Genomic DNA, 57,208 nt, shown 5'->3' with positions numbered 1-57,208 from the left:
GAGGGCTCCACGCAGGTGTTCGTCATGAACAGCTCGGCCGAGATCGCGATGATCCCCGAATGCGCGGGCCTGTTCGCCGACTACGACTCCGCGCAGGTCCAGGTCACCGCCCCGGCCGAGGGCGACGAGCCGGAGCCGGACTCCGGCGGCGGCTCCACCGCCGAACTGCCGGCCCCCGACGACGACGGCGAGGCCCCGGCGCAGGACTCAGGCGGCGACGAGCCCGCGGCCGGTTCGAGCCCGCAGGACGGCTCGGGGGTCGCACAGGGCGACCAGCCCTCGGCCGAGGAGCAGGACCCGTCGGACGAGGAGAGCGAGACCGCCGGGGAAGAGGAGATCAACGCCTTCGGCCCCTCCGATGAGGACCAAGCCGCCGGAGACGACGAGTTCGCTCCCGCCGGCGGCGAGGAAGAGGTCGCCGCGGTCGACCCCGAGGCCGTCTCCGACGGCGCCAGCGGACTGCTCGCCCTGGTCGCGATCGTCTGCCTGGTGGGCGTCAGCGCCGCCGTCATGCGCACGATCCTCAAGCAGCGCGCCGCGGCCTGAGGCGACCCGAAGCCGCCACACGGTGGGAACTCCGTGAGGCACTGGTCCCTGGTGATCGCGGTGGTCATTTCCTCCCCAGGTCCCACAACGAAAGACAGGGCCAGTGCCTCGCGGCCTGCGCCGGAATCGGCGGACTGACCGAGCCCGGCGCAGCGTTACTCAAGTGTTACTTTTCTCGCACCCTCGGCTACGCCTGCGAGCCGTAAATTGGCACAGCCCCGACTTGTCGCCTCTTGCCCTCCTGCTCTAGCGTGGGCGCTGAGCTGACATCCCCATACCCCCCGAGCATTGGTACCCCAGTGAGTGCGAAGCCGAAATCCTCGCGGCGGCTGTGGCCTTACCTGGCCGTGCCGGCGCTGGCCGTCGTCGTGGCCGCGACCATGTTCCTGGGGGACTTCACCGCCGCGGACGACCCCGCCGACGCCGGCCGCGGAGGCTCGGAGCTGCCCGGATCGCAGCTCAACGAGTCCGAACTCGGCACCGATCTCCAACCCGACCCGACCGAGCTGCACGAGCAGGCCCAAGACCAGCTCCAGGACCAGCTCGACGCCGCGGTCGAGGACTACCTCTCCGAGATCGACAACGAGAACCTCTACGTCTCCCTGGCCGTGTCCGACGAGGAGTTTACCCTCGACCACGAGGGCGAGGCCCTGCACGACACCGCCTCGATCGTCAAGGCCGAGATCCTGGCGATGCTGCTGCTCCACTACGACTCGGTGGAGGACATCCCGGACTGGGCCATGTACGACCTCGAGAAGATGATCAAGGACTCGGACAACGACGCCACCAACAGCATCCTGTTCGGCGTCCTCGACGGGCACGAGACCATGCGCGAGGCCCACGAGGTCCTCGGACTGGACCAGACCCGGCCCGACGAGACTGAGCGGTGGGGCCTGACCGAGACGACCGCGCTCGATCAGCTCACCGTCCTCGAACAGGTCCTCTACGAGGGGCTGCTGAGCGCCGAGCAGGTCGAGGTGTCGCGCGAGCTGATGGGCGACCTGGCCGACTCCCAGGACTGGGGCGTCTCGGCCGCCGCCGAGGACGGCGAGACGGTGTGGATGAAGAACGGCTGGGACACCCGCTCGAACATGGGCGGGGAGTGGGTGGTCAACTCGATCGGCGTCATCGCCGGCGAGACCGACGAGCCGATCAGCATCTCGATCCTCACCGGCGGCCTGCCCTCCCACCAGGCGGGCATCGACATGGTCGAGGACCTGGCCCAGATCGCCCGCGAGGTCATCGACACCGACCCCTACGCCTAGTACGCGCCGCGGCTGTGACAATCACCGCATGAGCGAACTGCACACCGCCCTGACCGAGGCGGGGGTCCGGGCCGTCTCGGACTCCGACGTCATCGCCGCGCACTCGGTCGACCACGCCCGCCTCGTCGACCCCGGCCGCGCCGCCGCTCTGGTCCGGGCCCGCTCCACCGCGGACGTCCAGGCGGTACTGCGGGTCGCGAGCGAGCTGCGCGTCCCGGTCGTCCCTCAGGGCGCCCGCACCGGCCTGGCCGGATCGGCCACCGCCGTCGACGCCGCGATCCTGCTCGACGTGTCCGGCATGAACGAGATCCTCTCGATCGACCCGGTCGACCGGATCGCTGTCTGCCAGCCCGGCGTCATCAACGCCGACATCTCCAGGGCCGCCGCCGAGCACGGCCTGCGCTACGCGCCCGACCCCGGGTCGTGGGAGATCTCGACCATCGGCGGCAACATCGCCACCGCCGCCGGCGGCATGTGCTGCGTCAAGTACGGGGTCACCGCCGAATACGTGCTGGGCCTGGAGGTGGTCCTGGCCTCCGGTGAGGTGATGCGCTGCGGCCGCCGCACGGCCAAGGGCGTGGCCGGATACGACCTGGCCCGCCTGTTCTGCGGCTCCGAGGGAACCCTCGGCGTGATCACCGAGGCCACCGTCAAGCTCTCGCCGGTCCCGGCCGGGCGGCTGACCCTCGCGGCGGTCTTCGACTCCACCGCCGCCGCCGGGCGCGCGGTCACCGCGATCATGGCCGCAGGCGCCCAGCCGAGCCTGCTCGAGCTGATCGACGACGTCCACTTGAAGGCCCTCGAGGAGCTGCGTCCGATGGGCCTGCCGACCGACGCGGCCGCGCTGCTGCTGGCCGCCGCCGACGGCGACCCCGAGGCCGAACTGGTCGAGATCGAGCGGCTGTGCGCCGAGGCCGGGGCCGCCGAGGTCTTCCGGGCCACCGACGAGACCGAGGCCGACGCGCTCATGGAGTCGCGGCGCTCGGCCCTCCACGCGATGGAGCGCCTCGGCACGGTCCTGGTCGACGACGTGGCCGTCCCGCGCTCCCGCCTGGCCGAGTCCCTCGACCGGATCCGGGCGACCGCCGAACGGCACGGCGTGCTCATCGGCGTCATCGCACACGCCGGTGACGGAAATCTCCATCCGAACATCGTCGTCGACGCCGGCGACGAGGACTCGCTGGCGGCCGGGAGAGCCGCCTTCGACGAGATCCTCCAGATGGCCCTGTCCATGGGCGGGACCGTCACCGGCGAGCACGGGGTGGGGATGCTCAAGCGCGAATGGCTTGAGCGCGAAGTCGATCCGGTGAACCTGGCCGTCCAGCGGCGCATCAAGGAATCGCTCGATCCACTCGGGATCATGAACCCCGGCAAGGTCCTGGCCGGATGAGGCGGCGATCGGAGAGCGACCTGGTCGTGTCGATTCCGTGACATGGAAATGGGGCCGCAGTGCTTGCCCATTCACTGCGGCCCCGATAAAGTGGAGGAGCTCCACTTTTCATTGGCACCGGTAGGGCTGTGCCCGATTGCCCTTACCGGTATGTGCCCCCGGATTGTTCCGTGCCTCCCAGAAGACTGCCCATGTCCATCTGTTCGGCGTGTCGGCGTGACCGGAACAATTATTACTATGAGGACCGTCTCTGAGCGCGGCCTGTGGCGAGGCTGAGAACTCGCTGGGAATCGATGCGAAACCGTTACGAAGGAACCTCGAAACCGGCGAGTTTATCCAGCTCAGCGGTAACGCCCGGGCGTTGAGAAACCTCCCGGCCATCGATGCTGGTGATAAACGCCACACCACGGACGGAGGAGGTCAGCCAGGCCCCGTCCATCTCCAGCAGCGACTCCACCGTGACCAGGCGCTCGACCGCCTCCAGCCCGATCTTCGAGGCCCGCTCCATCAGGTGCGCGCTGGTCGTCCCCGGCAGGATCCCGCTCGAGACCGGCGTGGTGCACAGCTGGTCCCCGTCCAGCCACAGCAGCGACGAGGTCGGGCCCTCCAGGGCGTAGCCGTCGGCCGAGACCCACAGCGCGTCGTCGGCGCCCTGCGACTTCGCCCAGCGCGTCACCGCCATCTGCGTGGCGTACGAGAGCGCCTTGACCCCGCCGAGAAGCCACGGGGCCTCGCCCCGTGCATCCGCGTTCACCCCCAAGGAGGCCGTGACGACCTTCAGCCCGTCCCGCCGCGGCAGGATCCGCTCGCGCGGCACCGGATCGATCGTCGCGTAGACCGTGGGCGGCCCGCCGTGCTCGCGCCCGCGGGTCGCGATCAGCCGCAGCGCCCCCTCGCCGCTCTCGCGCTCGCGCCAGGCGGCCAGGGCCTGCTCGGCCAGACCGGCCAGCTCGGCCTTGTCCGGCAGCTCGAACTCCATGCGGCGGGCCGAATTCGCCATCCGGTCCAGGTGCGCGTCGAGCAGGAACGCGCGCCCCTCGCGCACATTGATCGTCTCGAACACCCCGTCACCGCGGAGCACGCCCAGATCGTCGGCGCACAGGATCGGCTCGTCGGAATCGACGACGCCCCGGTGCAGTACTGCTGTAACTATCGCCATGCGGTCATTCTCCTCCCACGGGAAGTACGATGCAGACATGCCCACCGAAGCCGAGTCAGACACAGAACTGGCGGCGGTGCTGCGCTCCAGGGGCCTGCGCATGACCGCTCAGCGCCAGCTCGTCCTCGATGCTGTCCGCGACCTCGGGCACGCCACCCCCGAGCAGATCCACGAGCGCATCCGGGACCAGGTCGACGGGGTGAACATCACCACCGTCTACCGCACCCTCGACCTGCTCGAGGACTTGCAACTGATCTCCCACACCCACCTCTCCCACGGCGCCCCCACCTACCATCCGGCCGGCGACCGAGGGCACGCTCACCTGGTGTGCCACCGTTGCGGACGGATCACCGAAGTCGAACCAGCGGTGTTCGCGGACGCGCGCCGGGCTGTCGCCGACCGGACGGGATTCGTCCTCGACGTCGGCCACGTCGCGCTGTTCGGAACCTGCGCCGAATGCTTGGAGAAGCGTTGATGACCGAGACCGCCCCGTCCCCCCTGCTGGGCCTCCCCGGCGCCGTCGCCACCGAAGCCGGGCGGACCGCCTGGCACTACGGCGACCCGCTGGGCGAGCAGCGCCGGGCCGCGACGGTCGGAGCGGTCTTCGACCGCTCCGACCGGGACATCGTCACCGTGGCCGGCGAGGCGCGCCTGGAGTGGCTGCACTCGCTCTCCACCCAGCACCTGACCGGCCTGCGCCCGCATCAGGGCACCGAGACGCTGTTCCTGTCGCCGACCGGCCGGATCGAACACCACGCCGCCGTCTTCGACGACGGCGGGACCACCTGGCTCGACACCGAGCCGGGCGCCGGGGAGGCGCTGCTGAAGTTCCTCCAGATGATGAAGTTCCGCACCGAGGTCGACATCCGCGACCAGAGCGACGAATGGGCGCTGTTCACCTTCACCGGCGAGCCGGACTCCGCCGAGGCTCCCCAGCTCCAGCCGGTGCCGCCCCCGAAATTCGTCTCGCGCGACATCAAGGCCGTGACCACCGCCGTCTACGACGGGGGCCCGCTCGATTCGACCGAAGGCTGGACGCGCCGCACCGACGCGCTCGGCCCCGGCACGCGCGACTCGATGGTGCGCCGCACGGACATCGGCGCGATCGCGGACTCCGGCGCCGTCCCGGCCGGAACCTGGGCGTTCGACGCGCTGCGGGTACAGGCAGCTGTGCCGCGCTTCGGCGTCGACACCGACGACCGGACCGTCCCGCACGAGGTCCCCGCGTGGCTGGGCGCCGCGATCCACCTCGACAAGGGCTGCTACCGGGGCCAGGAGACCGTCGCGAAGGTCCACCACCTCGGCCAGCCGCCGCGCCGCCTGGTCCGGCTCCACCTGGACGGCACCGACGAGCACCCGCCCGCGCAGGGCACGCCGGTCCTGCTGGGGGACAAGGAAGTCGGCTTCATCGGCACCGCCGTCCAGCACTACGAGGAGGGCCAGATCGCCCTGGCCATGCTCAAGCGCAACACCGCCGACGACACCGGAGCGCGGCTGACCGCCGGGGGCCAGGCCGCGAGCCAGTGAGGCCGCGGCCGGTCAGCCGGAGAACTCCATGATCGCGGCCGCCCCCGAGGCGGCCGCGTCCTTGAAGAAGGCCCTCATCATCACGTAGTACTCCTCGAGGAACTCGCGATCTCCTTCGGCCCCGCACGCGTAGACCTTGGCGGCGCGCATGGCCGCGGCGTCGAAGTGCGCCGACAGGCGCTCCCAAGGCAGGTCCTCGAGCCGCGCGGCGACCTCGCTGACCAGCCCGGGCCACCAGCCGTCCACGCAATACATGTCCTCGTCGATGATCCTGTCGCCCTCCATAAGGAACTCGAATCCGTAGCCGGCCTCGTCCAGCAGGTATTCGATGCCGGCCCAGGCTTTGCCGACTTCGCCCGACGGTCCGGAATCGACCTCGCTGTCCACCTCCGCGCCGATCAGGGCCGCTGCCAATTCCGGGTCGTCGGACGCGCGCTCCAACTCCGCCGGGGTGACCTTCACGAAATCGATGTACATGCCCATAGAGTCCTCACTTCCACTCGTCTGTCGCTCTCGCGCAACGAACCTAGCGACCGCATGCGACACCGCCCGCGCCTCGGGCGGGCACGGGTCTCATCCTTGGCGATCCGACCGCGACCGCTGAGCGGCGGCGATAGTCTCCGCGGTATGAGTGCTACCTATCGCGGCGGCGAACCCGTCGCTGAAATCGTCCGATCCGGCTTCGCCGAGAGCCTCCACCGGGGCAGCGTGGCCGTGACCGATCCGTCCGGCGAGCTGACCGCCTCCGTCGGCGACGCCGCCTCGCCGGTCTTCCCCCGCTCGGCCAACAAGCCGATGCAGGCGGTGGCCATGCTCCGCGCCGGATGGGAGCCCGCGAGCGAGGCCGACCTGGCGATCGCGGCGGCCAGCCACAAGGGCGAGCCGTTCCACCTGGAGAGGGTCGACTCGGTGCTCTCGCACGCCGGGCTCGGCGAGGACAGCCTCCAGTGCCCGCCCGACCTCCCCGGCGACCCGGCCGCGCGCCGCTCGGTCGTGGCCCGCGGAGGGGAGGCCCGCCGGGTCTACATGAACTGCTCGGGCAAACACGCCGGGATGCTGGCCGCCTGCGCCGCCGCCAGCTGGGACACCGAGTCCTACCGCGAACCGGGCCACCCACTCCAGGAGCTCATCGCGGCCACCGTCGAGGAGCTGACCGGCGAGTCGGTGCGGGCGGTCGGCGTCGACGGCTGCGGCGCCCCGGTCCTGGCGATCTCCCTGACCGGCCTGGCCAGGGCCTTCGCGCGCCTGGTCACCGCCGAAGAGGGCACGCCGGAGCGGCGCGTGGTCGACGCGATGCGCGCCCACTCGAGGCTCGTCGACGGCTCCGAGGCCCCCGACCACCGCTCGATGTCGGCCGTGCCGGGCCTGGTCGCCAAGGGCGGCGCCGAGGGCGTACACGCCCTGGCCGTGCCCGGGGCCGGAGCCGTGGCCGTCAAGATCGACGACGGCGCGGGCCGCGCCTCGATGCCGGTGGCGCTGCGGGCGCTGGACACGATGGCCGGCTACGAGTTCCCGGCCGAGTCGAAGCCGGTCGTCGAGGCCATGTCCTGGCCTGAGGTCTACGGCGGCGGCCAGCCGGTCGGCAGGCTCCGCACGCTGCTGTAGCGGCACAGCTCTCAATCCACCCAATACCCGTTCGCCACCCTGGTTCCGAACAAGGTAGTATCATCGCGTTGCTGATCAGCACTCGCGCGAGTGGCGGAATGGCAGACGCGCTGGCTTCAGGTGCCAGTGTCCGAAAGGACGTGTGGGTTCAACTCCCACCTCGCGCACAGAACAAGCCCGGTGGCTCGGCCACCGGGCTTTCTCTTTCTCTCCTCACCCGCAAGGTCTCGGGTGCTGCGGCCTCGGCCGGTACAGGCCGAATCCGACAAGGTCGTGTCCGCCGCGGGAACAACGCCTGTCCGGGCCGCGTTAGGCTCGGAGTGGAGGGATCTAGAGACCGCCGAGACGACATGGGGAAACGGCACGACATGACCGAAGAGAACACCAGGGACGAACGCGAGAAGCGCCCCGAGGAGCAGGACGACGAGCTGGTTATCGTCGACGCCGAGGGCAACCCGATCTCCGCGGACGAGGCCCGGCGGCAGCTGGAGGCCGCCGCAGAGGACGGACCGATCGAGTCCGACCCGTCCAAGCTGGTGGCCGAGCCCGCCAAGGTGATGCGCGTCGGCTCCATGATCAAGCAGCTGCTCGAGGAGGTCCGCGCCGCCGATCTCGACGACAAGGGCCGCCAGCGGCTGCGCGAAATCCACGCGCGGTCGATCGCCGAGCTCGAGTCGGGCCTGGCCCCGGAGCTGCGCGACGAGCTCGAGCGGCTCTCGCTGCCGTTCGGCGAGGACGAGATCCCCAGCGAGGCCGAGCTGCGCATCGCCCAGGCCCAGCTCGTCGGATGGCTCGAGGGCCTGTTCCACGGCATCCAGGCGGCGCTGGTCGCCCAGCAGATGGCCGCGCGGCTCCAGCTCGACCAGATGCGGCAGGGCGATATGAAGGCTTTGCCGGCCGGCGGCGGCGACCTCCCGCCCCAGTTGAAGGCCATAATGGCAGAGCGCGCCGCGCGCGGTGACGATCACGACCACCACCCCGGGCAGTACCTGTAGCCACCACTGATGCCATACACTCGGTTCCGGCCTGACTCGGCGAAGCCCGCGAGCCGCAGATCGGGCGAGCTCGGCGAGCCGTGGATCGTCCGATCGCGGCGAGACGGGTGAGCCGTAGATTGGGAGAGCCCCTTCTTCCGCCGCCGGGGCGAGGACCATTGGAGAGCTGAACAAGGTGCTGTACAAGACGCTGCAATGGACGGCCGCCCCCGCGATCAAGGTCATCTGGCGACCGTGGATCGACGGCCGGGAGCACATTCCCGAGACCGGACCGGTCATCCTGGCGTCGAACCACCTCTCGGTCGCCGACCACTACTTCCTGGGGCTGACCACCAAGCGCCACATCGCCACCATGGCGAAGATCGAGTACTTCACCGGCGCGGGCGTCAAGGGCAAGCTCATCTCCAAGACCGTCAAGGCCCTCGGCCAGATCGCCGTGGACCGCTCGGGGGGTCGCCGCAGCGCGGCCAGCCTGGAGCCGTCGCTGGAGGTCCTGGCCGAGGACCGGATTCTGGCGATCTTCCCGGAGGGGACGCGCTCGCCGGACGGGCGCCTCTACCGCGGCAAGCCGGGCGTGGCGCGGTTGGCGCTGGCCTCGGGGGCGCCGGTGGTGCCGGTGGGCATGATCGGCACCGAGAAGGTGCTGCCGATCGGGGAATCGCGCCCGCGGGTGGCGCCGGTCGGGGTGCGGATCGGCAAGACCCTGGACTTCAGCCGCTACGCGGGGATGGAGAACGACCGCGTCATCATCCGGGCGGTCACCGACGAGATCATGGACGCGATCCGGCAGTTGACCGGCCAGGAGTACGTCGACAAGTACGCCAAGCGCGAACGGCCCGGCAAGGACAGGGAAGAGACCGACTAGGACGGCTCGTCGGTCGTGGGCGTGTCGGTCGCCTCGTCGGTCGGGGTCGGGACGGTCGTCTGGTCGCCGGCCCCGGGGCTGGTCGGTCCGTCCCCGGTGGGCAGGTCGGATTCGTCGATCACGGTGATCCCGTAGATCGTGATCGACTCGGGAGGTTGGCCGTCGTAGGTGCTCTGGTCGGGCACCCAGGCGAGGGCGTCGAGGACTTCGAAGCCGTCGACGATGCCGCCGATGACGCTGACGTTGGCGGTGGGGACGGCCTGTCCGCGGATGAGGGTGAACGCGCTGCCGGCGCGGCCGGTCTCGTCGGTTACCAGCGCGAGCACGTCCTGGACGTCGTTGCCTTCCATGCCGACCTCGGTCTGGTAGCGCCAGCCGGGGCCGTAGGTCAGGTCGTTGTCCGGTTCCCATCCGGGGCGGCCGCATTGCAGGATCACCCACGGGCTGGTCTCCTGCGTCGTGAGCCGGTCGCAGTCGTGGGTGTTGTAGTAGCCGGACTGCGCCAGTTGCAGGAACGCCTCGACCCCGCAGGGGGCCAGGTCGCCCCAGAGCATGACGTCGAGGGTGCCGTGGCTGGTCTCGATCGAGACGACGGTGCGGTCGGCCGGGGCGCCGCCGCCGGGCGGGTCGGCCTCGGGCCCGGCGTCGTCGGACTCGACGACCTGGCAGCGCTCGGAGATAACCTGTTCGCCGCCGTCGGCTCGGTCGCCGCCGTCGCGGAAGGCCAGCCAGGCGACCCCCACGATCGAACCGGCGGTGAGGACGAGCGCGGCGAGGCCGGCCAGGCCGGCCTTCCACCCGCCGCGGCGCTGCCACGGCGGAGTGCCCTTGTACGGGTTGGCGGCTACCGGCTCGTACTCGGTCTCGGTTCTGGCGTCGCGGGGCTCCACGCTTGTGAATCGTACGGGGCGTCGTCCCGTGCCAGATACGCGTATCCGACGCAAATCAGCCCGTAAGAGATGGCAACGCCCGCCAGGGTGCCCGGGGAGTAGCCGTCGGAGGGGACGACCAGGGCGGCGGCGAACAGTCCGGCCAGGTAGCCGACGTTGTAGATGGTGTCGTTGAGGCTGAAGACGCGGCCGCGGTAGGAGTCCTCGACGCCGCGCTGGATCCCGGTGTCGACGGTGATCTTGATGCCTTGGGAGGCGATGTTCACCAGCAGCACCGCGACGGCGAACATGACCGGTTTCATGGTCCCCGCCAGGGCGGCCACGACCACCGCGCACATGGCCATGAGCACCACCGACCAGTTCTTCGGCCCCCAGTGCCGGGTGGCGCGCGGGGTGACGACGGCGGCGACGAAGACGCCGATGTTGCCGAGGACGGCCAGGACCAGCAGCCAGCTGATGGTGGTCGTCCGGCTCGGGTCGGATTCGATGTCCCAGAAGAAGCCCATGAACAGGGCGATCGCGACGATGAACACGATGCCGTACAGCAGCCGGTGGAGTCCCTGGAGGGCCATCGCCAGGGCCGGTCCGCGGCGGCGGCGCAGGTGCCGCAGGCCGTCGACCATTCCAGAGGTGGTGGAGGCGACCCCCTTCCACAGGCCCTCGGCGACCCGCTTCTGCGGGCCCGGTCCCAGCGAGTCGGGGCGGAAGGAGGCCGAGACGATCACCGCCGAGGCCAGATAGCCGAGTCCGGCGGCCAGGGCCAGCATCGAATAGGAGATATCGGAGTCGAACAGGAGGCGGGCCAGGCCGGTCATGGCCAGGCCGAGGCCGTAGGCCATCGCGCCGAGGGTGGAGGCCAGCGAGTTGGCCGTGACCAGTTCGGGCGCCTCGACCACGTGCGGGTGGGCGGCGCCGAGGCCGGCCAGGACGAAGCGGTTGGCGGCCAGCACCACCATCGCGCACAGCACCCAGGTCCAGTCCAGGCCGGTCTGGAGGGTCATGGCGATGGTGAAGACCAGGGCGGCGCGCAGGACGTTGGCGGCGCCGATGAGGTTGCGGCGGCTGAACCGGTCGAGGACGACACCGACATAGGGCCCGAGCAGCGAGTAGGGGCCGAGCAGGAGGGCGACGGCGGCCGCGTAGGTGAACGGCTTGGTGTTGTCGCCCAGCGCGGGGTTGAAGAACACGCTGAGCGCCAGGGACGCCTGGAACATGCCGTCGGCGGCCTGCGAGGTCAGCCTGACGGCCAGCAGCTTCCGAAAACCGCTGCTCGAGGCGAGGTTCCGAACGTGCCGGTCGGTGCGCATTGTCCGAGGATAACTCCGGGTAAGAGAAAGGAGACCCCCATTTTCGCCGGGGGCCTCCCCTCTGAGGCGAGAAGCCGGTTACTCGCCGGCGATGAACTCCTCGACCGAGACGCGGGCCTCCTCGTCGGAGTACTGCTCGGGCGGGGACTTCATGAAGTAGCTCGAGGCGCTCAGGACCGGGCCGCCGACGCCGCGGTCCTTGGCGATCCCGGCGGCGCGGACGGCGTCCATGATGACCCCGGCCGAGTTCGGCGAGTCCCACACCTCGAGTTTGAGCTCGGCGTTGAGCGGCACGTCGCCGAAGGTGGTGCCCTCCATGCGGATGTAGGCCCACTTGCGGTCGGTCAGCCACGGCACGTGGTCCGAGGGGCCGATGTGGACGTCGGCGCCGCGCATCTCGTGCGGGATCTGACTGGTGACCGACTGGGTCTTGGAGATCTTCTTCGAGACCAGCCGCTGGCGCTCCAGCATGTTCATGAAGTCCATGTTGCCGCCGAAGTTGAGCTGGTAGGTCCGGTCGAGGCGGACTCCGCGGTCTTCGAACAGCTTGGCCAGGACCCGGTGGACTATCGTGGCGCCGACCTGGCTCTTGATGTCGTCGCCGACGATCGGGAGTCCGGCGTCGACGAACTTCTGGGCCCACTCGGGGTCGGAGGCGATGAACACCGGCAGGGCGTTGACGAAGGCGCAACCGGCGTCGATGGCCGCCTGGGCGTAGAACTTGGCGGCCTCCTCGCTGCCGACCGGCAGGTAGCAGACCACGACGTCGGCGCGGGCCTCGCGCAGCGCGGCGGTCACGTCGACCGGCGCTTCGGCGGACTCGGTCACCATCTCGTCGTAGTACTGGCCCATGCCGTCGAGGGTGGGGCCGCGCAGGACGTTCACACCGGTCGGGGGGACTTCGGCGAACTGGATGGTGTTGTTCTCCGAGGCGTTGATGGCGCTCGACAGGTCCTGCCCGACCTTCTTGGCGTCGACGTCGAAAGCGGCCACGAACTCGATGTCACGCACGTGGTAGTCACCGAACTGCACGTGCATCAAGCCGGGGACGCGGTCGTCCACCGCTGCGTCTCGGTAGTACTCGACACCCTGCACGAGCGACGAGGCGCAGTTGCCCACGCCGACAATGGCCACGCGTAGCTTACCCATCGCGCATGCCTCCTTTGTCTGGTTCACTTGAATCTTCATCCTCCGTGGCGGACCTCGTCGGCCGCCCTGGATCGGCGAGCCGGTCGCCGAAGTCGTTCTGTCCGGGGTTCCGCCCCTGCTCGGAGGCGATGAGCTCGTTGAGCCACCGCACTTCCCGCTCGGCGGTCTCCAGGCCGTACCGCTGGAGCTCGAACCCGTAGGAGTCGAGCCGCTCGGCGGTCCGGGCCAGGGCCTCGCGGATGCGCTCGCGCCGCTCCTCGACGCGGCGGCGGCGGGCCTCGAGGATCCGCAGGCGCGTGGCCGGGTCGGTGCGGGAGAAGAACGCGAAGTGGACCCCGAACAGTGCCTCGTCCGCCGTCTCGGGTCCGGCCTCCGACATCAGCTGGGCGAAGTGCTCCTTGCCCTCGGGGGTGAGCCGGTACACCTTGCGGGCGCGGCGGCCGGTGAGCAGCGGCTTCTCGGCGCCCGGGGTCCCGGGGGCCTCCTCGGCGATGAGTCCGCGCTGACGCATCCGCTTGAGCGTCGGGTACAGGGAGCCGTAGCTGAAGGCCGCCCGGATCGCCCCCAGCAGGGACAGCAGGCGTTTCCGCAGTTCGTATCCGTGCATGGGGGATTCGTGCAGGAGCCCCAGAATGGCGAGCTCGAGCATGGCCGTCCCCCTCTCCGCGAAGTGTGCCGGCCGCGACATGGCCTCGGCCGCTCTCCGGCCGGACGCCGCGGCGCGGGTACGCTCACGACATCGCGTTTCGATCTGACGATTCGATGTATCGGACCGATACATCTGCGGTAACCATAGCCTCGGTCGCAGATCACGTCAACCCCAGCCCCGAGACCCTGGTCAGAGCAGGCCGCATCCGCTAAGCTCGGCAGGATTAAGCGATCTGGCAGGGTTCTCTCAGTTTCAATGTGCGAGACTGCGAAGCGACCAGGCCGCCGCAGGGCGGCCCGGATCACAAACGCCGCCGCGACCGGGCACCCCACGCCGGGCGCGACAACGAGGCCGAGTCCGCAGGACTGTGGGGCCTCCCCGCGGGGCCGCAAGACTCCTCGCGAGCGCCCAGACGCTGGCGTGCGGCCATAACCTGGCAATTCACGTGGATGGTTGAGCATGAGCGACTACGGTTATCGTCCCACTCCACCCCCGGAGGAAGGACGGCCATACGGTGGCGCCGAGCGACCGGGCGGCTCCCGCGGGAGCGCGTCCGTGCCCGGGGCATCGTACGGCGGTGCCTCGAACCAGCCGCCCAGCAACGACTACGGCTGGGGCCAGCAGCAGCCGCCGCAGCCGCCGCAGCCGCCGCAGCCGCCGACCGGTGCCTACAGCGGCAGCGCCAGACCGGGCCAGCAGCGCGGACCGTCCTCCGGCAGCGCCTCGGTGGGCCGGGCCTCCGGCAGCGCCTCCGTAGGCGGAGCCGCGGGCAGCGCCTCGGTCGGCGGCGGCCGCGCAACGGTCGGATCCGCATCCGTCGGCAGCGCCTCGGTCGGCGCTGCCCGCCCGCTCGGTCCCGGCGAGGCCGGCGACCACCCCGTGTCCCCGGCCGGCTCCGGCCGCGCCAGAGTCGCCGGCAAACGACGCGCCTCCGGCGCCGGACCGCTCGGCGAGGACGACCTCGCCGCGCAGAAGAAGCTCAAGAAGAAACGCCGCCGCAAGAAGATCTACGCCGGCCTGATCGCCGTGGCCGTCCTCTTCGTCGCCGGGGCCACCGTCGTCGGCACCTGGTTCTTCCAGGACGTCGAACTGCCGCAGGACCTGCGGCGCGCCGGCGAGTCCAGCAGCTTCTACTACGACAACGGCACGACCGAGGCCGGGGGCTACGGCGAGACGCTGCGCAAACTCGTCGACTCCCCCGAGGAGATCCCCCAGACGGTCAAGGACGCGCTCATCGCCTCCGAGGACCGCAAGTTCTACGACCACTCCGGGGTCGACTACACCGGCACCATGCGCGCCCTGTTCAACAACATCACCGGCGGCGACACCCAGGGCGCCTCGACCATCACCCAGCAGTACGCGGGCATGGTCGCCGACATCCGCAACGACATCTCTTACGGCCGCAAAGCCAAAGAAGCGGTCATGGCGATGAAGCTGGAGCAGGAGTACAGCAAGGACGAGATCCTGATGTTCTACCTGAACCTCGCCTACTTCGGGCGGGGCGCCACCGGCATCGAGGCCGCCGCGCAGGTCTACTACGACAAGCCGCTGGCCGACCTCACCTATGCCGAGGCCGCCTACATCGTCATCCAGGTCAAGGCCCCCGACGGCAGCTACGACCCGTTCTTCGGCGGCGACGAGGCGCTCGAACGCGGCGAGACGCGCTGGGGCTACGCCATGGACGCCATGGTCGAGACCGGCGCCATCACCCAGTCCGAGCGCGACGAGACCGAGTTCCCCATGCCGATCATGGACGACTTCGAGGTCTCCGGCTCCTGGGGCGGCGACACTCCGATGGGCTTCATCGTCAACGAGCAGGACGGCTACGTCTTCGACGAACTCGAGGAGCGCTACGGGATCACCAAGGAGCAGCTCAGGGGCGGCGAGGGCCAGGAGGGCGGCTACTCGGTCACCCTCACCGTCGACAAGGAGATCCAGGACAGCCTGGTCGAGACCGGCTCGCGCGGCGACATCAAGGTCGACGACGAGGGCGAACCGGTCCTGTCCGACGACGGCTACTGGCAGTTCGAGAACGACAACGAGAACGCCGCGCTGGTCGACTACGACCCGTCGATGACCGACGCGATGGTCGCGATCGACCCCGAGACCGGCGCGGTGGTCGGCTACTACGGCGGCGACGACGGCTTCGGCATCGACAAGGCCGGACCCGAGTCCCCGCACCCGCCGTCCTCGACGTTCAAGATGATCACCGCCGCCACCGCCATCGAGCAGGGCGACTCGATCGAGTCCTGGTTCAACGCCAGTTCGCCGCGCGAATTCGAATCGCTCAAGAACGAAGACTCCGAGACCTGCATCGGCGGCGGCACCTACCCCGACTGCACGCTCCGCAACGGCGGCCAGGACTACCCACTGGAGCTGGACCTCACCGACTCGGTGCGCGACTCCAAGAACACGCCGATGTACGCCATCTCCGAGCACTACGGCGCCAACGAGATCCTCAGCCTGGCCGACGAGATGGGTCTGAGCGAGATGAGCCAGACCCGGAACATCGACGGCACCGACGTCTACATCACCTACAAGCTCCACGACGACGCCACCTACACCCAGTACGGCCAGGCCGTCGACGACGACGGCAACTGGGTCGAGGACGATCTGGGCAACATCGCCGCCGAGTCGCCGCTGCGCATCGACGGCAGCTGCAACCCGATCCTGAACGGCGAGGGCCGCCCCCTGATCGCCGAGGACGGCGAGGCCGAACGCTGCGAAATCGGCGGCAAGGGCGGCACCGACCCGTTCTACCACCACCTCGCCTTCGGCCAGTACCCGACGAGCGTCCGCGACATGGCCGCGATGTACGCGACCATCGCCAACGACGGCGAGTACATGCCGACCCACTTCGTCGCCGAGGTCCGTGACCGCAACGACAACATCGTCGAGCCCCTGGAGGGCCAGGAGATCGAGGGCGAGCAGGTCATCGCCGTCGAGACCGCCCGCGACCTCCAGTGGGTCGGCTCCGAGATCGGCGGCGAGACCGAGACCGACACGCTGCCGCGCGACTACTTCGGCAAGACCGGTACGTGGGAGGCGGCGGGCTACGAGGCGTCCTGCCGGAACGACCCGGACACGACCGACGTCGAGGAGCAGTGCCAGAAGTACCCGGACTCGTACAACGCCCACGCCTGGTACGTGGGGGCGATTCCGCAGCTTTCCATCGCGGCCTGGGTGGGGAACGCCACCACCGAGTCCGACCCGGTCTTCGACCCCAGCGGCGATCCCTCCGGCGTCTTCGGCTCCAACACCGCCTATCCGGTGTGGTTCCAAGCCATGAGCTCCATCCTGGAGAAGAAGGAGGACAACGACGGCTGGGAACCGATCGAATGGCAGGGCAAGTCCCTCAACGGAGCGCTCAGCACCTGGGACATCGAGAACTCCGACGGCACGATCGACCCCGACAGCAAGTACTGCCAGGAGAACGGCGACGACCCCAAGTGCGGGACGCCCGACGATGACGATGACGAGGACGGGGACGAGAACTGCGAGGGCCCCGGAGGCGGTGAGGACTGCGATGACAACGGCAGCGATCCGCTCCCCGATCCTCCGACTGACAGCCCGTCCAGTCCGACCGACGACGGGGACTGCGACGGTTTCTTCCCGCCCCCCGACTGCGAGGACGAGGACACCGACCCGAGCTCCGAACCGACCGAGGAGGGGAGCACCACTCCTGAGAATGAGGAGAACGGGCGAGGAAACGAATAGAAGACCGTAACGAGCGCGCGCGGCGGCATGGGACATACTGTGACCCATGCCGTCGCCGCGTTCCGACACCCCCGTCGCCCCCACGATGCAGGACCGCCTCGCCCGCTTCGCCTCCGGACTCATCGGCGGCCCGGCCGGCGGCCACGCGGTGAACCCGCCGAGGCGCCGCTTCTGGAGCCCGCTGCGGGTCATCCTGTTCTTCGGACTGGTCTTCTTCGCGATCCACTGGCTCCAGAAATACCCGTGCGCCACCCCGAACAGCTGGGTCGACTGGTCGCAGTACACCAACGCCTGCTACACCGACATCAAGGCGCTGTGGTGGGCCGAGCGGCTCAACGAGGGAGCCGTGCCCTACCGGGACCACGAGGTCGAGTACCCGGTGCTGACCGGCGTGTTCATGGGCATCCTCGGCCGCATCGCCTACATGCTCCAAGGCGTCCTCGACGTCGACGGCCAGGCCGGCGCCTCGATCTTCTACCAGCTCAACGCCGTGACCCTGTTCGCCTGCGGCATCGCGGCCATCGCCGTGCTGTACGCGATCCGCGACCGCAACACCGCCGACCCGTTCGGCCCCGAACCGCCCCCCGCCAGACCCTCCCGGCCATGGGACGCGATGCTCCTGGCCGCCGCCCCGGTCATCCTGGTGACCGCCACGGTCAACTGGGACCTGTTCGCGGTCGCCCTGGCGCTGCCGTTCTTCCTGTTCTGGCAGCGAGGCAGACCCGTCATGGCCGGACTGTTCCTCGGCCTGGCCACGGCCGCGAAGTTCTACCCGCTGCTGTTCGCCGGCCCGCTGCTGGTCCTGGCCGTGCGCAACCGACGCCCGATCCCGGCCCTGACCTCGATCGCGACCGCCGCGGCCACGTGGGCGGCCATCAACGCCCCCGTCGCGGCCCTGTGGCAGGACTCCTGGCTCAGATTCTTCGAGCTCAACTCCGAGCGCCCGGTCGACTGGGGCACCGGCTGGTACGTCCTGCGCGGCCTGACCGAGTGGGAGCTGGAGGCCGAGTTCGTCAACGACGCCTACCTGGTCCTGTTCGCCGCGGCCTGCCTGGGTATCGCCGCCCTCGGATACTTCGCGCACCGGCGGGCCACTGTGCCAATTTATGGCTCGCAAGCTTCGCCAAGGGGCGCCGACGACCTGGCCCCGCGCCTGACGCAGCTGTGCTTCCTGGTGGTCGCGGCGTTCCTGCTGTTCGGCAAGGTCTGGTCCCAGCAGTACGTGCTGTGGCTGCTGCCGCTGGCGGTCCTGGCCCGCCCCAAGTGGGGCATGTTCATGCTCTGGCAGGCCGCCGAGCTGTTCTACTTCTTCGCCTTCTACGGCAAGATGCTCCAGGTCTCGGCCGACGGGGGCGACCGCGGCATCCCCGAATGGCTGTTCCTGACCGCCGCCTCGGCGCGCTGGCTCGCGGTGGCGGCCATGTGCGCCTGGGTCGTGTTCGAGATCCTCAACCCGCGTCTGGACGCGGTCCGAGGCCTTCGCGCTCGGCCCAGGCCAGCAGCTCCGCCTCGGCCTGCTCACGAGGAAGCGGGCCCCGCTCCAACCTGAGGTCCTTGAGGAACTTCCAGGCCCGGCCGATCTCGGGGCCGGGCGGCAGGCCCAGCAGCTCCATGATCGCGTTGCCGTCCAGGTCGGGTCGGACGGCACGCAGGTCCTCCTCGGCGCGGATGCGCGCGATGCGCTCCTCGAAGGCGTCGTAGTCGCGCCGCAGCCGCTCGGCCTTGCGCCGGTTGCGGGTGGTGCAGTCGCTGCGCACCAGCTTGTGGAGCCGCTCCAGCTCGCCGCCGGCGTCGGTGACGTACCGGCGCACCGCCGAGTCGGTCCAGCCGGCGTCGCCGTAGCCGTAGAACCGCAGGTGCAGCGAGATCAGCTGCGACACGGACTGGACCTCGGCCTTGGGGAAGCGCAGCCGCCGCATCAGCGCGCGGGCCATGCGGGCCCCGACCACGTCGTGGTGGTGGAAGGTGACGCCTCCGGACTCGTTGACGCCCTTGGTGTCCGGTTTGCCGATGTCGTGCAGGAGCGCGGCCAGCCGCAGGACCAGGTCGGGCTCGCTGTCCTCCAGGCCGATGGCGTTGCGCAGCACCTGCAACGAGTGCTCGTAGACGTCCTTGTGCTGGGCGTGCTCGTCGATCTCCATGCGCATCGCCGGGACCTCGGGCACGAAGCGCTCGGCCAGGCCGGTCTCGACCAGCACCCGGATCCCGACCACCGGGTCGGGCGCGAGCATGAGCTTGGTGAACTCGTCGCGGACCCGCTCGGCGGTGATCCGCTCGAGCTCGGCGGCCATGCCGGTCATCGCCCGCAGCGTGTCGGCCTCGATCGCGAAGTCGAGCTGGGCGGCGAAGCGTGCGGCCCGCAGCATCCGCAGCGGGTCGTCGGCGAAGGACGACTCGGGGGCCGCGGGGGTGCGGACGGTGCGCCGCGCCAAGTCGGCGATCCCCCCGAACGGGTCGGCGAAGACGTGGCCGGGCACCGAGACGGCCATGGCGTTGACGGTGAAGTCGCGCCGCTCCAGATCGTCGGTCAGACTGTCGCCGAAACGCACCTTCGGATTGCGGGTGACCCCGTCGTAGGCGTCGGCGCGGAACGTGGTCACCTCGACCTGGCGGCCCCGGAACATGCCCCCGATCGTCCCGAACTCGGCACCGGTGGTCCACACCGTCGAGCACGCCCCCGCCAGGAGCCGCTCGGTGTCCTCCGGGCGCGCGTCGGTGGTGAAATCCAGGTCGTTCGTCGGTCGCCGCAGCACGGCGTCCCGCACCGATCCGCCGACCAGATGCAGCTCGAAACCGGCGTCGGCGAACACCCGGCCGAGGTCGTCGGCCACGGGAGGAACGGTGATCTGGGTACCGCTAGTGTTGTCTGACATCGCCGGGCAAGCTTAGCGGAGAGAGCAGGAATGGCCGAAAACAGCGCGGGTCCGGGCCGCGCGACGACTCCGGGTCCGGTGCGCGGTCCCCACACCGGTGACGGGTACCGCGCGAACGGCAGATACCCGGGCCGAGTCTACGGAGCGCCTCCTCCGGAGGCGCCCGGCGAGTCCGGAGGCGGCGGGAACCAGGGCGTGGCCCGCTCCAGCCTCCTGATGGGCGCCGGTTCCCTGGTCAGCCGCGTCACCGGGTTCGGGCGGACGGTCGTCATCAGCGCCGCCATCGGCGCCGGGCTGCTGGGCAACTCCTACACCACCGCCCAGTATTTCCCCCAGATGATCTACGAGCTCGTCCTCGGCGGCGTGTTCGCCGCGATCATCCTGCCCCTGTTCGTCAAGTCCCACAAGAACGACGCCGACGGCGGGGACGCCTTCGCCTCCCGGATGCTGACCCTCGCGCTGCTCGTCCTCGGCGGCGCGGCCCTCATCGTCACCCTCGCGGCCCCACTGATCGCCCGCGGCATGGCCGAACCGGCCCAGCACGACCTGGTCACGCAGCTGTCGTACCTGATGCTGCCGGCGCTGATGTTCTACGGCCTGTTCGCGATCCTGTCGGGCGTGCTGAACTCCCGCGAGCGGTTCGGCGCGCCGATGTGGGTGCCGATCATCAACAACCTGGTCGTCATCACCGTCGGCGCGGCCTTCTTCTTCGTCTACACCCGCGACGCGGTCCCCGACGCCGACGGCCGGCTGTTCACCTCGGCCGACCAGATCAGCACCGGCATGCTTCTGCTGCTGGGCGGCGGCACCACCGCCGGCGTCGTCATCCAGGTGGCCTGCCTGTTCCCGGCGCTGCGCAAGGCCGGTTTCCACTGGCGGCTGCGCTTCGACTTCTCGCGCCTGCCGCTGCGCGACATCCGCCGCATGGCCGCCTGGACGCTGCTGTTCGTGGCCGCCAACCAGATAGCGGTCATGGCCGTGCTCAAGGTCGCCAACGCCGCCACCGGAGACGCCCCGGACGAGGGCCTGTTCGTGCCCGGCACCACCGTCTACAACAACACCTACCTGATGATGATGATGGCCCACGGGATCGTGGCCGTCTCGGTCATCACCGCGCTCATGCCGCGCATGACCCGCGCCGCCGACGACCGCCGCTTCCGCGACCTGGCCGACCACCTCTCCGGCGGGATCCGCATGGCCGCCTTCCTGCTGGTGCCGATCGCGGCGGCCTTCGTCGCCCTCCACGAGCCGTTCGCGCGCGCGATCTTCCAGTGGGGCGCCTACGCGCCCGAGGAGGCGTACGCGACCGGACTGGTGCTGGCCGTCGCCGGTGTCGTGCTGCTGCCGTACTCGGTCGCCCAGCTGCAGATCTACGCCTTCTACGCCCAGACCGACACCAGGACCGTCGCCCTGTTCAACCTGCCGGTCATCGCGATCCGCATCGGCGGCTACCTGCTGGCGTTCGCGCTGCTCCCCCTCGAATGGGTCGTGGTCGGCCTGTTCGCCGCCAACGGCCTCTCCTACCTGGTCAGCCTCCTGCTGTCGATGAGTCTGCTGCGCAAGCGGATCGGCCTGCTCGGCATGCGCAAGGTCGCTCTCGGCATGGTGCGCACCGTCGCCGCCGCGGCCGTCGCGGGCGGGGCGGCCTACGCCGGGTGGCTGGCCTGGCCGGACGTGTCCGGCTCCAAGATAGGCCAGCTGGCGTCCGCGGCGGTCCTGGGCACGGCCCTGCTGGCGGTCTACTTCGCCGCCTGCCTGGCCCTGCGGGTCCCCGAGATGCGGTCCTTCGGCTCGACGGTGCGGGCGAAGCTGCGGCGATGAGCCAAGTACCATCCTTGAGTGTGCCTGCCTCGGCGAAACCTGAGAGCCATATATTGGTCCAGGCGAGTCTTGGGTCGCTTTTAGAGGGGAGGACCCCGCACCATGAGTTCTGTCGACGTGCCGTCCGTGGGAGACCTGCTCGCGGAACGGTACCGGCTCGATGAGCACGTCGGAGGCGCCGACGGCCACCGCCAGCTGTGGCGGGGCACCGACGTCCTGCTGCACCGGACCGTCGCGGTGGTGCTGCGCTCCCCCGGCGGCGAGGACGCCGCCCACACCCTCACCGCCGCCGTGGCCGCCTCTCGGACCGCCACCGACTCCATGGTCGGCGTCTACGACGCGGTCGACGAGGGCCGGTTCGCCTACGTCGTGCGCGAATGGGTCGCCGGGTCGTCGCTGCGGCACGTGCTGGAGAACCAGCCGCTCCAGCCGACCCACGCCCTCGAACTGGTCGCCTCCGTCGCCGACGCCGTCGCCGCCCTCCACGAAGGCGAGGTCACCCACGGGAACCTGCACCCCGCATCGATCCTGCTGTCCGAGGACGACCGGGTCATGGTCACCGAGCCGCGCAACGAACCCGGACACACCCGGGTCGGCGACGTCCGCGCCCTCGGCGCGACCCTCTACGCCTGCCTGACCGGCGCATGGCCGCAGACCGTCCCGGCCGAGGACACCGGGCTGCCGCCCGCACCGGCCGACGAATGGGGCAGCCCGCTCGAGGCCTCCCAGGTCAACGCCGCCATCCCCGCCTCCCTCAGCCGCCTGACCTCCGACCTGCTCGACGCCGCCGAGGCCCCGCCCTCGGCCGCCGAACTGGCCGTCGAGCTGCGCCGCCTGGCCGAGACCGGCGGGGCCGGCCCGCTCGAGTCGATCGGCCCGGGCGCCGTCGAGACCAAGGCCGAGGCGCCCCCGGCCGGCATGAAGCGCCTGGCCGTCGTCGCCGCCGTGGTCGCCCTGGTCGTGTTCACCGGCGTGGTCACCACCGCCCTCGTATGGAGCGACGGCGACGAACCGGCCAACGGCGGCGACGCCGAAATGGGCCTGACCGGCGACGGCACCGGCTCCGAGGACGAAGAGCCCTCCTCCGAGTCCGAGACCGAGGTCGCCGCCCCCACCGAGGTCGAGCTCGCCGCCGAGGACCTGCGCATCGTCGACCCGCCGCCCGGCACCCGCACCGAGCTCGAAGGCGTCGAATCCCTCGTCGACGGCAACGCCTCCACCGGCTGGTCGACCAACACCTACTACAACCGCGCCAACTTCGGGAACCTCAAACCCGGCATGGGCGTCCTCATCGACCTCGGCGAGGCCACCGAAGTCGCCTCGGTGCGCCTCCAGATGACCAGCGCCGGCGCCACCGTCGGACTCAAGGCCGGCGACGAGGACCCCGGCGACGACTCCGACGGCGACCAGGCCATCGTCGACTCCTACACCGACCTGGCCGAACCGGTCGAGGACGCCGACACCAACCTGGAGCTCAAGGCCGGAGACGAGTCCACCCGATACGTCCTGGTGTGGATCACCGAGCTCCCGCCCGCACCCGACGGCTACAAGATCACCATCTCAGACATCAAAGTCTTCGTCCGGTAGGAGCCCATGCCCGCCCCGCGCCCAGCCGACCGCGGTTCGCCCCCCGAGCCGACCGACCGCGACCTGCTCGCCCGCCACGTCGCCGGCGACCGGGACGCCTTCGGCGAGCTGTTCCGCCGCCACCGCGGCCGACTGTGGGCCGTGGCCGTGCGCACCCTGGCCAACCCCGAGGACGCCGCCGAGGCCGTCCAGGACGCCATGATCAAGGCATACCAGGCAGCCGGCACCTTCAAAGGCAACGCGGCGGTCACCACGTGGCTGCACCGCATCGTCGTCAACGCCTGCCTCGACCGCATCCGCGCCGCCGGACGCCGCCCCACCGTCCCCCTGACCGAGGACGAGCGCCTCCCGGCCTCCTCCGGCGACCCCGCCGACGCGGCGCTGCGCCTGAGCGTCCACCGGGCCCTGGCCGAACTGCCGTTCGACCAGCGGGCCGTCCTGGTCTACATCGACATGCTCGGCTACCCCGTCGACGAGGTCGCCGCGATCCTCAAGGTCCGGCCCGGCACCGTCAAGTCACGGGCCTCCCGGGCCCGGCGCCGCCTGGCCGCAGCCCTGCCCGACCTCGACCCGCACCGCGGCGGGAACCCCGACTGGCGGCCGGACGTCGAACCAGGTGCGGCACCGAACGGAACGATACGGAAGGAGGGAGGCCACCGATGACGCAGGATCGCGACGAGGCCGCAGTCTCAGGCGCCCTGCGCGCCGCCTCGGAACACTACGGCGACCTCCCCGACCCCGTCGCCGCCCGGCTCGACCGCGTACTCGACCAGCTCCCGGCCGCCGACACCCTCCACGGGGCCGCCGCCGAGCCCGGACCGACCTGGGCCGAGCGGTCCTCTCGGCGAAGCCTGCGAGCCATAAGCTGGTCGGCCCCGGCCCGCGTCCGCTACGCGCTCCTCAGCGGCGTCGCCGCCCTCCTGCTCGTCATCGGCGGCGTCGCCGTCGCCGTCCAGTACGTCTCCGACCAGCCCACCGACTCCGCCGGCTCCGCGCAGAACGAGGTCGGCGCGGCCGACAGCGAGGACGACGGCGGCAGCGACGATGAGGCCGCCGCGCCCGAGACCGGCGAGACCGAGGCCGGGACCGGCGATGACCAGGAGCTCAGCGGCGAGCAGAACGAGGACGCACCCGACCAGGCCGAGGAGCCCAGCGACACAGAGGAGTCCAGCAGCGTCGAGACCTTCGCCACCGGCAGCGACTACACCGGCCGGGACGACCTGCTCACCGAGCTGCGCGACCTCGGCAACGAGAGCACCTACGCCGGCCCGCCGCCCGAACTGGAGACCCTCGCCGAAGGCGGCACCGAATGGCAGACCTGCCAGGACGCCCTCGCCGAGCGCTACAGCAGCCTCCTGGTGGCGGTCGACTTCGCCCGCTACGAGACCGAACCGGCCGTCGTCGCGCTCCTGGCCTCGGACTCCGGCGACATCGCCGTCGCCGTCACCCCCGCCTGCGGCGACGGCACCATCGACCAGCTCGCCCTCCAGTAGCGCCCGGCACGCGTCGGCCCGGCAACGTGAGCTCGGGCACGTTCGCAGGACTCGCCTGTCACAGCGCGCACACAGCACCATGGCCCGGAATTTCGGGCCCATAGGATGGCGTTGTAGCTGACAGCCTCGCCCCCTCGGGGAGCCTGCGAGCCCAGGACGCGGTCAGGCGCCCTGGACAGAGCCGAACCTCCGGCCCGCAAGCTCCGCCGAGGAGACGCGAGAACCGCCGAAAGACCTCAAGGAGCACATTCCGGTGAGCGAAACACGCAACGTCATCATCATCGGGTCGGGACCGGCCGGCTATACGGCCGCGCTCTACACCGCCCGCGCCAACATGCGCCCGCTGGTCTTCGAGGGCTCCCAGTTCGGCGGCGCGCTCATGCAGACCACCGACGTGGAGAACTACCCGGGCTTCCCCGACGGCATCATGGGCCCCGACCTGATGGACAACTGGCGCAAGCAGGCCGAGCGCTTCGGCGCCGAACTGGTCGCCGACGACGTCACCGCCGTCGAACTGACCGGCCCGGTCAAGCGCGTCTGGGTCGGCGACACCGAGTACCAGGCCAAGACCGTCATCCTCGCGATGGGCTCGGCCTACCGCAAACTCGGCGTCCCCGGCGAGGACGAACTCATGGGCCGCGGCGTCTCCGCCTGCGCCACCTGCGACGGCTTCTTCTTCCGCGACCAGCGCATCGCCGTCGTCGGCGGCGGCGACTCGGCCATGGAAGAGGCCACGTTCCTGACCAAGTTCGCCTCCAAGGTCACCATCCTGCACCGCCGCGACGCCTTCCGCGCCTCCAAGATCATGGCCGAGCGCGCCCTGGCCAACCCCAAGATCGAAGTCGAGTGGAACACCGCCGTCAAGCGCGTGGTCGGCTCCGAGGGCAAGGTCGGCGGCGTCGAGATCGCCGACACCATCACCGGCGAGACGCGCGAGCTGCCCGTCACCGGGCTGTTCATCGCCATCGGCCACGACCCCCGCTCCGAGCTGGTCAAGGGCCAGGTCGAGCTCGACGAGGCCGGCTACGTCAAGGTCGACGCGCCGAGCACCCGCACCAACCTCGACGGCGTCTTCGCCGCCGGGGACCTGGTCGACCACACTTACCAGCAGGCCGTCACCGCCGCCGGAACCGGCTGCTCCGCCGCGCTCGACGCCGAGCGCTTCGTCTCCAGTCTCGACGACTGAACCCACCGAACCCAACACAGGAGGATGCCCATGGGCGCCATCAAGGCAGTAAGCGACACCGACTTCCAGACCGAGGTGCTCGAGGCCGACAAGCCGGTCCTGGTCGACTTCTGGGCCGAATGGTGCGGCCCCTGCAAGAAGGTCGCCCCGGTGCTCGAAGAGCTCGCCGCCGAATCCGACGCCGTCGTGATCCGCAAGCTCGACACCGACGCCAACCCCGAGACCACCCGCAAGTTCGGGGTGATGAGCGTGCCGACCATGATCCTGTTCAAGGACGGCCAGCCCGCCGACCAGCTCGTCGGGGCCCAGCCCAAGGCCGCCATCAGGAAGTTCCTGGACAAGTAGCCGAAACCCGGGGCGGGGCGGGCCCGCATGGCCCGCCCCGCCCCGGTGCGTCCGCCCTCACGCCCGGCGCCGGACCGGACCGTCCTGCCGCGGCCTGACGATCCCCGGCTGCTCCTCGCCCGGCCCGCCGAGGCCCTCGCCGGTGAAGAACTCCTCCAGCTCCGAATCGTCGAGCCCGAACCACTCCACGTCCTCCGGCAGCTCCAGCTCGTCCTCGGAGGCCGATTCGCGTGACGTCGGCGGCCGCAGCTCCAGCCGCAGCCGCGGATATCGCGGATCGGACCTGACCGTCTTGAACCCCACTGACCGGTAGAAATCAGCCGGAACCAGGCACGCGTTCGACTCCCCGCGCGCGTCCCCGAACGTCTCGATCGCGTGGATTCCCTTCCGCGACACGTCCGAGGCCACCGCCTGCACCAGCTGCCGCCCCAGCCCCGTCCCCGCGTAGGCGGGCATCACCAGCGCCGTCATCAGCAGCGCTGCGTCCGGCGAGACCGGACCGGAGGGGAACTCCATCGACCGCGGCACGAACTTCGGCGACGCGTACGTGACATACCCGGCCACCGTCTCCCCGTCGTAGGCGATCCGGCCGCACCCGCCCCACTCCAGCAGCGTCCGCGACAGCCACGCCTCCTTCTCCAGAGACGCGTCGCCGATCTCGCCCGGCTCCGAGCACAGCGGCGCCAGCTCCCAGAACACGCACGAGCGGCACCGCCGCGGCAGGGCGTCCAAGGAGTCCAGTGTGAGGTTGACCAGGCGCCGATGCACCTACCAAGGTTAACTTTCCTCAGTGTGGAAATCGGGGATTTCCACACATGCTAGTCTTCGTGGAGCTATGGGCGAGAACCAAGCCTGGAGAGCTGTACCGCAGGGCATGCGGAATCTCAAGCCTGTGGAGCCCGTATAAGACCGCGGATCGTGGCAGTGGGCGCAGCACCCGCGAGGGAAGGAAGCAGGAACCCACCCGTACCTGTGTCGTGAAAACGGCACGTCAGCCGGGAATCTCCTCCGGAAGGAGAGGATGCCAAATGCTGGAAAACACGCTCGGATCTCAGCCAATGTGCTAGTAGTGTGGATCGATCGGCGACTTCCCGTCGGGAGGTCGCCGATCCGCGAAATGTGGCCGCATCGAATAGACCCGTCTGAGGAGGTCTCCGCGTGTCCGGTACAACACTCGATGATTACACCGGTCGGTACGCATCCCGGGTGCACGGGATGGCACAGTCGGAGATCCGCGCACTGTTCTCGGTCGCATCGCGCCCCGAGGTGGTCTCCCTCGCCGGAGGCAACCCCTACACGGCCGCACTCCCCATGGACGAGCTCGGCGAGATGTTCACCCGCCTGCTCGAGCAGCGCGGCGCCGAAGCGCTCGGCTACTGCCCCGGCCAGGGCAGCACCGTCCTGCGCGAGGCCCTGTGCGACGTCATGGCGCTGTCGGGCATCCAGGCATCGGCCGACGACCTCGTCCTCACCAACGGCGCCCAGCAGGGACTCGACCTGCTCGCCCGCACCTTCCTCGACCCCGGCGACATCGTCCTGGCCGAAGGGCCCACCTACGTGGGCGCGCTCGGCGTCTTCCAGGCCGCCCAGGCCGACGTCCGGCACCTGCCGATGGACGAGGACGGCCTCATCCCCGAGGGGCTCTCCGAGGCCCTCGCCGGCCTCGAACGCGAAGGGCGGCAGGCGAAGTTCCTCTACACCGTCCCGACCTACCAGAACCCGGCCGGCGTCACCCTCACCGAGGAGCGCCGCGAGCGGATCCTGTCGATCGCCGAGGCCCACGGTCTGCTGGTCATCGAGGACGACCCGTACAGCATGATCTCGTTCGAGGGCGCTCCGCCCGCGCCGCTGCGCGCCCGCGCCGAGCGGGGCGTCATCTACCTGGGCACGGTCTCCAAGATCTTCGCCGCGGGCCTGCGCCTGGGCTGGGTCCTGGCCCCGCCGGCGGTCCGCGACAAGCTGCTGCTGGCCGTCGAGGCGGCCATCCTGTGCCCGTCCTCGCTCATCCAGGAGGCGACGCTGCGTTTCTTCACGGAGATGGAGTGGCGCCAGCAGGTGAAGGTTTTCGCCACCCTCTACCGCGACCGGCGGGACGCGCTCCTGTCGGCGCTGACCGACTACATGCCGGAGGGCATGAGCTGGACCAATCCGGGCGGCGGCCTGTTCGTGTGGGCGACGCTCCCGGAGGGCCTCGATTCGAAGGCGATGCTGCCCCGCGCCCTCCAGGAGCGCGTGGCCTACGTCCCGGGCACGGGCTTCTATGCCGACGGCAACGGCCGCCGCGAGATGCGGCTGAACTTCTCCACGCAGAACTCGGACTCGATCCGGGAGGGCGTGCGCCGGCTGGCCGGGGTGGTCGCCGGCGACATCGAACTGCGCGACACGTTCTCCGGAGGTGAGGCATGAGCGCATCGGGCGGCGCGGCAGCCTCGGACCTGCGGGTCCTGATCCTCGCCGGGGGCATGTCGTACGAGCACGAGGTGTCCCTCAAGTCCGGTCGCCGGGTCGCGGCCGCGCTGCAGCGCCAGGGCATGTCCTGCGAGATCCGCGACCTGGACGGGGACCTGCTGCCGACGCTCCAGGATTTTCCGCCGGACGTGGTGTTCCCGCTGGTCCACGGTGCCCCGGGTGAGGACGGCTCGCTGCGGAGCGTGCTCGAACTGGCGGGCGTCCCGTTCGTGGGCACGGACTCGGTGGGAGCCAGGCGAGCCTGGAACAAGTCCGCGGCCAAGGACCTGCTGCGGTCGGCGGGACTGCCGACGGCGGACTGGACGGTCATGCCGCGCCAGGCGTTCTCGGACTTCGGGGCGCGCAAGCTCTTGGACCGGATCGCCGCGAAGATGGGGCTGCCGCTGGTCGTCAAGCCCAACTCGGGCGGTTCGGGGCTGGGCGTGCAGTCGGTGCGCAAGGAGGACGACTTCCCGTCGGCGATGATGGGCTGCTTCTCCTACAGCGACGAGGCCCTGGTCGAGTCGTTCGTCGACGGGCGCGACATCGCCGTGGGCGTGGTCGACCTGGGCGAGGGCCCGACGGCGCTGCCTCCGGTCGAGATCACGCCGCTGCTGGGCGACTACGACTACGCGGCCCGCTACAACCCGGGCGCGACCCGCTGGACGGTCCCGGCCGACCTGGACGCGGCCGCGGCGGACCGGGTCGCCGAGATCGCGGTGGCCGCCCACGAGACGCTGGGGCTGCGCGACATCTCGCGGGTCGATCTCATGGTCGACGACGCCGGAACCATCCAGATCCTGGAGGCGAACGTCGCCCCGGGGATGACCGAGACCTCGCTGCTGCCGATGGCGATCGAAGCGGCGGGCATGGACACCGGCGAGACCCTGACCAGGATGGTCCGCCTCGCACTGGCGCGCTCCTAGCCGGTTCCCGGCCGCTTGGTTCCGCCCGAACGTGAAAGCCGAAATATACCGACTTGTCCCGCCAGGGGGACCCCTTGGCTCGAAACTACGTCGGGGGTCCGACAGGCCAGGTCCGGCGGCGGCGATGTCCACAGGCCGATCTCAAGAATCTCGCGGTTTCACGTGAAACATCGGTGCCGCTCGGGTCTCGGCCCTTCGGGGTTCGCTCTAAATCATCGGAGAGCCAGGCCGAGATGTACTCCAGGTTCATCCGCCACTCGTGCTCGTCGACCGCGGGCAGGATCTCGTCCCACATGGTCATGAACGGCCCCCGCAATTGGAGGTAGCCCTTCGGCCGGGCCAGGAACCACATCTGCAGGTGCGCGGTCCCGTCACCCCAGCGGTTGACGTGCACCTGCGCCACGGACTCCAGGGACCGGATCGCCCGTTCCAGGCGCACGGTCAGCACACCGAGCTCGGCGGCGTGCATGGTCGAGAGATCACCGAGGTCGAGGTGCGCCCGGGGCTCCAGGATCACCACGACCGGGAGCCCGCTGGGCGAGGGCGGGCTCTTGAGGCGCCAGCGCTCGTCGGTCCACAGATAGGCGCTGTCGGGGGTATGGCAGGAACTGCACTGCTCCTGCCGGTCGCCACGCCGCGGGGGCTCGGTGCCGACCGGCTCCTGCAGCGGCTTGAGATTCATCTCCCCCTCGAAGGGGAACGCGGGCCAGTCGACGAAGGCGGGCAGCGGGGAATCTGAGCCACCGTTGCGTCGGTTGTGCGGCTGCTGTTGGTTCGCTAGACCTGGCTTGGGACTTTGGCCGGGGGTACTCGCTGATGCCACCTCCGAAAGGTACCTCATCGAGGCGAGCCTGGAAACCACCGGAATCCCCCTTTTTGGTGGCGCTTGCGTGCCGTGCCGTAGCGACACCGTCGACAGAGGACCGGATTGATGCACATCCCGGTCGGATTCCCCCATAGAAAGCCGATAGTGACGTGCGCCCATATCGCGGGAAGCGGCTGTCGGGAGACCCCGGGCATGAGGCAAGCTGGTAGGCGTGCAAGCAACAGTGACTGACAGTTCCACACCAGAGGCGTCGTCCGGCAAGGGCGACGAAACCTCAGTGCTGGTGGACCCGCCGGTCACCGCCGCGCTCGTCGATGAACTCAGTTATCTCTGGGTACGGGTTACGAACGCCGGCGGTTCCGTCGGGTTCGTCCCGCCGGTGAACCTCGAAGAGGTCCGTCCTCACACCGTTTCCATTCTCGCGCGCGTGATCGACCAGACTGACACCCTGGTCGCTCTAAAGGAAGGAGCCGCCATTGTCGCTTGGTGTGTTCTCACATCAAACGACAGCCCGCCGAGGCAGGGATGGCGAACCGTCCGCCACGTCCAGGTCGACCCGGAACGCCAGGGAAGCGGCGTTGGCGGAAAGCTCCTGGCAGCCGTTGACCGGGTGGCGCGCGAGGAATTGAAGCTCGAGGCGCTGAGCCTCAAGGTTCGCTCGGGAACCGGAGCGGACGCGTTCTACCGCCGCCACGGATTCACCGAGGTAGGCCGACTGCCGCGCGCGGTGCGCGTGGCCGACGACGACTACCGCGACGACATCATCATGTGGCGCGAGCTCGTCTGATCACATAAGCCAGCTATCCAGCCGATAAGAAGCTTCGGGCGGTGTTTCACGTGAAACACCGCCCGAAGCTCGTCCAGCCCCGTATTCGAATCTGCCGGTCTCCGATCGACCGCATCTCTCCCGGCCAGCAACCTGATGCGCTCCGAATCATCCGTCCGATGATCCGACAGATGGCGTCCGCCAAGAGTCCGGTCCTCGGCCCCGGCCAGCCGCGGCCCCCACGACAGGAGCGCGAACCACGTCGGTTCTCGCTCCATACTGTTTCACGTGAAACACCCTGTGGATGACTCGCCGCTGCCCCCGCCTTGTCACACCCCCGCCGTACTTTTGAGCCAAGGGGTCCCCCGGGGCGGACAAGTCGGCAAATTTCCGCTTTCACATTTCGAGGAGTCCAGCGAGCGCCGGTGCGTTCGGTGGTAGTGGATCAGTCGATGCCGATCTGCTCCACGATCCGGTCGAGGTCGGAGAGGGAGCCGAATTCGATCACGATCTTGCCCTTCTTCCGGCCCCAGGTGACCGACACTTTCGTTTCGAAGTGGTCCGAGAGCCGCTCCTTCAACTCCTCGAGTCCGGGAGCCTTGATGCGGTCCTTCGCCGCCGTCTTCGATCCGGTCCCCTTCGGGTCGTCGGGCTCCGGCGTCTCCTCCAGGCGGCAGGCCGTCACGAGTTCCTCGGTGCTTCGCACCGACAGGCCCTCGCTGATGATCCGCTCGGCGATGTGCTCTTGCGTGTCGCTGCTGTCGAGGCCCAGCAGCGCGCGAGCGTGGCCCGCGGTGAGGACCCCGGCGGCCACCTTCGTCTGCACGGTTCCCGGGAGGCTCAGCAGTCGGATCGTGTTGGAGATCTGTGGGCGGCTGCGGCCGATCCGCTTGGCCAGCTCCTCCTGCGTCACGTTGAACTCTTCGAGGAGTTGCTGATACGCCGCGCCCTCTTCGAGCGGGTTGAGCTCCACCCGGTGGATGTTCTCCAACAGCGCCTCGCGGAGCAGCTCCTCGTCCGAGGTCTGCCGCACGATGGCCGGGACGGTCTCCCATCCGAGAGTCGTGGCCGCCCGGAGGCGGCGCTCGCCCATCACCAGTTCATAGCGCGGGCCGTCCGAGGTGCCCCGTTCGCGCACCGCGATCGGCTGAAGCATCCCCACCTCGTTGAGAGAGGTCTCGAGCTCGGCCAGGTGCTCCTCGTCGAAGATCTGCCGCGGCTGCTTCGGGTTGGTCGCGATCTCGGACAGATCGATCAGACGGAAGCTCGCCCCGGGTACCGGCACGAGCTCCTGGAGCGAGTCGGCCTCCAACTCCGTTTCACGTGAAACATCGATCGTGGCGACCGCAGGTGTTTCACGTGAAACACTGCCGTTGACCGGAGCCGCCTGTCGCGGCGCGCTCGGAGTCGGCTCCGCCGACTCCTCGTCCTCCTCGGTCTCGGTCGTCGCGCTCTCCGCCAGACTGGTCGGGATAAGCGCTCCGAGTCCTCGGCCCAGCCCCCCACGTTTCGCCGCTGCCATCGACTACTCCCCGCCCTTCTGGTTCGCTCGTCCCTGACGCCCCGGGCTCATCTTGACGCCGCGAAGCGCGATCTCCTCGGCAGCCTCGAAGTAACTCGACGCACCTCGAGAGCCCGGATCATAGGTCATGATCGACTGCCCATAACCGGGCGCTTCCGAAACCCGGACGCTCCGAGGAACCACCGAATCGAGCACGATCTCGTTGAAGTGGCCGCGAACTTCCTGCTCGACCTGATCCGCGAGCTTGGTCCGCTTGTCGTACATCGTCAGCAGAATCGTAGAGACTCGAAGGCGAGAATTCAGGTGCGCCTTGACGAGCTCGATGTTCCGCAGCAACTGGCCCAGGCCCTCCAGCGCGTAGTATTCGCACTGAATCGGGATGAGGACTTCTTCGGCGGCGACGAGCGCGTTGACCGTCAGAAGCCCGAGCGAGGGCGGGCAGTCGATGAAGATGTAGTCGACTTCGCCGCCGTAGGCCGCGATGCTCTTCTCCAGCCGTGCTTCACGTGCAACCACGTTCACCAACTCGACTTCGGCGCCGGCCAGGTCGATGGTCGCCGGAATGCATTGCAGCGAAGGGATGCCGTCGACGCGTTGGGCGACCTCTTCGAGCGGGGTCCCGTCGACCAGTGCCTCATAGACGCTCGGGACGCCCGCGCCGTGCTCGACTCCGAGCCCGGTCGAGGCGTTCCCCTGCGGGTCGAGGTCGATGACCATCACTCGGTTGCCGTGGAGCGCCAACGCCACCGCGAGGTTGACCGCACTGGTGGTCTTGCCGACCCCGCCCTTCTGGTTCGCCACGGCGAGCACGCGGCGGCGCGACGGGCGCGGCATGGACACGTTGCCGGCCGGGTTCAGGACCCGGACGGCGCGCTGCGCCTCTCGGGCCAAGGGAAGGTCGTCCGCTAGCGGATCGGTCTGCGCGGGGATCTCGGAGCTCCGTTCTTCTGTCTCGGCGTCGTATCCATTGCGTGGCGTGCTCGATTCCGAGGTGAATGAACGCGATTTCTTCGCCGTCGTCTCCGACTTCTCCCCCGACCGGCGTCCCGCTCGTGAGGCCGACGCCTCCGGTGCGGTGTGACGCCCCGACCTTCCCCGTTGTGATGTGGACTTGCGCATCCCGTCCTGTTCCCCGCTATCTTCGGACCGCTCGTTCTGGCTGCGGAGGACCGGCTCGGTCTTCAGTGACGCATGGCGCGTGCCCGGACCGGTCTCACCTGTGTCCGATTCTGTCCCAGCCTGCGCATAGGGGTCGGCTGCGCCACCCGGCGACTCCGAAGTTTCTCGATAGCGATGCCGTCGACTGGTCGGAATCTCCTCGCTCACAGCGGCGTCGAGGACGTTCTTGATGCGGCGTTCAGGGGTTTCGCCGCCAAGGGACTTCGGTTGTTCACGATCTTCGGGAGGAAGGGGGTCGCGCACATTCACCGCCACAGATTACGGGCCTGATGTTTCACGTGAAACATCGACCCCGTGCTTGGAGAACCTTACGAGCCATACATTAACCCAAGAACGTGAACCTCGGCGTCTCCGGAGGGCGCTCATCGGAATCCCGAACTGGGTTCGGTTCTCTCCCAAGACAAGTGGGAGCCGCATGGCGATCCGGAGTGCGGCAACGCTGGTGACGGAAAGTGAAAGCGGAAATATGCCGACTTGTCCGCCCTGGGGGACCCCTTGGCTCGAAAGTACGGCATTGGTCCGACAGATTCGGGCCGCTGCAGGGTTTTCCACAGGGTGAGGTTTCACGTGGAACGGTGAAGCTGTTCGGCGGGCCGTTGTTCGAGGTGCGGGCCAGTCGTGGGCCCGAGCTCCGTGCTTTCGTCGGCTCGGTGGTGGGTCTTGTTGGAGGCGTACAGGTTGAGGTCCGGTCCGGGCGCGACGGTGTTGCTGTGCCGCGCTATCGGGTTCGCTTGATTCGCACCACCGTGGTGGGCACGGAGAAGACCGGTGCGGCCAGTTTCTTCTCCCCGCACAGCAGCACCTCGGCCCGGCCTCCGCCGGCCTTCTGGATCTGGCGTCCGTCTCGTTCGATCTCCTCGGATGCGCTCTGGCCCTTGATGGCCAGCATCGTCCCCCCGGTCTTCGCCAGTGGGAGGCACCACCGCGCCAGCTTGCCCAAGGGCGCCACGGCCCTCGACACCACCACGTCCGCCTTGCCCTTCGGGTCGACCTCTTCAGCCCTGGCCCGCAGCACTTCCACGTTCTCGATTCCCAGGGCGTCGACGATCTCCTCCAGGAAGGTCACGCGCCGCTGCATCGGTTCGACCAGTGTCACCCACAGGTCCGGTCGCGCCACCGCCAGCGGGATTCCCGGCAGGCCCGCTCCCGAGCCCACATCGAGCACGTCAGACTCCGGCCCGATCAACTCACCGATCACCGCGCTGTTGAGCACATGCCGTCCCCACAGCCGCGGCACCTCCCGCGGCCCGATCAGGCCGCGCTCGATTCCCGCCGTCCGCAGCAGGCCCACGAAGTCCTCGGCCTGCCGGATCCGCTCCTCGTCGTCTCCGAAAACAGAGGCCAACGTTTCACGTGAAACATTGGCCTCTTCATCTTCCGAGCTCATCGGCTCCGTGTTCATTACTCGGGCTTGACCACGACCCGGCGGCGTGGCTCGGCGCCCTCGGATTCGCTCATCACTCCGTCGGTGGCGTTGATGACGTCGTGCACGCACTTGCGCTCGAAGGCGCTCATGGGGTCGAGCTTCACGACGCTTTCAGACTCGATGACGCGCTTCGCGGTCTTCTCGGCCAGCTCCGCAAGCTTCTTGCGGCGGCCCGCACGGTAGCCGCCGATGTCGAGCATCAGCCGCGAGTGCTCACCGGTCTTGCGGTACACCGCCAGCCGGCACAGTTCCTGCAGGGCCTCCAGGGTCTGGCCCTTCTGCCCCACCAGATTCGACAGCTCCTCGCCGACGACCTCGACCTGGGGTCGGTCGCCGACCACGAGCTCGTCGATGTCTCCGTCGAGGTCGAGGATGTCCAGCAGCCCTTCCAAGTAGTCGGCCGCCACTTCGCTCTGCTCGAACAGTTCGTCTTCGGAGGCCACCTCGTCCTCCCGCACCGTTGCTCCCATAATTGTCAACTATGTCCTATCGCTAGTTACAAGCTTAGTTTGCCCCATTGTGCGTGATCGAAAACCGCTTACGCGGCCTTCGAGCCGCCCCCCTTGCCCTTTTTCTTCTTGCCGTTGGCCTGCTGGGCACCGCTGACCTTCTTGGCGCGCGCGATCCGCTCGGACCGCGAGAGATTCTTGCCCGAGCCCGGTCCGCCCTTGGGCGGGTTCTGGTTGCCGCCGTTCGCGTTGTTCTTGTTCGGCGGAGTCTTCTGCTGCTTCGGCTTCTGACCGGGCTTCTGACCGGGCTTGGGCGCGAGCGCCTTGCGGCGCTCCTCGGCCTCGCGCTGCTCCTCGACCATCTTCTCGTGCGCCTTCGTGCCTGGCTTCGGCGGCTTGTTCGCGGAGTTCTGCGCCGGCGGCGGGTATTTGTGCAGCACGTACTGCTGCTGCGCCAACGAGAAGAGGTTGTTGACGGTCCAGTAGATGACCACGCCGATCGGGAAGATCGAGCCCGAGAAGATCAGAATCACCGGGATGCCGTACAGCATCACCTTCTGGATCATCCGCTGGTTGGAGTCCTCGGACCAGCCGGTCTTGAGGATCATCTGGCGGGTGGTCAGGAACGTCGTGATGATCATGGCCGCGATCAGGATGACCGCGACGACCCTCACCACGATCGGGTCCGATCCGACATGGGTGAGGTCGCTGGCCGGGGAGCCCAGAGAGGACCAGAACGGGGCACCGAACAGCTTCGCGTCGACGTAGGTGTTCCAGTCCGAGTTCGGGCCGTCGTGGTAGCCGGTCCAGAAGTACTCGGTGGTGTTGATCGTCTGGTGCGGGTCGGGACGCCGCAGCACCCAGAACAGGCCCAGGAACACCGGCGCCTGGATCAGGATCGGAAGGCAGCCCATCAGCGGGTTGGCCTTCTCCTTGCGGTAGAGCTCCATCGTCTCGCGCTGGAGCGTCTCCCGGTCCCCCCGATAGCGCTCCTGCAGCGCCTTGAGCTCCGGCGCCAGCTTCTGCATCGCCCGCTGCGACCGGATCTGCTTGACGAACAACGGGAACAGGATCACCCTGAGGGTGATGACCATGCAGATGATCGCCAGCACCCAGGCCCAGTCGGTGGACAGGGCCTCAGCGCCGTTGAACACGCTGCTCCACAGGTCATGCCAGCGCAGCAGCAGCCACGACACCGCGATGTAGATCCAGTGCAAAGTCACTGACGGACTCCAGTCATCTCAGTACCAACGGACGGCTCGGACGCGGTCCGCGCTTCGGACCGCGAGGGAGGCACAGGGTCATAGCCTCCCGGATGGAAGGGGTGGCACCGTCCCAGTCGCCGCAGGCTCAACCATAGGCCACGGACGACACCGTGTCGGGACAGCGCCTCGAGGGTGTAGGCGCTGCAACTGGGGTAGAACCGGCAGCGGTTCGGAATCGCCGGGCTCACCCACCGACGGTACGCGACAACGGGGAGGCTCAGCACCCGGGTGGCCAGCGCCGACAGGCGGACGGTCATGTCTTTCTCCGGTCGGCGCCGCCCGAATGCCGGGCTCGGCGGCGGTCCTTCCCGGAACGGGCCGCCTCGACGGCCTCGGCCAGGTCGCGGCTCAACGCGGCGAAGTCGCGTCCGGCGGACTTGGGTGTGGCCCGAACCACCACGTCGGAGCCGACGGGCCAGGAGGCCAGCTGCTCGGCCGCGGCGTGACGCAGCCGGCGTTTGACTCTGTTGCGAACGACGGCGTTGCCCACGGCCTTGGAGACGACGAAACCCGCCCGTGCCGTGGATCGCGCCTCGGCATCGGACGGTGTCTCGGGTTCTGTCGCCGCGCCCGCGGGGGGCGCCCAGTGGACGACCACGCCGCCTCGGGCAGCTCTGCGGCCGCGCTTCAGCACCGCGCTGAAGTCTCGGCTGCGTCGAATGCGCGCCTCGGCTGGTAGCACCTCTGGGTCACGTCCTCCCGCCGACTCCCGGTGAACCGATCCGCGGCTCGCGGGCTTCACCGTGGGAGCGAGCGCTCCGAGCGCCGCCTTCAGACGGTCAGGTTCTTGCGGCCCTTGCGGCGGCGGTTGTTGACGATGGCGCGGCCGGCACGGGTGCGCATGCGCAGCCGGAAGCCGTGGGTGCGCTTGCGCCGGCGGTTGTTCGGCTGGTAGGTGCGCTTGCTCACGTCGGACACTCCCAATACGTATCTGGTTGCTCTCGCGTCGCCTCCGCGCCGGCCGCCTGTCCTGACGCCGTCGCGGGTCCCGGGACGCAAAGTTCAGACTAGCAGGGCTTTCGCGTGGCTCCGGCGCCGCGGACGGCGGGTGTGGCATGCCCCTCCAGCGGGGAGGGCAACTCACTCATGTTACTCGTCTCCGAGTGGCGCCGGTCAGGGGCCGCCCGGTCCGGCGGCGGTGCGCGCAGGGTGTTCTCCACAGGACCGGCGGGCGTGTGGGCAGCCTGTGGATAACCTCGCCCGAACGGTGGACATTTTCGGGGCCGCCGCAACGGCTTCGCAATCGAGTGCGAGTGTAATCGCTGGTCGCAGCCGCGATTCGAGAGACTCTGTCACGAGCGGTGCACATCCCCAGGCCAACTGCGGACCTGTGGATAACCTGTGGAAAACTGCTTAGACGCACCGCGCTCGAGCGCGGTGGCGAGTGTGGGGCGAGGACCGTCGCGGCGAATCCGGAGGCCGGGCGAGAACAGCAGTTTACCGCATTCCGCGTCGGCGCACGCGGAGAAGCGAACGACTACGGCAAGGGGTGGGGAAGGTGACCGACCGAGATCTGTCGACCGTCTGGTCGGCGGTGACCGCGGAACTGACCGAGGCGTCGGAGCTGACCCGCCAGCAGCAGGCTTGGATGCGTCTGACGCAGCCGGTGGTGGCGGTGAACGGCACGTTCATCATCGCCGCGCCCAATAAGTTCGCGCGGGCCGCCTTCGAGTCGAAGCTGCGCGATCCGATCAGCGCGGCGCTGACCCGGCAGCTTGCCCAGCCGACGCAGATCGCGGTGACGATGCAGGACAACGGCACCGAGGGCGCGACCGAGGCGCCCGTCGCGCCGTCCGCTCCGCTGCCGCCTGCTCCGCCCGCGCAGTCCGACCGGGCCTCCCGCTCGGACGACACGCTGATCTTCGAGATGCCCAGGTCCGAGCCGCTGGCGCCGCCTCCGGCCGCCCCCGATGATTCGCCCGGACCGCCGAGCTTGTTCGACACCGATGCCTTCCGAGCGGCCCAGCGGCGCGCCCCCGAGCCCGACCCGGCGCCCAGGCCGGAGCCGGCCGCCGAGTCGGCGGGGCACCAGGCGGACGACCCGGTCGACGAGGAGGCCGAGCAGCCGCCGATCCCGCAGCAGGCCCGGGCCGACAACGCCTCGGCCGAAGGGTCCGCGGGCGCTCCGGCGGTGGCTCCGCCTCCGGCCGCCGACCCGGACCCTGAGCGGCGCGGCGGGGTCTCCAAGCCGGCGAAGTCGGCCCCGGCCCCCACCGCGGCCGACGGGGTGGGTCGCCTCAACCCGCGCTACAACTTCGACACGTTCGTGATCGGCTCGTCCAACCGCTTCGCGCACGCCGCGGCGTTCGCCGTGGCCGAGGCGCCCGCCAAGGCCTACAATCCGCTGTTCATCTACGGCGGATCCGGGCTGGGCAAGACCCACCTGCTGCACGCGGTCGGCCACTACGCCCATGACCTGGGCACAGCGGGGTCGGTGCGCTATGTGACGACCGAGGAGTTCACCAACGACTTCATCAACTCGCTGTCGGACCGGCGCCAGCAGGCGTTCCAGCGCCGCTACCGGGACGTCGACATCCTGTTGATCGACGACATCCAGTTCCTGATGGACCGCGAGCGCACCCAGGAGGAGTTCTTCCACACCTTCAACGCGCTCCACAACGCCAACAAGCAGCTGGTGATCTCCTCGGACCGCTCGCCGAAGCAGTTGCAGACGCTCGAGGACCGGCTGCGGACCCGGTTCGAGTGGGGGCTGCTGGCCGACATCCAGCCGCCGGACCTGGAGACGCGGATAGCGATCCTGCGCAAGAAGGCCGTGCAGGACAACCTGAACGTGCCGACCGACGCGGTCGAGTTCATCGCCTCCCAGATACACCACTCGATCCGCGAGCTGGAGGGCGCGCTGATCCGGGTGACGGCCTACGCGAGCCTGAACCGCAAGCCGGTCGACCTGGGGCTGGCCGAGGAGGTCCTGCACGATTTCATTCCCGAGGGCGGCGAAGCCGCCGAGGTGACCGTCGACCAGATCATGCAGGCCAGCGCCGACTACTTCGGCGTCGAGGCCGCCGATCTGAAGGGGAATTCGCGCTCCCGGGTGCTGGTCAACGCCAGGCAGGTCGCGATGTACCTGTGCCGGGAGCTGACCGACATGTCGCTGCCGCGCATCGGGCAGGCATTCGGCGGCCGCGACCACACCACGGTCATGCACGCCAACAAGAAGATCCGCAAGCAGATGGCCGAAAGGCGGGCCCTGTACAACCAGATCGCCGAATTGACCAACCGTCTCAAACACACCGACGACTGACACCCCTGTGGACAAGCCTGTGGAAAAGCTGTGGATAAACCCGGATTTCTGTGGAAAGCCTGTGGACAGCGTGTGGACGACGGGCCGAAGTGAGAATTCAACTCGCGTTCTCCCTGTGTACAACCCTGTGGAGAACTTGTGGAAAAGCTGTGGAAACAGCTGTGGACAGAATGTGGAAAGCGCCTCGGGTGTCGGGGGCTGTGGATAAACTGCCGATTCATCCACAGGTTCTCCACAGCTCGTCCACAACCTCATATCGATGCCTAGCTGCGAAAAGAAGGGTTTTCCACAGTTTCCACAGCACCGACGACTACGACGACAGTTATATCTATAGAGAGTTCATTAGTAATAGCGCTGTGAACAACCGAGCTTCAGCCAGATGAGGAGCGAGCACGCCATGAAGTTCCAAGTAGATCGAGACTCCTTCGCCGACGCGGTCTCCTGGACCGCCAAGAGCCTCCCGGCCCGGCCGTCCGTTCCCGTGCTCGCCGGCGCCCGCCTGTCGGTCGACGAGGGCACCCTGACCATCTCCGGTTTCGACTACGAGATCTCCACCCGCGTCGAGGTCGAGGTGACCGGCGAGTCCGCCGGCACGGCCCTGGTGTCGGGCAAGCTGCTGGCCGAGATCGTCAAGGCCCTCCCCGGCAAGCCGGTCGACTTCACCGTCGACGGCCCCCACGCCGAGCTCACCTGCGGCTCGGCGCGCTTCACCCTGCCGACCATGCCGCTGGAGGACTACCCGAGCCTGCCGCAGATGCCAGAGACGATCGGCACCATCGACGCCGACCGGTTCGCCAAGGCCGTCGCCCAGACCGCGGTCGCGGCCGGCAAGGACGAGACCCTGCCGACCATGACCGGCGTCCAGGTCGAGATGACCGGTGGCGGCATCGGCTTCCTTGCCACCGACCGATACCGGATGGCCATCTGCGACACCGGCTGGGAACCGGCCGAGTCCGACGTGAACGTCACCGTCCTGGTCCCGGCCAAGGCCCTGGCCGACACCGCCCGCACCTTCGGGTCGATGTCGGGCCCGGTCACCATCGCCGTCCCGACCGGCACCGACGGCGCGCCCGGCATGGTCGGGTTCACCGCCGGGGGCCGCCAGACCACCTCCCGCGTCCTCGACGGCCAGCTGCCGCCGCTGCGCAGCCTCCTGGCCAACAGCTACTCGACCACGCTGCGGGTCAAGACCTCCGAGCTGATCGAGGTCGCCCGCCGCGTGGCCCTGGTCGGCGACCGCAACTCGCCGATCCGGCTGTCCTTCGACGACGACGGACTCGTCGTCGAGGCGGGCGGCGCCGAGGACGCCAAGGCGAGCGAGGCGATGGACTGCACCTTCACCGGCGAGTCCGGCAAGATCGCCTTCAACCCCGCCTACCTGCTCGACGGGCTCGGCGTCGTCGACACCCCGTACACCGCCTTCAACATGAACGAACTGGGCAAGCCGGTCGTCATGTCCGGGGAGGCCGAGCCCGACGCTGAGGAATCGGACACAAACCACGACGGCTACCTGTACATGCTGCAACCATTGCGTTGGGACGCCTGAAAGGCGCGGACACCAGCGGAGCGGAAGGGGGCGCGGCATGCAACTGGGCATGATCGGGCTCGGAAAGATGGGCGGCAACATGAAGTTGCGGCTCCAAGAGGTCGGGCACCAGGTCGTCGGCTACGACCGCGACCCGGACAAGACCGACGTCGGTTCGCCGGCCGAACTGGTCCAGGCGCTCGAGGCCCCTCGGGCCGTCTGGGTCATGGTCCCGGCCGGCGAACCCACCCGCTCCACCGTCGCCGAGCTCGCCGGGCTGCTCTCGGCCGGCGACATCGTCGTCGACGGCGGCAACTCCCGGTTCACCGACGACGAGACCAACGCGGCGGTGCTCGCCGACCACGGCATCGGCTACGTCGACGTCGGCGTCTCCGGCGGCGTGTGGGGCTTCACCGAGGGCTACGCGCTCATGGTCGGCGGGGCCGAGGCCGACGTCCAGAAGCTCATGCCGGTCTTCGACGCGCTCAAGCCCGAGGGCGAGTACGGCTTCGTCCACGCCGGGGGCGTGGGCGCCGGCCACTACGCCAAGATGGTCCACAACGGCATCGAGTACGCGATGATGGAGGCCTACGCCGAGGGCTACGAGCTGCTCGAGGCCAGCGAGCACGTCCAGAACGTGCCGGAGGTCTTCAAGTCCTGGCGGTCGGGCACGGTGATCCGTTCCTGGCTGCTCGACCTGCTCGACCGCGCGCTCGACGAGGACCCCGAACTGGCCAAGATCAAAGGCTGGGTCGAGGACTCCGGTGAGGGCCGCTGGACGGTCGAAGAGGCCGTCCGGCTGCGCGTGCCGCTCCCGGCGATCAGCGACTCCCTGTTCGCGCGGTTCGCCTCCCGCCAGGACGACTCCCCGGCCATGAAGGCCGTCGCCGCCCTCCGGAACCAGTTCGGTGGGCACGCCGTCAGGCCCGAGTGAGCCGAATCGGGGCTGGTCCGCGGCGCGTCAGCGGCAGGCGGCACAATAGAGGCGTGCGCGTACGCCAGCTCCATCTCAGCGACTTCCGGTCCTACGCGCACGCCCAGATCGCGCTCGACGAGGGCCCCTCGATCCTGGTCGGGCCCAACGGACACGGCAAGACCAACCTCGTGGAGTCCCTGATCTACCTGGCCAACCTCCGCTCCCACCGGGTGTCCTCGGACGCCCCGCTGGTCCGCGCCGGGGCCGAGCAGGCCGTGGTGCGCGCCGAGATCGTCAGCGACTCCCGGCACCTGCTCGCCGAGCTGGCCATCGTCCCCGGCCGCTCCAACCGCGCCCGGCTGGGCCGCACCGCGCTGCCGCGGCCGCGCGACCTGATCGGAGCGCTCAAGGCCGTCGCCTTCGCGCCCGAGGACCTGGCGCTGGTGCGCGGCGAACCGAGCGTCCGCCGCCGGTACCTCGACGAGCTCCTGTGCTCGCGCTACCCGCGCTTCGCCGCCGTCCGCGGCGACTACGAGCGGGTCCTCAAACAGCGCAACACGCTGCTGCGGACGGCCTACCTGGCCAAGAAGAACGGCGGTCGGGGGCCGGGCGGGGCCGAGCTGGCCACGCTCGACGCCTGGGACGCGCACCTGGCCGAGCACGGCGCCGAGCTCATGGCCGGGCGCCTGGCGCTGGTGGCCGACCTGGCCGAGCCCGTCGCCAAAGCCCACGCGCGCATCGCCGACGGACGCAGCGAAGCGTCGATGGTCTACACCTCGGAGCTGGGCGGGGACCTGACCGCCGACCGCGAGGTGCTCACCGCCAGGATCTCGGCGGCGCTGGCCGCCGCCCGCGGCAAGGAGGTCGAGCGCGGCACCACGCTGGTCGGCCCCCACCGCGACGACCTGGAGCTGACCCTGGGCGAGCTCCCGGTCAAGGGCTACGCCTCGCACGGCGAGACCTGGTCGGTCGCGCTGGCGATGCGGCTGGGTTCGTTCGAGCTGCTCAAGTCCGAGGGCTCGGCGCCGGTGCTGATCCTCGACGACGTCTTCGCCGAGCTCGACACCACCAGGCGCGAGCGCCTGGCCGAATACGCCGAGGCCGCCGAGCAGACCCTCATCACCTGCGCGGTGGCCGCCGACGTCCCCGATCGGCTGACGGGGGCCCGGTTCGACGTCTGGGAGGGGGAGATCCGTCGTGTCCTATAGGTCGGACGGTTTCGCGTACCGCGGGCCGCGCCGCTCCGGCGGCCGGTCGGACGATCCGCGCTTCCGCAGGGAGTGGTCGGGGCCCGGCCCCGACAAGCGCGACCCCGAGACGATCGGGAGCCTGCTGGGCCAGGTGGTGCGCAAGAAGGGCTGGACCGCGAAGGTCTCGAACGCCTCGGTGTTCGGACGCTGGACCGAGATCGTGGGTCCCGACATCGCCTCCCACTGCCGCCCCGAGAAGCTCGAGGACGGGGAGCTGCTGGTCGTGGCCGAGTCCAGCGCCTGGGCGACGCAGCTGCGGCTGCTGTCGAGCCAGATGTACCGCAAGATCGCGGCCGCGCTCGGACCCGGAGTGGTGCGGCGGCTGCGGATCGTGGGGCCGAAACAGCCGACTCGTTCCTTCGGTCCGAGGCGAGTACGGTTTAATGGCTCCCGTGACACGTTCTGAAGCCGGACGACCCTAGGTCCGTAGGGGGGTTCACATCCTCGCCTCCCGTCGCGACTGTGACGACGCCAAGGCGCAGAGATAGGGAAATCCGAGCTCGGACGCAGTAGACTTGACAATTGATCGGCGGCCGATTCGTTCGGCCGCCTCCTTGGTGGGCGGGAGCCCGTCCCGGAACGGACACCGAACGCGGACGGCCGCAAGTGTCACACCCGTGGACTAGCGTTCTCACCGACCGTGAACGACGACAGAAGGAGTTGCCGGTGGCGGCGAAGAAGCAGGACGAGTACAGCGCCTCATCGCTGACGGTCCTCGAGGGCCTCGAGGCGGTCAGGAAGCGCCCGGGCATGTACATCGGCTCGACCGGCGAGCGCGGCCTGCACCACCTCCTGCAAGAGGTCGTCGACAACTCGGTCGACGAGGCCATGGCCGGCCACTGCACCGACATCGGAGTCACGCTCCTGGCCGACGGCGGCATCCGCGTCGCCGACAACGGCCGCGGTTTCCCCGTCGACCCGCACCCGAAGCTGAAGAAGCCGGGCGTCGAGGTCGCGCTGACGGTGCTCCACGCCGGCGGCAAGTTCGACTCGAAGAGCTACGCGGTCTCCGGCGGCCTCCACGGCGTCGGCGTCTCGGTGGTCAACGCGCTCTCGACCCAGCTGGAGGTCGAGATCCGCCGCGACGGGCACGTGTGGCGCCAGCACTACAAGAACGCCCAGCCAGGCCCGCTGGAGAAGGGCGAGCGTTCGGACGAGACCGGGACGATCGTCAGCTTCTGGCCCGACGGCGACATCTTCGAGACCCTCGAGTTCGACTACAAGACGATCTACCGGCGCCTCCAGGAGATGGCCTTCCTCAACAAGGGGCTGGCGATCACGCTGCTGGACGAGCGGTCCGAGCAGCTCGACGACGAGGGCCAGGCCAAGGCCGTCACGTTCAAGTACGACGAGGGCATCGCCGACTTCGTGCGCCACCTCAACGCCACCAAGAGCGCCGTCCACCCCACGGTGATCTCGTTCCAGGCCGAGGAGAGCGATCAGGCCCTCGAGATCGCGATGCAGTGGAACGAGTCCTACGGGGAGTCGGTCTACACCTTCGCCAACGCCATCAACACCCACGAGGGCGGCACTCACGAGGAGGGCTTCCGCTCGGCGCTGACCAACGCGGTCAACCGGTACGGCCTGGAGAAGAAGATCCTCAAGAGCGACAAGGACCGCCTCTCGGGCGACGACATCCGCGAGGGGCTGGCCGCGATCATCTCGGTCAAGCTGCGCGAGCCGCAGTTCGAGGGCCAGACCAAGACCAAGCTCGGCAACACCGAGGTCCGGGGCTTCGTGCAGCGCATCTGCAACGAGTGGCTGCCAGACTGGCTCGACCGCCACCCGAAGGAAGCGCGCGTCATCGTGCAGAAGGCCGCCAGCGCGGCCCAGGCCCGCAAGGCCGCGCAGCAGGCCCGCAAGCTGGCCCGCCGCAAGAGCCTGCTGGAGACCTCCTCGATGCCGGGCAAGCTGGCCGACTGCCAGTCGACCAACCCCGGCGAGTGCGAGATGTTCGTGGTCGAGGGCGACTCGGCCGGCGGCTCGGCCAAGCAGGGCCGCAACCCGCGCACGCAGGCGATCATGCCCATCCGCGGCAAGATCCTCAACGTCGAGAAGGCGCGACTGGACAAGATCCTCAAGAACAACGAGGTCCAGGGCATGATCACGGCCCTGGGCACGGGGATCCACGAGGAGTTCGACATCGAGCGGCTCCGCTACCACAAGATCATCCTGATGTCGGACGCCGACGTCGACGGCCACCACATCAACACGCTGCTGCTGACGCTCCTGTTCCGCTTCATGCGGCCGCTGGTGGAGCTCGGGCACGTCTACATGAGCCAGCCGCCGCTGTACAAGATCAAGTGGAACAAGAAGGGCGACCTGGTCTCCTACGCCTATTCCGACGCCGAGCGCGACCGGCTGGTCGAGGAGGGCATCGCCCAGGGCAAGCCGGACCCGCGCCGGTCCGACGGCGTGCAGCGCTACAAGGGTCTCGGTGAGATGAACTACACCGAGCTGTGGGAGACGACGATGGATCCGTCCAGTCGCAATCTTCTCCAAGTGCAGCTCGACGACGCGGCAACTGCCGACGAGCTCTTCAGCGTCTTGATGGGTGAGGACGTGGAGAGCCGGCGCCGGTTCATCCAGGAGAACGCCAAGGACGTCCGCTTCTTGGACATCTAGCCCGGGCGGCCGACGGCCCCGATGACCACGATCCGTCTTACAGAGCAAGGAAGCACTGGTGCCTGAGAACAACCAAGACCAGCTGGACCTCCCGGAGGGCGGCGGCCGCATCGATCCGGTGGGGATCGAAGTGGAGATGCAGCGCTCCTACCTCGACTACGCGATGAGCGTGATCGTGGGGCGCGCGCTGCCGGATGTGCGCGACGGCCTCAAGCCGGTCCACCGCAAGATCCTGTACGGGATGTACGACGGCGGCTACCGGTCCGACCGCAGCTACGTCAAGTGCTCGCGCGTCATCGGCGACGTCATGGGCCAGTACCACCCGCACGGTGACGGCGCGATCTACGACTCGCTGGTCCGCATGGCCCAGCACTGGTCGCTGCGCTACCCACTGATCGACCCGCAGGGCAACTTCGGTTCGCCGGGCAACGACCCGGCCGCGGCGATGCGGTACACCGAGTGCCGCCTGGACCCGCTGGCGATGGAGATGCTGCGCGACATCGACGAGGAGTGCGTCGATTTCGAGCCGAACTACGACGGCAAGACCACCGAGCCGACGATCCTGCCCTCGCGGATCCCGAACCTGCTGATCAACGGCTCGGAGGGGATCGCGGTCGGCATGGCCACCAAGATTCCGCCGCACAACCTGCGCGAGGTCGCCGCGGCCGTGAACTGGTGCCTGGACCACCCCGAGTCGACCGAGGAGGAGGCTCTGGAGGCGCTGCTGGGGATCATCACCGGCCCGGACTTCCCGACCGGCGCGACGATCCTGGGCCGGGCGGCCATCGAGGACGCCTACCGGACCGGACGAGGCTCGATCAAGATGCGCGCCGTCGTCGAGGTCGAGGAGGACAACAAGGGCAGGGCGTGCCTGGTGGTCACCGAGATGCCCTACCAGGTCAACCCGGACAACCTGGCAGAGCGGATCGCCGAGTTGGTCAAGGACGGCAAGCTCACCGGCATCGCCGACATCCGCGACGAGTCCTCGGGGCGCACCGGCATGCGCCTGGTGGTCGTGCTCAAGCGCGACTCGGTCCCGAAGGTGGTGCTCAACAACCTCTACAAGCACACCCAGTTGCAGGAGACGTTCGGGGCGAACATGCTCGCGCTGGTCGACGGGGTGCCGCGCACGCTGAACATCGCGCAGATGGTGCGCTACTACGTGGCCCACCAGATCGACGTGATCGTCCGGCGCACCCAGTACCGGCTGCGCAAGGCCGAGGAGCGGGCGCACATCCTGCGCGGCCTGTCCAAGGCGCTCGACCTGCTGGACGAGACGATCGCGCTGATCCGCCGCTCGCCTTCGGCAGAGGAGTCGAAGTCCGGCCTGATGAGCCTGCTCGACGTCGACGAGATCCAGGCCACGGCGATTCTCGACATGCAGCTGCGCCGCCTGGCCGCGTTGGAGCGGCAGCGGATCCTCGACGAGCTGGCCGAGATCGAGGAGAAGATCGCCGACTTCGAGGACATCCTGGTCCGGCCCGAGCGGCAGCGCTCGATCGTGCGCGACGAGTTGGCAGCGGTGGTCCAGCGCTGGGGCGACGAGAGGCGCACCACGATCCTGCCCGACGCCGGCGAGGTGTCCATGGAGGACCTCATCGCCCGCGAAGACATTGTGGTGACTATCACTCGAGGCGGTTACGTCAAGCGCACCAAGGTCGACTCGTTCCGCTCGCAGAAGCGCGGCGGCAAGGGCGTCCAGGGCGCGCAGCTGAAGCAGGACGACATCGTCAGCCACTTCTTCGTGTGCACCACGCACGACTGGATCCTGTTCTTCACCAACAAGGGCCGGGTGTACCGGGCGAAGGCGTACGAGCTGCCGGAGGCCAGTCGCACCGCGCGCGGCCAGCATGTGGCGAACGTCCTGGCCTTCCAGCCGGACGAGACGATCGCGCAGGTCATCCAGCTCCAGTCCTACGAGCAGTACCCGTACCTGGTGCTGGCCACCAGGAACGGCCTGGTCAAGAAGAGCCGGCTGAGTGATTTCGACTCTTCCCGCACCGGCGGTATCGTCGGGATCAACCTGCGGGACGGCGACGAGCTCGTCGGGGCGGCGCTCATCGAGGCCACCGCCGACTTGCTGCTGGTCAGCCGCAAGGCCCAGTCGATCCGCTTCCAGGCGTCCGACGAGAGTCTGCGGCCGATGGGCAGGGCCACCAGCGGTGTGATCGGGATGCGCTTCGTCGGCGACGACGAATTGCTCACGATGATCGTGCTGCGCGATAATATGGACATCCTCGTGGCGACCAGCCGCGGATATGCGAAACGGACTCCGGTCGAGGCGTATCCGCAGCAGGGCCGCGGCGGAAAGGGCGTTCTGACGGCGAAGATCACGGAACGACGTGGCGATCTGGTGGGGGCGCTGTCGGTCAAGCCCGACGACGAGCTGTTCGCGATCACCTCGGAGGGAGGCGTCATCAGGACTCCGGTCAAGCCGGTCCGTAAGACCACGGACCGCAACACCATGGGTGTCAAGCTGATCGATCTGCCCGACGAGGTCTCGCTGCTCGCGATCACCAAGAGCGCCGAAGAACCCGACGACGAGCAGGACGAGTAGATGACCGAAGCGAAGGCCACCGCTGCCGAGACCGAACGCGAGGAGGTCGAGACCTCCCCCGATCCGGTCGAGGAGCCGAAGGCGGAGGGCGGTGCGCCCTCGTCGGATTCGTCCGCTGACGACCAGGACAAGACCCTGACGATCCGTCGCCCGCCTGGCATGACGCCGCCGCCGGTGAGCCCCGAGGCGGTCCCGCAGATGCAGCCCGGTCCGCCTCCGGGCGCGGCCGTGACCAGTTCGGCGCGTGTGGCCGACGCGGTGCGCGCGGCCCGGGCCGCGGTCACGCAGGCGGCCGGGCGGGGTCCGCGGCGGGCCCGGTTGCGGCTCAAGCGGATCGACCCGTGGTCGGTGATGAAGTTCTCCTTCGCGGTCTCGATCGTGCTGTTCATCGTCATGGTGGTGGCCACGACCGTCCTCTACATCGCGCTGGACGCGATGGGCGTGTTCGACACCGTCAACGACATGCTCGCGATGCTCATGGGCACCAATTCCGACGCCGCCGGCGGCGGGGTCGACACCGAGAACATCCGGATCACCGCCAAGGGCGTGATCGGCGCGGCCGCGCTGCTCGGGGTGGTCAACATGGTCCTGTTCACGGCGCTGGCGACGCTCGGCTCGTTCATCTACAACGTCTGCTCCGACCTGGTCGGCGGCATCGAGGTGACCCTCGCCGAACGCGACTAGGCTCTCGGACGGGACGGCCCGCGACGACGAGGATTCGTCCGCGCGGGCCGTCTTCGCGCCCGAGTGACGGCCGTCCCTCGCTGCGGGGGGCCGCTTGCGTCCGAAGGGCCGCAGTGGGGTAACCTTTCTCAGCGTCGCCGACGGAGCGACGAATCCCGGGCGTATAGCTCAGGCGGTTAGAGCGTTGAGCTGATAACTCAAAGGTCCCTGGTTCGAGTCCAGGTACGCCCACCATAATCCCAGGCCGGTATCGCCACTGGTCTGGGATTTTCGGTTTTCTGGACCGATTCGCCTTGGAATACCAGAGCGCGCGGCGGCCTTGAAGGGGGAGACGCCCCCGATCCCGAAGGAGCGACCGCGCATGAGCGCACCGCGCAGCTTCCTGTTCGTCCTCGGCAGCGCCCGCCCCGGCGGCAACACCGAGACCTTGGCCAGAGCGGCCGCCGAAAGCCTGCCCGAGACCGACCGGCAGGAGTGGATCCACCTCGACGAGGCGGGCCTGCCGCCGTTCACCGACCGCCGCCACACCGGCGACGGCACCGCCCCGCCCGCCGCGGGTGCCGAGAAGCGCGTCCAGGACGCCACGCTCGCGGCCACCGACATCGTCATCGCCTCCCCGCTGTACTGGTACTCGGTCAGCGGCACGGTCAAGACCTACCTCGACTACTGGTCCGGCTGGATGCGCGTGTCCGGTCTGGGGTTCCGCTCCCGCATGGCCGGCAAGCGGCTGTGGGGCGTCAGCGCCGTCTCCGACCCGGACCCCGCCGCGGCCGACCCGCTGGCCGGGACCCTCCGACTGAGCGCCGGATACCTGCGCATGGAATGGCGCGGCCTGCTGTTGGGCAACGGCAGCCGCCCCGGCGACGTCCTCAGCGACCACGACGCGCTGGCCGAGGCGAAGACCTTCCTCGAACTCGACGCGCCCGGCTCGTAGCGGTCCGCGCTGGCCCGCCGGGAACGCGTGGCGCTGTTCGCTATGCTGTGTCGCATCGTGCAATGCCGAACCGGACGTTGCGTAACCGAGCAAGCTCTGCTTCTAGGGGGCCTGGGTTCATGTGGAAGAAGCTTTTGATCGTCGCCGGCGTGGCGACCGTCGCGGTGGTCGTGGCCAGGAAGGTCAAGTCCATCAACGACGAGCGCACGCTCTGGCACGAGGCCACCACGTCCGCCGAGGACGTGCGCTGAACGAAGGCGTTGGCCAACTCACCGCGCTCCGGGTATCCTCGCTGGTGCACTGAGCCCGGCGGGGATACTCGCACCGGAGGCGCTACCCCTCAGGGGGTTTCGGGGCTATAGCTCAATTGGCAGAGCACCTGCTTTGCAAGCAGGAGGTTAGGGGTTCGATTCCCCTTGGCTCCACTAAATCACCAGGTGAGGCCGGGTCTAGTACCCGGCCTCACTGCTGTTCTGGGGTCTCTGGGACGGATTCAGGACGGTCGGGAATCGTCCCGAGGGCTTTCGACCGCCCGGCGTCGAGCGCGTTGGCGACCTCCCCGACCCGGGCGGGGAACAGGTCGGCGTACACGTCCAAGGTCATCGCCGCGGTGGCGTGCCCCATGGCGGCCTGAAGCGTCTTCACGTCGGCCCCGGCCGCGATCGACAGGGACGCGAAGGTGTGGCGCAGGCTGTGCGGCGTGATCGCCTTCGGCAGCTTCGACTTCGCCACGGCAGGGTTGAAGATGCGCGGGCGGAAGTTGTGGGCCCGGATCGGTCCGCCCTGCGGGGAGGTGAACACCAGCTCGCCGTCGTCGCGACCGGCCACGAACGGCTTCAACTCGTCGACCAGGACTTTCCCTCACGGCGAAGGCGTCTACTTCCGCGACGGCGCCGCCGTGGTCGACGCTGGCCACCGCCTCCTGGACTACTGGCAGCGCCGCCCCGAGTTCGAGGTGGAGCCGCAGTTCTCCGACGAGCACACGCCCACCGTTCAGCCCGTGGAAGACCTCGCAGTCGACCACGGTTGAGCGCGCGAATCCGCCCCCGTCCCGAGGTGGTGCAGGGGCGGCGCGCAAGGCCATGCGCCGCGCCGCCAGCAAAGATAACTGACCACCGGCCCCGGCCGGGGACGCGAATCGGCCCCGGCCACCGTGAAAGTGACCGGGGCTGTCGTCTTGTGCTACTCGTTGCCGTTCAGGAGCTTGACTCGGGTGTAGTAGTGATGACCTCGCTCAGTGCGGACCCGTACCCAGGGTGCAGATCCGAGCACCTGGCTGTTCTCAAGGGTCAACACGATCGACTTCTCGCGAGCATCCGCTGACACCCCGACCGGCTTGGCGATCTTCTCGGAGCAACTTCCCAGACGGCGGAGCAGTAGCCACCGGAACTGACAGACTGCCGCGTCGACGACCGTGATTGGCGATGTGGCCGTGACGTAGACGCGGACCTTGGTCCTCACTTCGCTTGCCGTGGCCCGGCGCTTGGCCACCATCATCGGTGCCCGCGGCCTCCTGGCATCCCCGGGGAGAGCGACCTTGACGTTCGGGCCGGACTCGGCTCTGACCGTTACACCCTGGCGCCGGTCGCGTGCGAACTTGATGAGGTGAGCCGTGAGGGAGAGTCCTGCGATGACCCAGCCAACCCAATTGAGGTTCTGCATTACGCGGCACCGCGTCGCTCGAGGAACGAGACCGCGTGCTCGACCATCGCGATGATCTCCTCGGCCGTCGCCCCGTTCGGACGGAGCACGTGGAGCTGGGAGACCACGTTCAGGACCACGCCCTGCATGCGCCGTATCTCGGCCTCGGTGAGGTAGTCCTTCGCTACCACCGACTTGCAGAACCCCTCACCGCGCTTCTTCGGCTTCCCGGTCAGCTGTGGCCGGGTCTTGATGATCTGCTTGGCGGTAGCCCCGAACAGCTCCAAGTACAGGGCGTTCTGGACGCGCGCGTAGTCGAGCGACTCGGTGGCGCCGCCGGCCTTGATGGAGTCGAGGACGAACTTGTAGTCCATCCGCTCCTCCAGCCGGGCCTTCGCAATCGCGTCGAGGCGTTCACGTCCGGCCTGGATCTGGTCGTCGGTGATGCGCTGTTCGTCGACGACCATGCCGTGCTGGTCGAGTTCGTCGAGCATATCCAGGACACGGTCGGCATAGGCGATCGCGCGCGAGTGATTCGACCGCATCAGCAGGCGGCGAGCACCTCGCTTGGTCAGGAATTTCACCTTGGCCGTGGTCGTACCGCGGCCTCGTTTGATTGAGGTCGAGATTTCGACTTCATCGCCGGGTTGGAGGTGGTCACGGCGGACATCACTAGGACTGGACCACCCGGCCCAACGGATGAGGCGCTCGGACATGAAACACGGCCCATGCTCCGGATGGAGAATGATCGCCGACTCGTCCAGCCCTTCGAAGTCGAACGCTTCGAGTGCTGCGCTGTTAGCGACGGCCATGGACTGCTCGACGTGCTCGTCGAACGGCAGGCCCTGTTGGTTGCCTGGGATCGTGATCTTTTTGTGATGTCCTTCTGACGGGACACCACTTGTACCCGCCTGGCTCGCTGCCATAGGGTGGGGCTCCTAACGAATTAGCAGTTGGCCGTCCCGGGGGTTCCAATTCTGGGACGGCCATAGTCATGTCTGATTGAGGCCCGAGACGCCGGGCCGGAGGTTCCTGCGGCGGTCCGTCGTGAGGACGCCTCCTCTGTACGGTGAAGAAGACCCTACACCCCTACACCGACAGTGCATGCACGATTCCAGTTGAGTGTCCACTGGGCCCCGACGTGCGCAAATACTCAGCGCTGCAACAGAACTGATGGGAAGGATGCGCGTAGTTACAGGTCATGTGAACGGCATGTGGATAACTTGTGGAGTTCCCAGAGTTATCCACAGGTCCAGCCCCCGGCCGAGGTTCAGGTTTGCGGGTCCGGCGACGAGCAAGTCGGGAACTTGACGCCGCGGATGATCACGTCGAGGACTCCGTGCGCGGCGAAGGGACCGCCTACCCCGGCATATCGGCCGGATCAGCGATCAGCGGAGGGTAGAGGAGTCGAACCCCCAGGCTTGCGCCTGGCCCGGGTTTCAAGCCCGGTTCGCCGCCGTGGCGCTACCCTCCCAGGCTATTGCGTGGACGGCGAGGCGACCTTGCTCAAGACTGCCTCGGCCCACAGCCAGGGGTCGCATTCGCCGTGCTTCACGAGTACCTTGCCGAATCGGCAGCCTGCGCACATGCCGTCGGCGTCCTTGAAGTGGAACCGCTTCGTTCGGTGGGCGTCCTCGGTCAAGCTCCGGCTATACAGCGTCACGGCCGCACTCCTTCGCGTCGGCGTCCGGGCAGGGCCACGGCTCGTGGCAGGACTGGCAGATCGGGCTGTCCCGGAGCACCTCGGTGCAGCTCTGGCAGCCGCAGCCGCCGTGTGTGGGGATGTGGAAGGCAGGGTGCTCGTCGGGCGGCCTCAGCGGTTCGGCGGGTGCTGTGGTTCGTTCGCGGCGGCTTACCATGTGCTCGTCTCGCTTCCCTTGCAAGTGAGTCCGTGCTCCAGGGCCGTTCCAGCGGTCGCCGGAGCCTTCTGTGACGACCGCGGGCACCGTCCGGATCGGTCGCCCACCCGGCCGAGCCGGGACAGCAAGGACCGGACACCCGCGGCCTACGGCTATCGTTGAGCCAGAAGGCCGTCACAGGGGAGTTGACCAGCGTTGACTTCTCAGGCGGGCAACGGTCAACGCAAGGGGTTGGCATGAGCGACTTCGGCGACTTGGTGCGCGCTGAACTCCAGCGAAGCGGCTACACGCTCCGCGCGGCGTGTGCGGCCATGTACCGAGACCCCGCCTACCTCTCGCGCGTCGTCAACGGCAAGCAAGCGCCCTCGATAGCGCTGGCCGAAGACCTGGACCGGCTGCTGGGCATTCAGAGGTTCACCAAGGCCCTAACGAAGCAGGCAGCCCCGGCGCTCGATGGCGACTCGATCGCGGCCTTGGAGTTGGCACGGCTTGCCGCCGCCTCCGAGGTCGGCGCTGGCACCGTCGACCTGTTGGAGCAGTCCTTCAACGATCTCGCCATCGCCTACCAGCGGACCGATCCGATCGAGCTGCTGGTCGACGTGCGCTCGCACCTGGCCTACCTGTCGGGCCTGCTGGGCAAACAGACCACGCTCGCCGAGCACCAGCGCCTGTTGGACCTCGGCGGCTGGTACTCGCTACTAGCCGCGACGCTCAACGTCGACTTGAAGAACGGCAAGGCCGCCGCGGCGCAACTGCGGACCGCGGCCAGTCTCGCCGCCGAGGCCGGAAACCGCGTCATTCCCGCGTGGGCCCTCGAGACCCGGGCGTGGGCGTCCTTGACCGCCGGGAACTATCCGAGCGCTCTGGAGTTGTCCCTGGCAGCGCAGGAGGCCGCCCCGGACGGGTCCTCGGCGCTGATTCAGGCCACCGCGCAGGAGGGACGCGCACGGGCCCGCCTCGGGCAGCGGAAAGAGACTCTGGCGGTGGTCAACCGGGTCCAAGCCATGGCGACCACCGACCCGACGCAGCCGAAGCACCATTACCAGTACGACCCCGCGAAGGCCATGAGCTACACGGCGACCACGCTCGCTTGGGTCGGCGACGCCGCCGCCGAGCGGGCCGCCCGCGAGGTGATCGCGGCCTATCCCGACGAGGACCACACGCGGTGGCCGCGGCGGCTGGCTACCGCGAAGATCGACCTGGCGCTAGCCCTGGTGTCGAAGGGCGCGCTCGACGAGGCCGCCGACGCGACACTCAAGGCGCTCCTGTCGGGCCGCGTGGTGCCCTCGGCGCGGTGGCGCGCGGCCGAGGTCGTCCGAGTCGTCGACGAGGCCGGCCTCCCTGCCGCCGCGGATTTGCGTGAGGTCTTCGACGGTGAGAGTGGACGGTTATTGCGGGACGGTTCCAGGACGGTCGAGGTCAAGACAGGCGGGGAATTGCCGGGATACTAGGAGACTGTTTTTCGAGGTCACGCGGGATTCATCGAACGTTCGTGCAGGTAGTGAAACCGTGGATCTAGGGCAGGTGGTTAGGGGTTCGATTCCCCTTGGCTCCACAGAGTTAGACATTCAGTTGAAGAGCGGTCATCAGGTTGATGGCCGCTCTTTTCGTCGTGAGCACCTCAAACGTTCCCGGGGGCATGTGTCAAACTCGCAGCGTGCCCCCATCCCTTGCTGCTTCTGCTGCACCTCTGTTGCGCCACATCAAGATCTCGCCGCCGATGAAGGGCGATGTGCTCATCAGCGCCTCGGTTGGCGCTGCCGGGGAGGCGGTCACGTTGTGGGGACCGGAGGCCCTCCTTCATCGGTCTCGCTCACCGATTCGTCCGCCGTTCGAGGCCACCGGGGCGTTCTTGCCCGATACGGCTTCGTGGCGAGCCCGCGTCGTCAGCACATCCCACGACGGCCACTCGGATACCGTCGAGATCAAGGGTCCGTTTCCCCGCTTCCCACACGTGCATTCCATGCCCGGCGGCGAATTGCTCATGGTCGGGTATCGATGCTGGTTCCGTGATGGGGCGGCCGAGCACAATGCGGTCGTCGTCGGCCCGGACGGCGCCCACCGGCGATCCGGCTCGCTCGGCGACGGCATCGAGGACATCCAGATCACTCCAAGTGGCCGCATCGTCGTCGGGTACTTCGACGAAGGCGTCTTCGGTGGCAATTACGGCTGGGCAGATGCCGCAGGCCAGATCCCGATCGGCGACCCAGGGCTCGTCGAGTTCGACGCCGATCTCAACCTGGTCTGGTCATACCCACCGTCATGGCGGGCATCCGAAACCGGTGAGCCAGCATTTCCACCGATCGCCGACGCCTACACCTTGAACGTTGTCGGCGAGACCGTCTGGGCCTGCATCCACGTGGACTTCCCTGTACTTCGGATCAACGACGGCCAAATCGACGTCTGGAAGAACGATCTCGTCAATGGAGCCTACGACTTCCTCGTCCTCGATGACTTCGTCGGGTGGGTCGGCGGCCACGGTATCGAGCCTGAGCGGCTGACCGTTGCACGGCGCACCGGTGATGGCACCGACCTGTACCGGACCTTCCGCGTGACAGGGGAGGACGCTGTCGCGCCGCGAACGTACGTCGCGAGCTGCAACCGCGCCTCAATGCTTCACCGATTCACTGAAGCAGGCGACTGGTACCTCCTCGACCTCGCCTCGCTCGACCTCTGAACCGAAACTGCCGCCAGCGACCGGCAGGGCGGAAACCAGGTCGCCTATCCGTCGGCGCTGCGGGGACTGTGTATCTAACGGTGTTACCGGCCTGTAGTTATC

At 68.8% G+C, this 57,208-nt stretch carries 53 protein-coding genes and 4 tRNA genes (1 of these 57 cut by a window edge); 35 read left to right on the top strand and 22 right to left on the bottom strand.

Annotated elements, in window-relative coordinates; translation table 11 throughout:
• From JFB92_RS06900 to JFB92_RS06890, 3 genes are all read left to right on the top strand, one after another.
• Positions 1-546 carry the 3' portion of an ICP22 family protein gene (locus JFB92_RS06900; protein ID WP_199036331.1) on the top strand. It extends 402 nt beyond the left edge of the window, so the window shows 546 of its 948 coding nt (coding positions 403-948); the start codon falls outside the window, past its left edge; its stop codon occupies positions 544-546.
• Positions 547-845: 299 nt separating this feature from the next.
• Positions 846-1,811 (top strand): serine hydrolase, encoded by a 966-nt coding sequence (locus tag JFB92_RS26495; protein WP_199036329.1) that lies wholly within the window; start codon positions 846-848, stop codon positions 1,809-1,811.
• Between the two features lie 28 nt (positions 1,812-1,839).
• On the top strand, positions 1,840-3,201 hold the full coding sequence (locus tag JFB92_RS06890) for an FAD-binding oxidoreductase (protein ID WP_199036327.1): 1,362 nt from the start codon (positions 1,840-1,842) through the stop codon (positions 3,199-3,201).
• 304 nt (positions 3,202-3,505) lie between these two features.
• Here the strand turns inward: JFB92_RS06890 and JFB92_RS06885 are convergent, their stop codons facing one another.
• A complete protein-coding gene (locus JFB92_RS06885; RefSeq protein WP_199036325.1) occupies positions 3,506-4,360 on the bottom strand; it encodes an aminotransferase class IV in 855 nt (284 codons plus the stop codon).
• A gap of 37 nt (positions 4,361-4,397) precedes the next feature.
• On the opposite strand from JFB92_RS06885, the gene JFB92_RS06880 reads away from it, so the two are divergent.
• Positions 4,398-4,835 carry a Fur family transcriptional regulator gene (locus JFB92_RS06880; RefSeq protein ID WP_199036323.1) on the top strand — a complete coding sequence of 146 codons (438 nt, stop codon included), beginning with the start codon at positions 4,398-4,400 and terminating at the stop codon, positions 4,833-4,835.
• A complete protein-coding gene (gene ygfZ / locus JFB92_RS06875) occupies positions 4,835-5,887 on the top strand; it encodes a CAF17-like 4Fe-4S cluster assembly/insertion protein YgfZ (RefSeq protein WP_233162525.1) in 1,053 nt (350 codons plus the stop codon). Before JFB92_RS06880 ends, ygfZ begins: the two co-directional genes overlap by 1 nt.
• A gap of 12 nt (positions 5,888-5,899) precedes the next feature.
• On the opposite strand, the gene JFB92_RS06870 is transcribed toward ygfZ, so the two are convergent.
• The gene (locus JFB92_RS06870) at positions 5,900-6,364 is read right to left on the bottom strand and encodes a DUF1877 family protein (protein WP_199036321.1); all 465 of its coding nucleotides are present in this window, start codon (positions 6,362-6,364) and stop codon (positions 5,900-5,902) included.
• 150 nt (positions 6,365-6,514) lie between these two features.
• On the opposite strand from JFB92_RS06870, the gene JFB92_RS06865 reads away from it, so the two are divergent.
• The 4 genes from JFB92_RS06865 to JFB92_RS06850 all read left to right on the top strand — a co-directional run bounded on the left by JFB92_RS06865 (position 6,515) and on the right by JFB92_RS06850 (position 9,352).
• Positions 6,515-7,492, top strand: coding sequence for an asparaginase (locus JFB92_RS06865; protein WP_199036319.1), 978 nt, complete (start codon positions 6,515-6,517; stop codon positions 7,490-7,492).
• Between the two features lie 84 nt (positions 7,493-7,576).
• Positions 7,577-7,659 (top strand) — tRNA-Leu (locus JFB92_RS06860).
• A gap of 201 nt (positions 7,660-7,860) precedes the next feature.
• Positions 7,861-8,487 carry a bacterial proteasome activator family protein gene (locus JFB92_RS06855; RefSeq protein ID WP_199036317.1) on the top strand — a complete coding sequence of 209 codons (627 nt, stop codon included), beginning with the start codon at positions 7,861-7,863 and terminating at the stop codon, positions 8,485-8,487.
• A gap of 175 nt (positions 8,488-8,662) precedes the next feature.
• The gene (locus tag JFB92_RS06850) at positions 8,663-9,352 is read left to right on the top strand and encodes a lysophospholipid acyltransferase family protein (protein ID WP_199036316.1); all 690 of its coding nucleotides are present in this window, start codon (positions 8,663-8,665) and stop codon (positions 9,350-9,352) included.
• On the opposite strand, the gene JFB92_RS26065 is transcribed toward JFB92_RS06850, so the two are convergent.
• The 4 genes from JFB92_RS26065 to JFB92_RS06830 all read right to left on the bottom strand — a co-directional run bounded on the left by JFB92_RS26065 (position 9,349) and on the right by JFB92_RS06830 (position 13,347).
• Positions 9,349-10,242, bottom strand: coding sequence for a peptidylprolyl isomerase (locus JFB92_RS26065; protein ID WP_199036314.1), 894 nt, complete (start codon positions 10,240-10,242; stop codon positions 9,349-9,351). The two genes, JFB92_RS06850 and JFB92_RS26065, sit on opposite strands and share 4 nt — an antisense overlap.
• Positions 10,197-11,549 carry an MFS transporter gene (locus tag JFB92_RS06840; RefSeq protein ID WP_199036312.1) on the bottom strand — a complete coding sequence of 451 codons (1,353 nt, stop codon included), beginning with the start codon at positions 11,547-11,549 and terminating at the stop codon, positions 10,197-10,199. Before JFB92_RS06840 ends, JFB92_RS26065 begins: the two co-directional genes overlap by 46 nt.
• A gap of 78 nt (positions 11,550-11,627) precedes the next feature.
• Positions 11,628-12,698: an inositol-3-phosphate synthase gene (locus JFB92_RS06835; RefSeq protein WP_199036310.1), complete on the bottom strand. Its 1,071-nt coding sequence runs from the start codon at positions 12,696-12,698 to the stop codon at positions 11,628-11,630.
• Positions 12,691-13,347, bottom strand: a complete 657-nt coding sequence (locus tag JFB92_RS06830) for a PadR family transcriptional regulator (protein ID WP_199036308.1) — start codon at positions 13,345-13,347, stop codon at positions 12,691-12,693. The genes JFB92_RS06835 and JFB92_RS06830 overlap by 8 nt, the downstream gene beginning before the upstream one ends.
• A gap of 555 nt (positions 13,348-13,902) precedes the next feature.
• On the opposite strand from JFB92_RS06830, the gene JFB92_RS06825 reads away from it, so the two are divergent.
• Positions 13,903-17,064, top strand: a complete 3,162-nt coding sequence (locus JFB92_RS06825; protein WP_199036306.1) for a transglycosylase domain-containing protein — start codon at positions 13,903-13,905, stop codon at positions 17,062-17,064.
• A gap of 46 nt (positions 17,065-17,110) precedes the next feature.
• Positions 17,111-18,613 (top strand): glycosyltransferase family 87 protein, encoded by a 1,503-nt coding sequence (locus JFB92_RS06820; RefSeq protein ID WP_199036298.1) that lies wholly within the window; start codon positions 17,111-17,113, stop codon positions 18,611-18,613.
• Here JFB92_RS06820 and JFB92_RS06815 read toward each other — a convergent pair.
• Entirely contained in the window at positions 18,513-19,937 is a 1,425-nt protein-coding gene (locus JFB92_RS06815; protein WP_199036291.1) for a CCA tRNA nucleotidyltransferase, read from the bottom strand. The genes JFB92_RS06820 and JFB92_RS06815 overlap by 101 nt on opposite strands.
• A gap of 30 nt (positions 19,938-19,967) precedes the next feature.
• Between JFB92_RS06815 and murJ the strand changes: the two genes are divergently transcribed.
• The 6 genes from murJ to trxA all read left to right on the top strand — a co-directional run bounded on the left by murJ (position 19,968) and on the right by trxA (position 26,369).
• Entirely contained in the window at positions 19,968-21,758 is a 1,791-nt protein-coding gene (gene murJ / locus JFB92_RS06810) for a murein biosynthesis integral membrane protein MurJ (RefSeq protein WP_199036289.1), read from the top strand.
• 102 nt (positions 21,759-21,860) lie between these two features.
• Complete coding sequence (locus JFB92_RS06805; RefSeq protein WP_199036287.1) at positions 21,861-23,345, top strand: protein kinase family protein; 1,485 nt, start codon at positions 21,861-21,863, stop codon at positions 23,343-23,345.
• Positions 23,346-23,351: 6 nt separating this feature from the next.
• The gene (sigM, locus tag JFB92_RS06800) at positions 23,352-24,008 is read left to right on the top strand and encodes an RNA polymerase sigma factor SigM (protein ID WP_199036285.1); all 657 of its coding nucleotides are present in this window, start codon (positions 23,352-23,354) and stop codon (positions 24,006-24,008) included.
• A complete protein-coding gene (locus tag JFB92_RS06795; RefSeq protein WP_199036283.1) occupies positions 24,005-24,838 on the top strand; it encodes a hypothetical protein in 834 nt (277 codons plus the stop codon). The genes sigM and JFB92_RS06795 overlap by 4 nt, the downstream gene beginning before the upstream one ends.
• Positions 24,839-25,091: 253 nt before the next feature.
• The gene (gene trxB / locus JFB92_RS06790; protein WP_199036281.1) at positions 25,092-26,024 is read left to right on the top strand and encodes a thioredoxin-disulfide reductase; all 933 of its coding nucleotides are present in this window, start codon (positions 25,092-25,094) and stop codon (positions 26,022-26,024) included.
• A 30-nt stretch (positions 26,025-26,054) separates the two neighbouring features.
• Entirely contained in the window at positions 26,055-26,369 is a 315-nt protein-coding gene (gene trxA / locus JFB92_RS06785) for a thioredoxin (RefSeq protein ID WP_199036279.1), read from the top strand.
• Between the two features lie 57 nt (positions 26,370-26,426).
• Here trxA and JFB92_RS06780 read toward each other — a convergent pair whose 3' ends face one another.
• Entirely contained in the window at positions 26,427-27,137 is a 711-nt protein-coding gene (locus JFB92_RS06780; protein WP_199036277.1) for a GNAT family N-acetyltransferase, read from the bottom strand.
• A gap of 390 nt (positions 27,138-27,527) precedes the next feature.
• Here JFB92_RS06780 and JFB92_RS06775 point away from each other — a divergent pair, with 390 nt between their 5' ends.
• Together JFB92_RS06775 and JFB92_RS06770 are read left to right on the top strand one after the other, a co-directional pair.
• Entirely contained in the window at positions 27,528-28,775 is a 1,248-nt protein-coding gene (locus JFB92_RS06775; protein ID WP_372451586.1) for an aminotransferase-like domain-containing protein, read from the top strand.
• A complete protein-coding gene (locus tag JFB92_RS06770) occupies positions 28,772-29,743 on the top strand; it encodes a D-alanine--D-alanine ligase family protein (protein ID WP_199036273.1) in 972 nt (323 codons plus the stop codon). Before JFB92_RS06775 ends, JFB92_RS06770 begins: the two co-directional genes overlap by 4 nt.
• A gap of 85 nt (positions 29,744-29,828) precedes the next feature.
• Here JFB92_RS06770 and JFB92_RS06765 read toward each other — a convergent pair whose 3' ends face one another.
• A complete protein-coding gene (locus JFB92_RS06765) occupies positions 29,829-30,425 on the bottom strand; it encodes a hypothetical protein (RefSeq protein ID WP_199036264.1) in 597 nt (198 codons plus the stop codon).
• 367 nt (positions 30,426-30,792) lie between these two features.
• Here JFB92_RS06765 and JFB92_RS25340 point away from each other — a divergent pair, with 367 nt between their 5' ends.
• A complete protein-coding gene (locus tag JFB92_RS25340; RefSeq protein WP_199036257.1) occupies positions 30,793-31,356 on the top strand; it encodes a GNAT family N-acetyltransferase in 564 nt (187 codons plus the stop codon).
• Between the two features lie 424 nt (positions 31,357-31,780).
• On the opposite strand, the gene JFB92_RS06755 is transcribed toward JFB92_RS25340, so the two are convergent.
• From JFB92_RS06755 to rpmH, 8 genes are all read right to left on the bottom strand, one after another.
• Positions 31,781-32,857, bottom strand: a complete 1,077-nt coding sequence (locus JFB92_RS06755; protein ID WP_199036255.1) for a ParB/RepB/Spo0J family partition protein — start codon at positions 32,855-32,857, stop codon at positions 31,781-31,783.
• Positions 32,858-32,860: 3 nt separating this feature from the next.
• Positions 32,861-34,285 (bottom strand): ParA family protein, encoded by a 1,425-nt coding sequence (locus tag JFB92_RS06750; RefSeq protein ID WP_443667678.1) that lies wholly within the window; start codon positions 34,283-34,285, stop codon positions 32,861-32,863.
• 469 nt (positions 34,286-34,754) lie between these two features.
• Positions 34,755-35,423 carry a 16S rRNA (guanine(527)-N(7))-methyltransferase RsmG gene (gene rsmG, locus JFB92_RS06745; protein WP_199036254.1) on the bottom strand — a complete coding sequence of 223 codons (669 nt, stop codon included), beginning with the start codon at positions 35,421-35,423 and terminating at the stop codon, positions 34,755-34,757.
• 14 nt (positions 35,424-35,437) lie between these two features.
• Positions 35,438-35,932, bottom strand: coding sequence for a Jag family protein (locus JFB92_RS06740; RefSeq protein WP_199036252.1), 495 nt, complete (start codon positions 35,930-35,932; stop codon positions 35,438-35,440).
• A gap of 68 nt (positions 35,933-36,000) precedes the next feature.
• Positions 36,001-37,134 carry a membrane protein insertase YidC gene (gene yidC / locus JFB92_RS06735; protein WP_199036250.1) on the bottom strand — a complete coding sequence of 378 codons (1,134 nt, stop codon included), beginning with the start codon at positions 37,132-37,134 and terminating at the stop codon, positions 36,001-36,003.
• Positions 37,131-37,433 carry a membrane protein insertion efficiency factor YidD gene (gene yidD, locus JFB92_RS06730; RefSeq protein WP_199036248.1) on the bottom strand — a complete coding sequence of 101 codons (303 nt, stop codon included), beginning with the start codon at positions 37,431-37,433 and terminating at the stop codon, positions 37,131-37,133. The genes yidC and yidD overlap by 4 nt, the downstream gene beginning before the upstream one ends.
• Positions 37,430-37,858 carry a ribonuclease P protein component gene (gene rnpA, locus JFB92_RS06725; RefSeq protein ID WP_199036246.1) on the bottom strand — a complete coding sequence of 143 codons (429 nt, stop codon included), beginning with the start codon at positions 37,856-37,858 and terminating at the stop codon, positions 37,430-37,432. Before rnpA ends, yidD begins: the two co-directional genes overlap by 4 nt.
• A gap of 89 nt (positions 37,859-37,947) precedes the next feature.
• Positions 37,948-38,085 carry a 50S ribosomal protein L34 gene (gene rpmH, locus JFB92_RS06720; protein ID WP_199036240.1) on the bottom strand — a complete coding sequence of 46 codons (138 nt, stop codon included), beginning with the start codon at positions 38,083-38,085 and terminating at the stop codon, positions 37,948-37,950.
• A gap of 589 nt (positions 38,086-38,674) precedes the next feature.
• On the opposite strand from rpmH, the gene dnaA reads away from it, so the two are divergent.
• The 12 genes from dnaA (at position 38,675) to JFB92_RS06665 (ending at position 51,354) form a co-directional block, all read left to right on the top strand.
• Positions 38,675-40,438 carry a chromosomal replication initiator protein DnaA gene (gene dnaA, locus JFB92_RS06715; RefSeq protein ID WP_307789042.1) on the top strand — a complete coding sequence of 588 codons (1,764 nt, stop codon included), beginning with the start codon at positions 38,675-38,677 and terminating at the stop codon, positions 40,436-40,438.
• A gap of 397 nt (positions 40,439-40,835) precedes the next feature.
• Positions 40,836-41,984: a DNA polymerase III subunit beta gene (gene dnaN / locus JFB92_RS06710; RefSeq protein ID WP_199036234.1), complete on the top strand. Its 1,149-nt coding sequence runs from the start codon at positions 40,836-40,838 to the stop codon at positions 41,982-41,984.
• A complete protein-coding gene (gene gnd, locus JFB92_RS06705; RefSeq protein WP_269847844.1) occupies positions 41,917-42,897 on the top strand; it encodes a phosphogluconate dehydrogenase (NAD(+)-dependent, decarboxylating) in 981 nt (326 codons plus the stop codon). Before dnaN ends, gnd begins: the two co-directional genes overlap by 68 nt.
• Before the next feature lie 53 nt (positions 42,898-42,950).
• Positions 42,951-44,087, top strand: a complete 1,137-nt coding sequence (gene recF / locus JFB92_RS06700) for a DNA replication/repair protein RecF (RefSeq protein ID WP_199036226.1) — start codon at positions 42,951-42,953, stop codon at positions 44,085-44,087.
• Positions 44,077-44,535, top strand: a complete 459-nt coding sequence (locus JFB92_RS06695) for a DciA family protein (protein WP_199036224.1) — start codon at positions 44,077-44,079, stop codon at positions 44,533-44,535. Before recF ends, JFB92_RS06695 begins: the two co-directional genes overlap by 11 nt.
• Positions 44,536-44,795: 260 nt before the next feature.
• The gene (gene gyrB, locus JFB92_RS06690) at positions 44,796-46,754 is read left to right on the top strand and encodes a DNA topoisomerase (ATP-hydrolyzing) subunit B (RefSeq protein ID WP_199036222.1); all 1,959 of its coding nucleotides are present in this window, start codon (positions 44,796-44,798) and stop codon (positions 46,752-46,754) included.
• Positions 46,755-46,812: 58 nt separating this feature from the next.
• A complete protein-coding gene (gene gyrA, locus JFB92_RS06685) occupies positions 46,813-49,311 on the top strand; it encodes a DNA gyrase subunit A (protein WP_199036220.1) in 2,499 nt (832 codons plus the stop codon).
• On the top strand, positions 49,312-49,995 hold the full coding sequence (locus tag JFB92_RS06680; protein WP_199036218.1) for a DUF3566 domain-containing protein: 684 nt from the start codon (positions 49,312-49,314) through the stop codon (positions 49,993-49,995).
• A 157-nt stretch (positions 49,996-50,152) separates the two neighbouring features.
• Positions 50,153-50,229 (top strand) — tRNA-Ile (locus tag JFB92_RS06675).
• 127 nt (positions 50,230-50,356) lie between these two features.
• On the top strand, positions 50,357-50,929 hold the full coding sequence (locus tag JFB92_RS06670) for a flavodoxin family protein (RefSeq protein ID WP_199036216.1): 573 nt from the start codon (positions 50,357-50,359) through the stop codon (positions 50,927-50,929).
• A 119-nt stretch (positions 50,930-51,048) separates the two neighbouring features.
• Positions 51,049-51,180 carry a DLW-39 family protein gene (locus tag JFB92_RS25335; RefSeq protein WP_211234906.1) on the top strand — a complete coding sequence of 44 codons (132 nt, stop codon included), beginning with the start codon at positions 51,049-51,051 and terminating at the stop codon, positions 51,178-51,180.
• 101 nt (positions 51,181-51,281) lie between these two features.
• Positions 51,282-51,354 (top strand) — tRNA-Ala (locus tag JFB92_RS06665).
• Between the two features lie 37 nt (positions 51,355-51,391).
• On the opposite strand, the gene JFB92_RS06660 is transcribed toward JFB92_RS06665, so the two are convergent.
• On the bottom strand, positions 51,392-51,757 hold the full coding sequence (locus JFB92_RS06660) for a tyrosine-type recombinase/integrase (RefSeq protein WP_199036214.1): 366 nt from the start codon (positions 51,755-51,757) through the stop codon (positions 51,392-51,394).
• A 70-nt stretch (positions 51,758-51,827) separates the two neighbouring features.
• Between JFB92_RS06660 and JFB92_RS26060 the strand changes: the two genes are divergently transcribed.
• Positions 51,828-51,959 (top strand): hypothetical protein, encoded by a 132-nt coding sequence (locus JFB92_RS26060; RefSeq protein WP_269847839.1) that lies wholly within the window; start codon positions 51,828-51,830, stop codon positions 51,957-51,959.
• A 152-nt stretch (positions 51,960-52,111) separates the two neighbouring features.
• Here the strand turns inward: JFB92_RS26060 and JFB92_RS06655 are convergent, their stop codons facing one another.
• From JFB92_RS06655 to JFB92_RS06640, 4 genes are all read right to left on the bottom strand, one after another.
• Entirely contained in the window at positions 52,112-52,591 is a 480-nt protein-coding gene (locus JFB92_RS06655; RefSeq protein WP_199036208.1) for a hypothetical protein, read from the bottom strand.
• Positions 52,591-53,496 carry a hypothetical protein gene (locus JFB92_RS06650; RefSeq protein WP_199036206.1) on the bottom strand — a complete coding sequence of 302 codons (906 nt, stop codon included), beginning with the start codon at positions 53,494-53,496 and terminating at the stop codon, positions 52,591-52,593. Before JFB92_RS06650 ends, JFB92_RS06655 begins: the two co-directional genes overlap by 1 nt.
• Before the next feature lie 466 nt (positions 53,497-53,962).
• Positions 53,963-54,043: transfer RNA gene (locus JFB92_RS06645), tRNA-Ser, on the bottom strand.
• 4 nt (positions 54,044-54,047) lie between these two features.
• The gene (locus JFB92_RS06640) at positions 54,048-54,233 is read right to left on the bottom strand and encodes a hypothetical protein (RefSeq protein ID WP_199036204.1); all 186 of its coding nucleotides are present in this window, start codon (positions 54,231-54,233) and stop codon (positions 54,048-54,050) included.
• Positions 54,234-54,665: 432 nt separating this feature from the next.
• Between JFB92_RS06640 and JFB92_RS06635 the strand changes: the two genes are divergently transcribed.
• Together JFB92_RS06635 and JFB92_RS06630 are read left to right on the top strand one after the other, a co-directional pair.
• The gene (locus JFB92_RS06635) at positions 54,666-55,880 is read left to right on the top strand and encodes a helix-turn-helix domain-containing protein (protein ID WP_199036202.1); all 1,215 of its coding nucleotides are present in this window, start codon (positions 54,666-54,668) and stop codon (positions 55,878-55,880) included.
• Positions 55,881-56,122: 242 nt separating this feature from the next.
• Positions 56,123-57,106, top strand: a complete 984-nt coding sequence (locus JFB92_RS06630) for a hypothetical protein (RefSeq protein ID WP_199036200.1) — start codon at positions 56,123-56,125, stop codon at positions 57,104-57,106.
• The last annotated feature ends 102 nt before the right edge of the window (positions 57,107-57,208 follow it).

It is taken from the genome of Glycomyces salinus (assembly GCF_016428645.1).
Taxonomy (GTDB): domain Bacteria; phylum Actinomycetota; class Actinomycetes; order Mycobacteriales; family Micromonosporaceae; genus Glycomyces; species Glycomyces salinus.
Note: the sequence above shows the minus strand (reverse complement) of the source record. Positions and strands in the feature narration are given on the sequence as shown.

Bases quoted from the DNA above. Each gene is read 5' to 3' on its own strand.
- JFB92_RS06890 (WP_199036327.1), top strand. From the start codon at position 1,840: ATGAGCGAACTGCACACCGCCCTGACCGAGGCGGGGGTCCGGGCCGTC.
- JFB92_RS06885 (WP_199036325.1), bottom strand. From the start codon at position 4,360: ATGGCGATAGTTACAGCAGTACTGCACCGGGGCGTCGTCGATTCCGAC.
- JFB92_RS06880 (WP_199036323.1), top strand. From the start codon at position 4,398: ATGCCCACCGAAGCCGAGTCAGACACAGAACTGGCGGCGGTGCTGCGC.
- ygfZ (WP_233162525.1), top strand. From the start codon at position 4,835: ATGACCGAGACCGCCCCGTCCCCCCTGCTGGGCCTCCCCGGCGCCGTC.
- JFB92_RS06870 (WP_199036321.1), bottom strand. From the start codon at position 6,364: ATGTACATCGATTTCGTGAAGGTCACCCCGGCGGAGTTGGAGCGCGCG.
- JFB92_RS06865 (WP_199036319.1), top strand. From the start codon at position 6,515: ATGAGTGCTACCTATCGCGGCGGCGAACCCGTCGCTGAAATCGTCCGA.
- JFB92_RS06855 (WP_199036317.1), top strand. From the start codon at position 7,861: ATGACCGAAGAGAACACCAGGGACGAACGCGAGAAGCGCCCCGAGGAG.
- JFB92_RS06840 (WP_199036312.1), bottom strand. From the start codon at position 11,549: ATGCGCACCGACCGGCACGTTCGGAACCTCGCCTCGAGCAGCGGTTTT.
- JFB92_RS06835 (WP_199036310.1), bottom strand. From the start codon at position 12,698: ATGGGTAAGCTACGCGTGGCCATTGTCGGCGTGGGCAACTGCGCCTCG.
- JFB92_RS06830 (WP_199036308.1), bottom strand. From the start codon at position 13,347: ATGCTCGAGCTCGCCATTCTGGGGCTCCTGCACGAATCCCCCATGCAC.
- JFB92_RS06820 (WP_199036298.1), top strand. From the start codon at position 17,111: ATGCCGTCGCCGCGTTCCGACACCCCCGTCGCCCCCACGATGCAGGAC.
- JFB92_RS06815 (WP_199036291.1), bottom strand. From the start codon at position 19,937: ATGTCAGACAACACTAGCGGTACCCAGATCACCGTTCCTCCCGTGGCC.
- murJ (WP_199036289.1), top strand. From the start codon at position 19,968: ATGGCCGAAAACAGCGCGGGTCCGGGCCGCGCGACGACTCCGGGTCCG.
- JFB92_RS06805 (WP_199036287.1), top strand. From the start codon at position 21,861: ATGAGTTCTGTCGACGTGCCGTCCGTGGGAGACCTGCTCGCGGAACGG.
- sigM (WP_199036285.1), top strand. From the start codon at position 23,352: ATGCCCGCCCCGCGCCCAGCCGACCGCGGTTCGCCCCCCGAGCCGACC.
- JFB92_RS06795 (WP_199036283.1), top strand. From the start codon at position 24,005: ATGACGCAGGATCGCGACGAGGCCGCAGTCTCAGGCGCCCTGCGCGCC.
- trxA (WP_199036279.1), top strand. From the start codon at position 26,055: ATGGGCGCCATCAAGGCAGTAAGCGACACCGACTTCCAGACCGAGGTG.
- JFB92_RS06770 (WP_199036273.1), top strand. From the start codon at position 28,772: ATGAGCGCATCGGGCGGCGCGGCAGCCTCGGACCTGCGGGTCCTGATC.
- JFB92_RS06765 (WP_199036264.1), bottom strand. From the start codon at position 30,425: ATGAATCTCAAGCCGCTGCAGGAGCCGGTCGGCACCGAGCCCCCGCGG.
- JFB92_RS06755 (WP_199036255.1), bottom strand. From the start codon at position 32,857: ATGGCAGCGGCGAAACGTGGGGGGCTGGGCCGAGGACTCGGAGCGCTT.
- rsmG (WP_199036254.1), bottom strand. From the start codon at position 35,423: ATGAGCTCGGAAGATGAAGAGGCCAATGTTTCACGTGAAACGTTGGCC.
- JFB92_RS06740 (WP_199036252.1), bottom strand. From the start codon at position 35,932: ATGGGAGCAACGGTGCGGGAGGACGAGGTGGCCTCCGAAGACGAACTG.
- yidD (WP_199036248.1), bottom strand. From the start codon at position 37,433: ATGACCGTCCGCCTGTCGGCGCTGGCCACCCGGGTGCTGAGCCTCCCC.
- dnaN (WP_199036234.1), top strand. From the start codon at position 40,836: ATGAAGTTCCAAGTAGATCGAGACTCCTTCGCCGACGCGGTCTCCTGG.
- JFB92_RS06680 (WP_199036218.1), top strand. From the start codon at position 49,312: ATGACCGAAGCGAAGGCCACCGCTGCCGAGACCGAACGCGAGGAGGTC.
- JFB92_RS06670 (WP_199036216.1), top strand. From the start codon at position 50,357: ATGAGCGCACCGCGCAGCTTCCTGTTCGTCCTCGGCAGCGCCCGCCCC.
- JFB92_RS25335 (WP_211234906.1), top strand. From the start codon at position 51,049: ATGTGGAAGAAGCTTTTGATCGTCGCCGGCGTGGCGACCGTCGCGGTG.
- JFB92_RS06655 (WP_199036208.1), bottom strand. From the start codon at position 52,591: ATGCAGAACCTCAATTGGGTTGGCTGGGTCATCGCAGGACTCTCCCTC.
- JFB92_RS06650 (WP_199036206.1), bottom strand. From the start codon at position 53,496: ATGGCAGCGAGCCAGGCGGGTACAAGTGGTGTCCCGTCAGAAGGACAT.
- JFB92_RS06635 (WP_199036202.1), top strand. From the start codon at position 54,666: ATGAGCGACTTCGGCGACTTGGTGCGCGCTGAACTCCAGCGAAGCGGC.